The sequence below is a fragment of the Streptomyces sp. SM18 genome, assembly GCF_002910775.2.
GTDB lineage: Bacteria > Actinomycetota > Actinomycetes > Streptomycetales > Streptomycetaceae > Streptomyces > Streptomyces halstedii.
In genome coordinates, this window is record NZ_CP029342.1 from 1,262,236 (window position 1) to 1,318,886 (window position 56,651).

General features: G+C 70.8%; 50 protein-coding genes, 3 rRNA genes and 1 pseudogene (2 of these 54 only partly in view). 12 read left to right on the plus strand and 42 right to left on the minus strand.

The features are described from left to right. A protein-coding gene (locus tag B9S64_RS05505) for a prephenate dehydrogenase (RefSeq protein ID WP_103489157.1) crosses the window boundary here: on the minus strand, positions 1-1,026 show its 5' portion. The gene continues 60 nt to the left of window position 1, outside the view; the window shows 1,026 of its 1,086 coding nt (coding positions 1-1,026); its start codon is at positions 1,024-1,026; its stop codon lies beyond the left edge, outside the window. Beyond that, positions 1,023-1,385, minus strand: coding sequence for a chorismate mutase (aroH, locus tag B9S64_RS05510; protein ID WP_028443886.1), 363 nt, complete (start codon positions 1,383-1,385; stop codon positions 1,023-1,025). The genes B9S64_RS05505 and aroH overlap by 4 nt, the downstream gene beginning before the upstream one ends. Positions 1,386-1,505: 120 nt before the next feature. Here aroH and B9S64_RS05515 point away from each other — a divergent pair, with 120 nt between their 5' ends. Beyond that, positions 1,506-2,222: a DNA polymerase beta superfamily protein gene (locus B9S64_RS05515; protein ID WP_103489158.1), complete on the plus strand. Its 717-nt coding sequence runs from the start codon at positions 1,506-1,508 to the stop codon at positions 2,220-2,222. Between the two features lie 70 nt (positions 2,223-2,292). Here the strand turns inward: B9S64_RS05515 and B9S64_RS05520 are convergent, their stop codons facing one another. The 13 genes from B9S64_RS05520 to B9S64_RS05580 all read right to left on the minus strand — a co-directional run bounded on the left by B9S64_RS05520 (position 2,293) and on the right by B9S64_RS05580 (position 16,083). Beyond that, on the minus strand, positions 2,293-2,928 hold the full coding sequence (locus tag B9S64_RS05520; protein WP_103489159.1) for a 1,4-alpha-glucan branching protein: 636 nt from the start codon (positions 2,926-2,928) through the stop codon (positions 2,293-2,295). 74 nt (positions 2,929-3,002) lie between these two features. After that, the gene (locus tag B9S64_RS05525; protein ID WP_103489160.1) at positions 3,003-4,025 is read right to left on the minus strand and encodes an ADP-ribosylglycohydrolase family protein; all 1,023 of its coding nucleotides are present in this window, start codon (positions 4,023-4,025) and stop codon (positions 3,003-3,005) included. Next, the gene (locus tag B9S64_RS05530) at positions 4,022-4,765 is read right to left on the minus strand and encodes an NUDIX domain-containing protein (RefSeq protein WP_103489161.1); all 744 of its coding nucleotides are present in this window, start codon (positions 4,763-4,765) and stop codon (positions 4,022-4,024) included. The genes B9S64_RS05525 and B9S64_RS05530 overlap by 4 nt, the downstream gene beginning before the upstream one ends. Beyond that, complete coding sequence (locus B9S64_RS05535; RefSeq protein ID WP_103489162.1) at positions 4,762-4,962, minus strand: hypothetical protein; 201 nt, start codon at positions 4,960-4,962, stop codon at positions 4,762-4,764. Before B9S64_RS05535 ends, B9S64_RS05530 begins: the two co-directional genes overlap by 4 nt. A 129-nt stretch (positions 4,963-5,091) precedes the next feature. Beyond that, positions 5,092-6,234 carry a pseudouridine synthase gene (locus B9S64_RS05540; protein WP_109491976.1) on the minus strand — a complete coding sequence of 381 codons (1,143 nt, stop codon included), beginning with the start codon at positions 6,232-6,234 and terminating at the stop codon, positions 5,092-5,094. Further along, the gene (gene scpB, locus B9S64_RS05545) at positions 6,234-6,884 is read right to left on the minus strand and encodes an SMC-Scp complex subunit ScpB (protein WP_103488758.1); all 651 of its coding nucleotides are present in this window, start codon (positions 6,882-6,884) and stop codon (positions 6,234-6,236) included. Before scpB ends, B9S64_RS05540 begins: the two co-directional genes overlap by 1 nt. Beyond that, positions 6,881-8,026, minus strand: coding sequence for a ScpA family protein (locus tag B9S64_RS05550; RefSeq protein ID WP_109491977.1), 1,146 nt, complete (start codon positions 8,024-8,026; stop codon positions 6,881-6,883). Before B9S64_RS05550 ends, scpB begins: the two co-directional genes overlap by 4 nt. Positions 8,027-8,129: 103 nt before the next feature. Beyond that, positions 8,130-8,705, minus strand: coding sequence for a hypothetical protein (locus B9S64_RS05555; protein WP_109491978.1), 576 nt, complete (start codon positions 8,703-8,705; stop codon positions 8,130-8,132). Beyond that, complete coding sequence (locus B9S64_RS05560; RefSeq protein ID WP_103488579.1) at positions 8,702-9,820, minus strand: ParA family protein; 1,119 nt, start codon at positions 9,818-9,820, stop codon at positions 8,702-8,704. Before B9S64_RS05560 ends, B9S64_RS05555 begins: the two co-directional genes overlap by 4 nt. Positions 9,821-10,189: 369 nt before the next feature. Beyond that, positions 10,190-11,305, minus strand: a complete 1,116-nt coding sequence (ald, locus tag B9S64_RS05565) for an alanine dehydrogenase (protein ID WP_103488583.1) — start codon at positions 11,303-11,305, stop codon at positions 10,190-10,192. Between the two features lie 141 nt (positions 11,306-11,446). Beyond that, a complete protein-coding gene (locus B9S64_RS05570) occupies positions 11,447-13,519 on the minus strand; it encodes an ATP-binding protein (protein WP_103488580.1) in 2,073 nt (690 codons plus the stop codon). Between the two features lie 188 nt (positions 13,520-13,707). Beyond that, on the minus strand, positions 13,708-14,334 hold the full coding sequence (locus B9S64_RS05575; RefSeq protein WP_103488581.1) for an NUDIX hydrolase: 627 nt from the start codon (positions 14,332-14,334) through the stop codon (positions 13,708-13,710). 78 nt (positions 14,335-14,412) lie between these two features. Beyond that, a complete protein-coding gene (locus B9S64_RS05580) occupies positions 14,413-16,083 on the minus strand; it encodes a CTP synthase (protein WP_093531433.1) in 1,671 nt (556 codons plus the stop codon). Between the two features lie 451 nt (positions 16,084-16,534). Here B9S64_RS05580 and B9S64_RS05585 point away from each other — a divergent pair, with 451 nt between their 5' ends. Continuing rightward, positions 16,535-18,337 (plus strand): glycoside hydrolase family 15 protein, encoded by a 1,803-nt coding sequence (locus B9S64_RS05585; protein ID WP_103488582.1) that lies wholly within the window; start codon positions 16,535-16,537, stop codon positions 18,335-18,337. A 152-nt stretch (positions 18,338-18,489) separates the two neighbouring features. On the opposite strand, the gene B9S64_RS05590 is transcribed toward B9S64_RS05585, so the two are convergent. The 3 genes and pseudogenes from B9S64_RS05590 to B9S64_RS05600 all read right to left on the minus strand — a co-directional run bounded on the left by B9S64_RS05590 (position 18,490) and on the right by B9S64_RS05600 (position 20,894). After that, on the minus strand, positions 18,490-19,581 hold the full coding sequence (locus B9S64_RS05590) for a glycosyltransferase family 4 protein (protein WP_109491979.1): 1,092 nt from the start codon (positions 19,579-19,581) through the stop codon (positions 18,490-18,492). A 194-nt stretch (positions 19,582-19,775) separates the two neighbouring features. Further along, positions 19,776-19,925: pseudogene (locus B9S64_RS05595) on the minus strand (recombinase family protein); the annotation flags it as partial. Between the two features lie 168 nt (positions 19,926-20,093). After that, positions 20,094-20,894 (minus strand): AraC family transcriptional regulator, encoded by an 801-nt coding sequence (locus tag B9S64_RS05600; protein ID WP_103493929.1) that lies wholly within the window; start codon positions 20,892-20,894, stop codon positions 20,094-20,096. A 161-nt stretch (positions 20,895-21,055) separates the two neighbouring features. Between B9S64_RS05600 and B9S64_RS05605 the strand changes: the two genes are divergently transcribed. Then, a complete protein-coding gene (locus tag B9S64_RS05605; protein WP_103493928.1) occupies positions 21,056-22,528 on the plus strand; it encodes an MFS transporter in 1,473 nt (490 codons plus the stop codon). A 113-nt stretch (positions 22,529-22,641) separates the two neighbouring features. On the opposite strand, the gene recN is transcribed toward B9S64_RS05605, so the two are convergent. The 4 genes from recN to B9S64_RS05625 form a co-directional block, all read right to left on the minus strand. Beyond that, positions 22,642-24,387 carry a DNA repair protein RecN gene (gene recN, locus B9S64_RS05610; protein ID WP_103493927.1) on the minus strand — a complete coding sequence of 582 codons (1,746 nt, stop codon included), beginning with the start codon at positions 24,385-24,387 and terminating at the stop codon, positions 22,642-22,644. 74 nt (positions 24,388-24,461) lie between these two features. Then, positions 24,462-25,382, minus strand: coding sequence for an NAD kinase (locus tag B9S64_RS05615; protein ID WP_103493932.1), 921 nt, complete (start codon positions 25,380-25,382; stop codon positions 24,462-24,464). A 74-nt stretch (positions 25,383-25,456) separates the two neighbouring features. Then, positions 25,457-26,272 (minus strand): TlyA family RNA methyltransferase, encoded by an 816-nt coding sequence (locus B9S64_RS05620; RefSeq protein ID WP_028443868.1) that lies wholly within the window; start codon positions 26,270-26,272, stop codon positions 25,457-25,459. Between the two features lie 24 nt (positions 26,273-26,296). Further along, entirely contained in the window at positions 26,297-26,596 is a 300-nt protein-coding gene (locus B9S64_RS05625) for a hypothetical protein (protein WP_103493926.1), read from the minus strand. A 42-nt stretch (positions 26,597-26,638) separates the two neighbouring features. On the opposite strand from B9S64_RS05625, the gene B9S64_RS05630 reads away from it, so the two are divergent. Then, entirely contained in the window at positions 26,639-26,992 is a 354-nt protein-coding gene (locus B9S64_RS05630) for an SCP2 sterol-binding domain-containing protein (RefSeq protein ID WP_103493925.1), read from the plus strand. 39 nt (positions 26,993-27,031) lie between these two features. On the opposite strand, the gene B9S64_RS05635 is transcribed toward B9S64_RS05630, so the two are convergent. Together B9S64_RS05635 and B9S64_RS05640 are read right to left on the minus strand one after the other, a co-directional pair. Then, positions 27,032-27,835 (minus strand): ABC transporter ATP-binding protein, encoded by an 804-nt coding sequence (locus tag B9S64_RS05635; RefSeq protein ID WP_103493931.1) that lies wholly within the window; start codon positions 27,833-27,835, stop codon positions 27,032-27,034. Between the two features lie 194 nt (positions 27,836-28,029). Beyond that, entirely contained in the window at positions 28,030-29,061 is a 1,032-nt protein-coding gene (locus B9S64_RS05640) for an HAD hydrolase-like protein (protein ID WP_103493924.1), read from the minus strand. A gap of 67 nt (positions 29,062-29,128) precedes the next feature. On the opposite strand from B9S64_RS05640, the gene B9S64_RS05645 reads away from it, so the two are divergent. Beyond that, on the plus strand, positions 29,129-30,460 hold the full coding sequence (locus B9S64_RS05645; RefSeq protein ID WP_103493923.1) for a DUF1015 family protein: 1,332 nt from the start codon (positions 29,129-29,131) through the stop codon (positions 30,458-30,460). A 94-nt stretch (positions 30,461-30,554) separates the two neighbouring features. Here the strand turns inward: B9S64_RS05645 and B9S64_RS05650 are convergent, their stop codons facing one another. From B9S64_RS05650 to B9S64_RS05680, 6 genes are all read right to left on the minus strand, one after another. Beyond that, on the minus strand, positions 30,555-31,373 hold the full coding sequence (locus B9S64_RS05650) for a tetratricopeptide repeat protein (RefSeq protein WP_103493930.1): 819 nt from the start codon (positions 31,371-31,373) through the stop codon (positions 30,555-30,557). Beyond that, positions 31,373-32,803, minus strand: coding sequence for a hypothetical protein (locus B9S64_RS35385; protein ID WP_219963720.1), 1,431 nt, complete (start codon positions 32,801-32,803; stop codon positions 31,373-31,375). Before B9S64_RS35385 ends, B9S64_RS05650 begins: the two co-directional genes overlap by 1 nt. A 211-nt stretch (positions 32,804-33,014) precedes the next feature. Continuing rightward, positions 33,015-33,131, minus strand: a 5S ribosomal RNA gene (rrf, locus tag B9S64_RS05660). Positions 33,132-33,263: 132 nt separating this feature from the next. Then, positions 33,264-36,388 (minus strand): 23S ribosomal RNA (locus B9S64_RS05665). A gap of 302 nt (positions 36,389-36,690) precedes the next feature. Further along, a 16S ribosomal RNA gene (locus tag B9S64_RS05670) occupies positions 36,691-38,216 on the minus strand. The 16S, 23S and 5S rRNA genes sit together here, the layout of an rRNA operon. 588 nt (positions 38,217-38,804) lie before the next feature. Continuing rightward, positions 38,805-39,458 carry a DNA-3-methyladenine glycosylase gene (locus tag B9S64_RS05680; protein WP_374936055.1) on the minus strand — a complete coding sequence of 218 codons (654 nt, stop codon included), beginning with the start codon at positions 39,456-39,458 and terminating at the stop codon, positions 38,805-38,807. A gap of 85 nt (positions 39,459-39,543) precedes the next feature. Between B9S64_RS05680 and B9S64_RS05685 the strand changes: the two genes are divergently transcribed. From B9S64_RS05685 to B9S64_RS05695, 3 genes are all read left to right on the plus strand, one after another. Further along, entirely contained in the window at positions 39,544-40,326 is a 783-nt protein-coding gene (locus B9S64_RS05685; RefSeq protein ID WP_103490447.1) for a sporulation protein, read from the plus strand. 74 nt (positions 40,327-40,400) lie between these two features. Continuing rightward, positions 40,401-40,934 carry a YbhB/YbcL family Raf kinase inhibitor-like protein gene (locus B9S64_RS05690; RefSeq protein ID WP_103490446.1) on the plus strand — a complete coding sequence of 178 codons (534 nt, stop codon included), beginning with the start codon at positions 40,401-40,403 and terminating at the stop codon, positions 40,932-40,934. A gap of 141 nt (positions 40,935-41,075) precedes the next feature. After that, the gene (locus B9S64_RS05695) at positions 41,076-41,582 is read left to right on the plus strand and encodes an HNH endonuclease (protein ID WP_028440463.1); all 507 of its coding nucleotides are present in this window, start codon (positions 41,076-41,078) and stop codon (positions 41,580-41,582) included. 57 nt (positions 41,583-41,639) lie between these two features. Here B9S64_RS05695 and B9S64_RS05700 read toward each other — a convergent pair whose 3' ends face one another. The 4 genes from B9S64_RS05700 to B9S64_RS05715 all read right to left on the minus strand — a co-directional run bounded on the left by B9S64_RS05700 (position 41,640) and on the right by B9S64_RS05715 (position 44,845). Further along, positions 41,640-42,413 carry a sulfite exporter TauE/SafE family protein gene (locus B9S64_RS05700; protein ID WP_103490445.1) on the minus strand — a complete coding sequence of 258 codons (774 nt, stop codon included), beginning with the start codon at positions 42,411-42,413 and terminating at the stop codon, positions 41,640-41,642. Positions 42,414-42,492: 79 nt separating this feature from the next. Then, entirely contained in the window at positions 42,493-43,422 is a 930-nt protein-coding gene (locus tag B9S64_RS05705; protein WP_028440461.1) for an SPFH domain-containing protein, read from the minus strand. Positions 43,423-43,549: 127 nt separating this feature from the next. Continuing rightward, positions 43,550-43,978: an NfeD family protein gene (locus B9S64_RS05710; protein ID WP_103490444.1), complete on the minus strand. Its 429-nt coding sequence runs from the start codon at positions 43,976-43,978 to the stop codon at positions 43,550-43,552. Between the two features lie 66 nt (positions 43,979-44,044). Continuing rightward, positions 44,045-44,845, minus strand: a complete 801-nt coding sequence (locus B9S64_RS05715; protein WP_103490443.1) for an ABC transporter ATP-binding protein — start codon at positions 44,843-44,845, stop codon at positions 44,045-44,047. Between the two features lie 133 nt (positions 44,846-44,978). Here B9S64_RS05715 and B9S64_RS05720 point away from each other — a divergent pair, with 133 nt between their 5' ends. Further along, positions 44,979-45,758, plus strand: coding sequence for a hypothetical protein (locus tag B9S64_RS05720; protein ID WP_103490442.1), 780 nt, complete (start codon positions 44,979-44,981; stop codon positions 45,756-45,758). A gap of 68 nt (positions 45,759-45,826) precedes the next feature. Here B9S64_RS05720 and B9S64_RS05725 read toward each other — a convergent pair whose 3' ends face one another. From B9S64_RS05725 to B9S64_RS05735, 3 genes are all read right to left on the minus strand, one after another. Further along, positions 45,827-46,078, minus strand: coding sequence for a chaplin (locus B9S64_RS05725; RefSeq protein ID WP_030628723.1), 252 nt, complete (start codon positions 46,076-46,078; stop codon positions 45,827-45,829). A 238-nt stretch (positions 46,079-46,316) separates the two neighbouring features. Next, on the minus strand, positions 46,317-46,961 hold the full coding sequence (locus B9S64_RS05730; protein WP_103490441.1) for a response regulator transcription factor: 645 nt from the start codon (positions 46,959-46,961) through the stop codon (positions 46,317-46,319). Beyond that, positions 46,954-48,099, minus strand: coding sequence for a GAF domain-containing sensor histidine kinase (locus B9S64_RS05735; RefSeq protein WP_103490440.1), 1,146 nt, complete (start codon positions 48,097-48,099; stop codon positions 46,954-46,956). Before B9S64_RS05735 ends, B9S64_RS05730 begins: the two co-directional genes overlap by 8 nt. A gap of 537 nt (positions 48,100-48,636) precedes the next feature. Here B9S64_RS05735 and B9S64_RS05740 point away from each other — a divergent pair. Then, positions 48,637-49,317 (plus strand): transglycosylase SLT domain-containing protein, encoded by a 681-nt coding sequence (locus B9S64_RS05740; RefSeq protein ID WP_028440454.1) that lies wholly within the window; start codon positions 48,637-48,639, stop codon positions 49,315-49,317. A 138-nt stretch (positions 49,318-49,455) separates the two neighbouring features. Here B9S64_RS05740 and B9S64_RS05745 read toward each other — a convergent pair whose 3' ends face one another. After that, positions 49,456-52,026 (minus strand): FHA domain-containing protein, encoded by a 2,571-nt coding sequence (locus B9S64_RS05745; RefSeq protein ID WP_103490439.1) that lies wholly within the window; start codon positions 52,024-52,026, stop codon positions 49,456-49,458. Between the two features lie 289 nt (positions 52,027-52,315). Between B9S64_RS05745 and serB the strand changes: the two genes are divergently transcribed. Further along, entirely contained in the window at positions 52,316-53,584 is a 1,269-nt protein-coding gene (gene serB / locus B9S64_RS05750) for a phosphoserine phosphatase SerB (protein WP_103490438.1), read from the plus strand. A 93-nt stretch (positions 53,585-53,677) separates the two neighbouring features. Here the strand turns inward: serB and B9S64_RS05755 are convergent, their stop codons facing one another. The 4 genes from B9S64_RS05755 to B9S64_RS05765 all read right to left on the minus strand — a co-directional run bounded on the left by B9S64_RS05755 (position 53,678) and on the right by B9S64_RS05765 (position 56,121). Further along, entirely contained in the window at positions 53,678-54,196 is a 519-nt protein-coding gene (locus tag B9S64_RS05755; protein WP_103490437.1) for a histidine phosphatase family protein, read from the minus strand. A gap of 86 nt (positions 54,197-54,282) precedes the next feature. Beyond that, positions 54,283-54,492: a hypothetical protein gene (locus B9S64_RS05760; RefSeq protein WP_103490436.1), complete on the minus strand. Its 210-nt coding sequence runs from the start codon at positions 54,490-54,492 to the stop codon at positions 54,283-54,285. 184 nt (positions 54,493-54,676) lie between these two features. After that, entirely contained in the window at positions 54,677-54,793 is a 117-nt protein-coding gene (locus B9S64_RS34890) for an SGM_5486 family transporter-associated protein (protein ID WP_093531249.1), read from the minus strand. A 17-nt stretch (positions 54,794-54,810) separates the two neighbouring features. Further along, the gene (locus B9S64_RS05765; protein ID WP_374936054.1) at positions 54,811-56,121 is read right to left on the minus strand and encodes a CynX/NimT family MFS transporter; all 1,311 of its coding nucleotides are present in this window, start codon (positions 56,119-56,121) and stop codon (positions 54,811-54,813) included. Between the two features lie 120 nt (positions 56,122-56,241). Between B9S64_RS05765 and B9S64_RS05770 the strand changes: the two genes are divergently transcribed. Beyond that, positions 56,242-56,651, plus strand: partial view of a FadR/GntR family transcriptional regulator gene (locus B9S64_RS05770; protein WP_103490435.1) — the 5' portion only. The gene runs 292 nt beyond the window's last position; 410 of the gene's 702 nt are visible here — the first part of the coding sequence; it begins with the start codon at positions 56,242-56,244; its stop codon lies off the right edge, out of view.

A 56,651-nucleotide genomic window follows, 5' to 3' on the forward strand; every position in this document is an offset into this window, starting at 1 on the left:
GGGCTCGACCATCAGCTGGACCAGGCCGGCCTGCTGCCCGGCCGCGTGCTCGATGCGGACGTCCTCGATGTTGACCCCGGCCCGCCCGGCGTCCGCGAAGATCGCGGCCAGTTCGCCCGGCCGGTCGCTGATGAGCACGGCCACGACCTCGTACGCCGCCGGGGCGGCACCGTGCTTCCCGGGCACCCTGACGCGCCCGGCGTTGCCGCGGCGCAGGACGTCCTCGATGCCTCCGGTGCCCGTGCGCCGCTTGTCCTCGTCGGCGGACTCCAGGCCGCGCAGGGCCCGGACCGTCTCGTCCAGGTCCGCGGCGACCCGGTCGAGTACGTCGGCGACGGGTCCGGGGTTGGCGGAGAGGATCTCCATCCACATCCGGGGGTCGGAGGCGGCGATCCTGGTGACGTCCCTGATGCCCTGCCCGCACAGGCGTACGGCGGTCTCGTCGGCCTCCGCGAGCCGGGCGGCGACCATCGAGGAGATCAGCTGCGGGGTGTGGGAGACCAGGGCCACGGCCCGGTCGTGGGCGTCGGCGTCCATGACGACGGGGACGGCACGGCAGAGCGCGACCAGCTCCAGGGCGAGGTTGAGGACCTCGGTGTCGGTGTCCGGGGTGGGGGTGAGCACCCAGGGGCGGCCCTCGAAGAGGTCGGCGGTGGCCGCCAGCGGTCCGGAGCGCTCCTTGCCGGCCATCGGGTGGGTGCCGATGTACGGGGCGAGGCCGACGCCCAGCGCCTCCAGCTCGCGGCGCGGGCCGCCCTTGACGCTGGCCACGTCCAGGTAGCCGCGGGCGACGCCGTCCCGGATGGCGCCGGCCAGCACGGAGGCGGTGTGCGCGGGCGGTACGGCGACGACCGCCAGGTCGACCGGCCCGTCGGGGGCCTGTTCGGTCCCGGCTCCGAGCGCGGCGGCCGTCGCGGCGGACGAGGGGTCCCGGTCGACGAGGTGGACCGTGACGCCCCGCCCGGCGAGGGCGAGCGCGGCGGAGGTGCCGACCAGTCCGGTACCGATGACGACTGCTGTTCTCACTGGGCGATGTCCTTGCGGAGGGCGCCGGTGGCGCCGAGGTAGACATGGCTGATCTCGGCCTTGGAGAGATATGTCTCCACATGGGCCAGGACACGGACGACGCGGGGCATCGCCCCGGTGATGTCGAGCTCCTGGGCGCAGATCAGCGGGACGTCGACGATGCCGAGCCCCCGCGCGGCGGCCGCCGGGAAGTCGCTGTGCAGGTCGGGGGTGGCGGTGAACCAGACGCTGATCAGATCGTCGGCGACGAGCTGGTTGCGTTCCAGGACGGCCGTGAGCAGGGCGCTCACCCGCTCGTCCATGTGTCCCGCTTCGTCCCGTTCCAGCTGGACGGCTCCACGGACCGCTCGTACCGCCACGTCGTACCCCTCGTTCCCTCGTGCTGCGTGCGCTGTCAAGCCTAGAGGTGCGGCGGCACTGGTGGTCACCGTGCTCTGTGGGTGAGACACGGCGGCGGGGGCGCGCGTACCCTCGCGCGCATGATCACCCCTGAGCCGGCGGCGCTCGTCCGCGACCACACGGTCTACGCGTGCGTGACGGGCTCGCGCGCCTTCGGGCTGGCCACCGCGGACAGCGACACCGACCGGCGCGGCGTCTTCGTCGCCCCGACCCCGCTGTTCTGGCGCTTCCGCAAGCCGCCGACACACGTCGCCGGGCCGGCGGACGAGCAGTTCTCCTGGGAACTGGAACGCTTCTGTGAGCTGGCCCTGCGCGGCGACCCGAACACACTGGAGTGCCTGCACTCCCCGATCGTGGAGCGGATCGACGCCACCGGGCGCGAACTCGTCGGCCTGCGGGGGGCGTTCCTGTCCCGCCGCGCCCACGAGACCTTCGTCCGGTACGCGCGGAGCCAGTCGCGGAAGCTGGAGGCGGACGTCCGGACGCACGGCGCTCCGCGCTGGAAGCACGCCATGCATCTGCTGCGGCTGCTGACGAGCGGCCGGGACCTGCTGCGCACCGGCGAGCTGCGGATCGACGTCGGTGACGCCCGCGAGGAACTGCTCGCGGTGAAGCGGGGCGAGGTCCCCTGGGCGGAGGTGGAGCGCCGGGCGGCCCGTCTCGCCGAGGAGAACGACGCGGCGCTGACGCGTTCGCCGCTGCCCCCGGAGCCGGACCGGGACCGTGTGGAGGACTTCCTGGTCCGGACCCGGAGGGCGTCGGCGAACGGCGGACCGGGCGACCGTACGAACGGCTGAGGCCCGCCCCCGCCGACGGGCCGCCCGCGAACGGCTGCGCCGGTCTCCGCCTCCGCCGACGGGACGTCCCTCAGCCGCGCAGGGTGAAGAACACCCCGCGTGCCTCGCCCCCGTCCGGCAGGCGCCAGCCCGCCGCGACATGGGCCGCCCCCTCGGCGGAGGCGTCCGGCCGCAGCACGCGCGTCACGGAGAGGGTCACGCCCTCCGCGTCCGGCCGGCTCTCGGCGCCCCGCTCGCCGTCCTGGACGGCCACCGCCCCGGACACGGCCGGGAGGGTTCCGGCGGCGTGGACGGTGACGGTCGGGTCGGGGGTGTCGCTCACACTCTGGGCCTGCGGCTCGGCCCGTCCCTGGAACAGGGCGAGGACCTGGGCGACCAGGACGGGGTCCTGGACCCCGTCGTACACCCAGCGCCGTCCGAGGACCCCGTGCTCGGAGGTGCCGATGAGCGCCTGGTCGGCGCCGTCGACCGGCGCACCGCGGTAGGTGAGCGGTACGTGGTACGAGACGGGCCGGTCGCCCGAGGTGTCCGTGACGACCATGAACTCCATGCCCACCTCCCCCTCGGGGTCGTCGAGCCGGAAGCCGCCGACGCGGTCGAGCCTCGGCTCGCCCCTCCCGGCCGCGTACCAAGGCCGGGTGGGCAGCCAGGCGCTGAGGAGCTCCGTCTTGCCGGGCTCCATGGTCGTTCTGTGGATGACAGCCATGCCTGGCCAACTCCCCGCGCGCCCGCCGTGTTCCTCCGGGGCGCCGGACGGGCGAGCCCATGGCGCCCGCGCTCTCAGGCGTCCCAGAGCGCCCCCAGTGACAGCAGGTCGCTGCGGTACTCGATGCGCTCCGACCACTCCTGGGGCCAGGCGCCCGGCCCCAGGTGCGCCCCGGCGAACGCCCCCGCCAGACAGGCCAGCGAGTCGGAGTCGCCCCGGGTGCAGGCAGCCCGGCGCAGGGCGGTGACGGGCTCTTCGGGAAAGAGCAGGAAGCAGTGCAGGGCCGTGGCGAGCGCCTCCTCGGCGATCCAGCCGTCCCCGGTCCGCTCGCAGGGATCGGTCTCCGGTGACGGACGGCGCAGGGCGTCCTCGACGGAGGCCAGGGCGGCCAGGCACTCGTCCCAGCCGCGCCGGATGTACGCCTCGGGTGAGGCGTCGCCCGCGTGGCGCCAGAGGTCACCGAGCCAGCGGTGCGGGTAGCGGTCGCGGTTCTCCTCGGCGTACCCGCGCAACTGGCCGAGCAGGCCCGCCGGTTCGGCTCCGTGGGCGAGCAGGAACACCGCACGGGCGGTGAGGTCGGAGGCGGTCGGGGCCGTGGGGTGCCCATGGGTGAGGGCGGCCTGGAGCTGGGCGGCACCGGAACGCTGCTCCTCGCTGAGGCCGGGAACCAGTCCGAGGGGGGCGACCCGCATGTTGGCGCCGCAGCCCTTGGAGCCGGTCTGGCTCGCCTGCTGCCAGGGCCGGTCGTCCGCCAGCAGCCGACAGGCCGTCATGCAGGTACGGCCGGGGGCGCGGTTGTTGTCCGGGGAGCGGTGCCAGTCCACGAACTCCTGCCGCAGGGGCCCGACGAGCCGCTCGGGCGTGAGCGGCCCCTCGTCCATGGCGGTGCGTACGGCGCGCCCCAGGGCGAGTGTCATCTGGGTGTCGTCGGAGACGACCGCGGGCTTCGGGAGCCGCATCTCCCGCCAGGGACCGTACTTGGCGAGGATGGAGGGGACGTCGTTGAACTCGGTGGGGAAGCCCAGCGCGTCGCCGAGCGCGAGCCCGGTCAGCGTGCCCGAGGCCGCCTGGGTGGTGAGGGTTCTGGCCGGGATCATGGTGTCCGTCCTTCCGGGCGCCCTTCGGGACGCAGGAGTGGTGGGTGCAGGGCGGTCGCGGCACCCGCCCGGTAGAGGGCGGCGGGTTTGCCCCGGCCGCCGGTGCGGCGCGGGGGGCCCTCCACGGCCTGGACGAAGCCGGGTGTGGTGAGGACCTTGCGCCGGAAGTTGGGGCGGTCCAGCTCGACGCCCCACACGGTCTCGTACACCTGCTGGAGGTCGCCGAGGGTGAACTCGGCGGCGCAGAAGGCGGTCGCCAGGCAGGTGTACTCCAGGCGGGCCCCGACGCGGTCGTACGCGTCCGACAGGATGCGGTCGTGGTCGAAGGCGAGAGGGCCGGTGCGGCCCGTCTCCCACCAGCGGGCGTGCGCGGCGTCCCCGCCGCCGCGCGGTTCGGGCAGGTCGGGGACGAGCGCGGCGTACGCGACGGAGACGACCCGCATCCGGGGGTCGCGGTCCGGGTCGCTGTAGGTGCGCAGCTGTTCGAGGTGGAAGGCGCACACGGAGCGCTGGGTGAGTCCGGTCTCCTCGGCGAGCTCACGGCGGGCGGCCTCCTCCGCCGATTCCCGGGGCCGCACGAAGCCGCCGGGCAGCGCCCAGTGGCCCTTGTACGGGCCCTCGCCGCGCTCCACGAGCAGGACGTGCAGCCGGCCTTCGCGGACGGTGAAGACGGCGAGATCGACGGTGACGGCGAAGGGGACGAAGGCACGGGGGTCGTACCCCTCGGGGGCCGCGCTCATCGCCGCTCGGCGCGGGTCACGGCGAAGTCCCGGAGACAGGAGCGGAGTTCGTCCGCGACGACGGCGGCGACGGCCGGACGGACCGGTGCACCTGATCCACCCCCGTGGGTCCAGGTCCACCGGCCGTGCGCGACGGGGGTGACGAAGGCGGCTCGCGGTCCGGTGTCGGCGTGCGGACCGGCCTGGGCGAGTACCACGCCACCCCTCCCTCTTTAATGGTCACCCTGACTATAAAGAAGAAACGGCGACAGCAGAAGACCCGCGGCCGGTTCTCTGTTCGAAACGACGAACGGAGAACCGGCCGCGGGCCGTCGGATGCCCAGGGGTTACAGGCCGACCTCGCGCATCAGCATGCCCACCTCGGTGTTGGTGAGCCGGCGCAGCCAGCCGGACTTCTGGTCGCCCAGCGGGATCGGTCCGAACGACGTACGCACCAGGCGCTCGACCGGGAAGCCGGCCTCGGCCAGCATCCGGCGGACGATGTGCTTGCGGCCCTCGTGGAGGGTCACCTCGACCAGGTAGTTCTTCCCGGTGTTCTCGACGACCCGGAAGTGGTCGGCACGGGCGTACCCGTCCTCCAGCTGGATGCCGTCCTTGAGCCGCTTGCCGAGGTCGCGCGGCAGCGGTCCCTGGATGGCGGCCAGATAGGTCTTCTTCACTCCGTACCGGGGGTGCGTCAGACGGTGGGCCAGCTCGCCGTGGTTGGTGAGCAGGATGATGCCCTCGGTCTCCGTGTCGAGCCGGCCGACGTGGAACAGCCGGGTCTCACGGTTGGTGACGTAGTCGCCGAGGCTCTGGCGGCCGTCCGGGTCCCCCATGGTGGAGACGACCCCGGCGGGCTTGTTGAGGGCGAAGAAGAGGTACGACTGGGTCGCCACGGTCAGGCCGTCGACCTTGATCTCGTCCTTCTGCGGGTCCACGCGCATGCCCTGTTCGAGGACGATCTCGCCGTTGACCTCGACCCTGGCCTGCTCGATGAGCTCCTCGCACGCCCGGCGGGAGCCCATCCCGGCCCGTGCGAGGACCTTCTGCAGCCGCTCGCCCTCCTGCTCGGCGCCCGGGTGGGTCTTAGGCGTGCGGACCTCCGGCTTGTCCGCGTACCGGTCGCGGTTGCGCTGCTCGATCTTGGCGTCGAGCTCGCGCGGCCGGGCGGGCGCGCCCTGGCGGCGGCCGCCCTTGCTCACGTTCTGCGCGGGCTTCGGGCCGCCCTTGGCCCCGCCGCGCGCGGCCGCGCCACGGCCCTTGCGCGGCCCGGCGCCCGGCTGGTCGGTGCCCACGTCGTAGCGGCGCTCCTCGGGGCGGGGGTCGCGGGGGCGCTGTTCCCGCTTGTCGTCGCGGCCTCCCGCGCCACCGGCGCCGCCCCCGGCCTTCGGCCGGAAGGAGCCGCCCGAGCCGCTCCGGGGATTCCGGTTGCCGCCGCTCTTGCCGCCGCCGCCGCCGCTTCCGCTGTTCCTGCCACTGCTTCGCATCAAAATTCCGTCTTGTCGTCTGCGTGAGTTTCCGGGGTGTCCGGTGCGTCCGGATCGAACGACGGCACACCCTCTGGCGTCTCAGCCTCGATCGCGTCCGCCTCCGGGAGGAAGGGCGCGAGTTCCGGGAGCTCGTCCAGGCCTCGCAGGCCCATGCGCTCCAGAAAGTAGTTCGTCGTCCTGTACAGGATCGCACCTGTTTCCAGTTCCGCGCCCGCCTCCTCGACCAGACCCCTCTGGAGCAGGGTCCGCATGACTCCGTCGCAGTTCACCCCGCGCACGGCGGAGACCCTGGACCGGCTCACCGGCTGACGGTAGGCGACCACGGCGAGCGTCTCCAGGGCGGCCTGGGTGAGCCGGGCGTGCTGGCCGTCCAGGACGAAGCCCTCGACCGCCTCCGCGTACGCCGGGCGCGTGTAGAAGCGCCAGCCGCCCGCGACGAGCCGCAGGTCGAAGCCCCGGCCCTGGGCGGTGTACTCGTCGGCCAGCTCCCGCAGCGCGTGCGCGACGGCCCTGCGGGGGCGCTGCACCACCTTGGCGAGGTGCTCCTCGGTGGCGGGCTCGTCGACGACCATGAGGACCGCCTCCAGCGCGGGCCTGAGGTCGAGCCCGGCGACCCCGGTGCCGGGCCCGTCGTCGTGTGCGTTCATTCCTCCACGTCCTCCCGTGCCTCGCGGACCTCTTGGTCGAACTCGTCCGTCACGAGCGGTTCGGTCCCTTCGGCGCCCGCCCACCGCACCAGCAGCTCACCGAGGGCCTCCTCCTGGTCGAGGGCGACGGCCTTCTCCCGGTAGAGCTCCAGCAGCGCCAGGAAGCGGGCGACGACCGTCAGGGTGTCCGGCGCGTCCTCGGTGAGCGCCCGGAAACTGGTCTCGCCCTCCGCGCGCAGCCGCGCCACCACCACCTCGGCCTGCTCGCGGACGCTGACCAGGGGGGCGTGGATGTGGTCCACGTACACCTGGGGCTCGGGTCTGGGCTGCATCGCCTTCGCGGCGAGCCGGGCGAAGCCGTCCGGGCCGATGCTGATCACGACCTCGGGCAGCAGCTCCGCGTGGTGCGGCTCCAGGCCGACGGTACGGGGGTGGCGGCGGGCCTCGGAGTCCAGCCGGTCCTGGAAGATCTCCGCGACCCGCTTGTACGCGCGGTACTGGAGCAGGCGCGCGAAGAGCAGGTCCCGGGCCTCCAGGAGGGCGAGGTCCGCCTCGTCCTCCACCTCGGCGGTGGGCAGCAGCCGGGCGGCCTTCAGGTCGAGCAGGGTGGCGGCGACGACGAGGAACTCGGTGGTCTGGTCGAGGTCCCAGTCGGGTCCCATGGCGCGGATGTGGGCCATGAACTCGTCGGTGACCTTCGAGAGGGCGACCTCGGTCACATCGAGCTTGTGCTTGGAGATCAGCTGGAGCAGCAGGTCGAAGGGCCCCTCGAAGTTGACCAGCCGCACGGTGAACCGCCGCTCGTCCCCGCCCGCGGCCTCCGCCGCCGCCTCAGCGGCATCCGGGACCGCCAAGGCCTCCTCGCCCGGCGGGGCGGTCGCCGCGGCCGCTTCCCCGGCGGGCACGGTCCCGGCGGCCACGCTCCCGGCGGCCCGGTCCACGGCGGCCGGCTCCTCGACGGCCGCGTCCAGGCCGGCCACGTCCGCCGTGACCGCCTCCACGGTGGCCGGGTCCGTAGCGGGCCCGCCCGGCGCCGGTGGCTGACCGGCCGCCGCCGGCGCGGCCTTCGGCTGCGGCCCGCGACCGAGGGCACGGCGGAAGGCACGGCGGAGCGGGCGGGGCGGGTCGTGGGCTGTCGGCATGTGCTGGGGTCCAGGGGTGCGGCGGCGGGTCGGGCATCGGGCCCTGAGGCCGGACCGCCCCTCCGGCGGCCCTCTCCCCCGCAGGCTACCGGCGCCGCGCCGGTCAGCGGCCCCGCAGCCGCCGTACGAGGATGCTCGCGTCGCCCCGCGACTCCAGGTCGGCGAGCACCACGGCGACCGCTTCGCGGACGATGCGCCCACGGTCCACGGCGAGACCGTGTTCACCGCGCAGGACGAGCCGCGCGTGTTCGAGGTCCATCAGTTCCTCGGCCGACACGTAGACGGTGATCTTCTCGTCATGGCGTTCCCGGCCGCTGGGCCGGCGGTTGGCACCCCGGCCGCCCCCGCGCGCGCCGCGCTGCGGCTGGGCGGGCGCCGCCTCCTGCGGCGGGGCGCTGCGCGGCTGCGGCGGGGCGGGGTCGGCGCGCCGGTGGGGCGTGCCGCCGTCGGACTCCGTCGCGGAGTGCTCCTCCCGGGCCGGGGCAGCCGCCGGTCCGCCGGCGGGGTCGCGCGTCCCGCCCTGACCCGCCGGTTCCGCCGCCGGGGAGTCGTTCGTCCCGCCCGGCGGGGGCACCTGCGCCTCGCCGGTGGCCTTGCGTCGCCTCTCGGCGGGGGAAGAGGCCTGGAGGCCCATGCCCCCGGTCGTACGGAACAGCTCGTCGGCACCGGGCAGACTCACTCGGCGTGACACCGGGCGAGCACCTCCCTGGCGAGCTGGCGGTAGGCGGCGGCACCGACCGAGTTGGAGGCGTACGTGGTGATGGGCTCACCGGCGACGGTGGTCTCCGGGAAACGGACCGTACGGCCGATGACCGTGTGGTAGACGTGGTTGTCGAAGGCCTCGACGACGCGGGCGAGCACCTCGCGGCTGTGCACCGTACGCGAGTCGTACATCGTGGCGAGGATGCCGTCGAGCTCCAGCTCCGGGTTCAGCCGCTCCTGGACCTTCTCGATCGTCTCGGTGAGCAGGGCCACCCCGCGCAGCGCGAAGAACTCGCACTCCAGCGGGACTATCACCTTGTGAGCGGCCGTCAGGGCGTTCACGGTGAGCAGGCCGAGCGAGGGCTGACAGTCGATCACGATGTAGTCGTAGTCGGCCAGCAGCGGCTTCAGGGCGCGCTGGAGCGTCGACTCGCGGGCCACCTCGCTCACCAGCTGCACCTCGGCGGCGGAGAGGTCGATGTTGCTCGGGAGCAGGTCCATGTTGGGCACGGCCGTCTTCAGCAGGACCTCGTCGGCGGCCATGCCCCGCTCCATGAGCAGGTTGTAGACGGTGAGGTCGAGCTCCATCGGGTTGACCCCGAGGCCGACCGACAGGGCGCCCTGCGGGTCGAAGTCGACGAGCAGGACGCGTCGTCCGTACTCCGCGAGTGCGGCGCCCAGGTTGATGGTCGACGTGGTCTTGCCGACGCCGCCCTTCTGGTTGCACATCGCGATGATCTTGGCGGGACCGTGATCGGTCAGCGGACCGGGAATCGGGAAGTACGGCAGTGGGCGGCCGGTCGGGCCGATCCTCTCGCGGCGCTGGCGAGCGGCGTCGGGCGCGAGGGTGGCCGCGTACTCCGGGTCGGGCTCGTACTCGGCATCGGGGTCGTAGAAGTGCCCCTCGGGCACCTCGGCGAAGTCGGCGAGGTGGGCGGAATCTCGGCCACTCTCGTTGCCGGCCATGGCGTTCACGTGTAGGCCGTCCATCATCTGGGGGGCTGTCGTCATGTGCGGGTGGGTGGCGAGGGTGCGGACTGCGACGGAGCCGACAGCTTCGAGCCCGCTCGGGCTCAGACCCCGTACAGGCATCCCTGGTCGACCACCCCCGGGAGTAATTGTCGACTCATTCACAAGTCGTCTTACCTCCTTGGATGTGACCAGGAAACTTATCGATAGGTCAGCGTGGCACCATGCCGACGATTGGCGACTCTATGGCGTGTCACCGGTTCGCAGCAACACAATCCGCCGGACCCGGCCGGATGTGTCGGCAATCGAACACCCTCCTGTCAAGAGTGCACGGCACCCGGCATGGGACTTTCCCCGGGGTGCAAAAAGGGTAGAGGGTTACCTCTCCGGCGAGTTGGCGGGGGTCACCTCCGGGGCCCGGCACACCTCCGGCCGGATCTCGCGGTGCGAGGTCCGGCCGGACGCGTGAGGTTGACGGAGGGTGTTGACCGATCAGCCGAGAAGCGTGCCGAGTTCGACGTGGTCGAGCCCGTGGGCCTCGGCGACCTGACGGTAAACCACTTGACCGTCATGGGTGTTGAGGCCCTTGGCCAGTGCGGGGTCGCGGCGCAGCGCCTCGGCCCAGCCCCGGTCGGCGAGCTCCAGGATGTAGGGCAGCGTGGCGTTGGTGAGCGCGTACGTCGAGGTGTTGGGCACCGCGCCGGGCATGTTCGCCACGCAGTAGAAGACCGACCCGTGGACCGTGAAGGCCGGGTCGGCGTGCGTGGTCGGGCGGGAGTCCTCGAAGCAGCCGCCCTGGTCGATCGCGATGTCGACAAGAACACTTCCGCTCTTCATCCGGGAGACCAGCTCGTTGGTGACCAGCTTCGGCGCCCTGGCGCCGGGGATCAGCACGGCGCCGACGACGAGGTCGGCCTCGACGACCGCGCCCTCCAGTTCGAGGGCGTTGGAGACGACGGTGCGCACCTTGTTCCCGAAGATGCGGTCGGCCTCGCGCAGCTTGTTGATGTCCTTGTCGAGCAGCGTGACGTGGAAGCCGAGTCCGACGGCGATCTGCGTGGCGTTCCAGCCGGAGACACCGCCGCCGATGACGACGGCCCGCGCCGAGCCGGTACCGGGGACACCGCCGGGCAGCACCCCGCGCCCGCCGACCGAGCGCATCAGGTGGTACGCGCCGACCTGCGGGGCGAGCCGGCCCGCGACCTCGGACATCGGGGCGAGCAGCGGCAGCGCGCGGTTCGCGGTCTCGACGGTCTCGTACGCGATGGCGGTCGTGCCCGACGCGAGCAGGGCGTCGGTGCAGGCGCGGGACGCGGCCAGGTGCAGATAGGTGAAGAGCGTCTGGCCCTTGCGGAGGCGGTGGTACTCCTCGGCGACCGGCTCCTTGACCTTGAGCAGCAGGTCGGCGGCGGCCCAGACCTCGTCGGCGGTGTCCAGGATCCGGGCGCCGGCGGCGAGGTACTCCTCGTCCGGGATGGAGGAGCCCTCACCGGCGTGCCGCTCGACGAGGACCTGGTGGCCGTGACGGACGAGTTCGTGCACGCCGGCGGGTGTGATCGCCACCCGGAACTCGTTGTTCTTGACTTCGCGGGGGATGCCGACCTTCACGTCGATCACGGTCCTTGGCTCGGAGATGGCTGGGGCATGCGGGAGGTGCCCGAAGGAACCCAGCTCGATGGAAGCACCGCAGGGATACGCGGCGCAATCATCATTAATGAAGGACTTCCCGCTGTCTAGCCTTACAAACCATTATTTTTCCGAGCGGGTACTGTTGGTTTCGTAGGCCTCACGGGCGGCACCCAGCAGATTGTCGGCCACCGCCCGGTGCAGCCGGGCGGCCGCGGGGTCACCGAGCCGGTCCAGCGTGTCCGCCAGCCTGAGCTGGAGGGCCGCCTGGAGACGTACGTCACCCGTCCCGCGCGCCAGCTCGACCGCCTCGCGGCAGGTGTGCAGCGACTCCTGCGGCCGTCCCGCGTACTCCTGCACCCTGGCCGCCTCGCTGAGCGCCCGTGCCTGGGCGGCGGTGTCACCGAGCCTGCGGTGGCCCGACGCCGCGGCCCGCCAGTTCCGCAGGGCCTCGCCGTAGCGCCCCTGGTAGGTGTGGACGGCGCCCAGGCGCCCGTACAGCCGGGCCGCGTCCGCCCGCTCCCCGTGGGCGAGCCGCTGCGCCAGCGCCCGGCCGTACCAGTCCGAGGCCCTGCTGAAGTCGCCCAGCTCGGCGTGGGCGCCGGCCACCGACTCCATCGCGCGGCCGGTCGCGTAGAGGTCCTTCGCCTCGCGCCCGGCGTCCAGCGCCGCCCGGTAGCGGGCCAGCGCCTCCTCGGTGCGGCCGGTCCGGGCGTCCAGGTCGGCGAGGTTGAGCAGGGCGGCGGCCTTCTCCCGGGGCAGATCGCGCCGCTCGGCGACGTCCAGGACCAGCCCGTGCAGTCCGTACAGCTCCGGCGCCGCGTCCTCGGTGCCGCGGTGCACGGCCAGGGCACGCACCAGTGCGGCCACCAGCCGGCGGGCCAGGGTGTCCAGCTCCCCGTCCCGCACGGCCATCCGGGCGGAGGCCAGCAGCGCCGGCTGCCGGGTCCGCAGCCACTCGGCCGCCGCCTCGGGGCCGGGGAAGCGCAGGGAGCTGGGCAGCCCGGCGAGCTTGCGGCGGCCCGGGGAGCCCTCGGGGTCGGTGACCGCCCGGCAGGACTGGAGTTGGCGTACGGTCCGCTCCAGCATCCGGGCCCTGGCGAGCTGGACCTCGGCCGGCCGGTCCAGCTCGTCCAGCAGGGACCGCAGCAGCGGGGCCAGGCAGCCGGGCACCTCGTACTGGGGGCGGGCCGCGCCGTTCGTGCGGAGCAGCCCGAGCCGGACGAACTCCTCCAGGGTGGTGCGGGCCACCGAGACCGAGCATCCGGCCAGCGCGGAGGCGGTGTGGGCGTCGGCCAGCCCGGCCGGGGCGAGCGCGAGCAGCCGCAGTGTCCGGGCGGAGGCCGGCGGCAGCGAGGAGTGGACCAGGTGCAGGGCGCGGGCCGACGGGCGGGCACCGAGGGGGAGTTCGCCGTGGTCCGGCAGTTCCCTGAGCCGCTTGGTGACGTCCGCGACGGAGGCCCCCGGACGGGCCGCGAGCCAGCCCGCGACCAGGGTCAGGGCGGCGGGCTGCCCCCCGCACTCCTCGCTGAGCGTCTCGGCGGCCCTCGGGTCCACGGTGATGCGGACCTGGCCGACGGTACGGGCGAGCAACTGGACGGCGGCGCCCGCCTCCAGGCCGCCGAGGGTGCAGGGGCGGACCCCGGGGATGCCCGTCAGCGGTCCGGTGGAGGTGGCCACGACCAGGCAGTCGGGGTTGTCCGGGAGCAGCGGGTCGACCTGCTCCGCGTCCACGGCGTCGTCGAGCAGGATCAGGGCCCGCCGGGTGGCGAAGGCCTCGCGGACCATCTCGGAGAGTTCGTCCTCGTCGGCGCCGGGCGGCGCCACGGTGCCGAGCCGGTCGAGGAGTTCGCGGGCGGTGCGCTCTCCGGGGACCCGTTCGCCCCCCGGTTCGGTGAGCGGGACCCGGAAGACCCCGTCGGGGTAGTCCCCGGGTTCGGTGAGCCGGCGGGCGAGTTCGGCGGCGAGCGCCGTGCGCCCGGATCCGGGCCGTCCGGCGATCAGCAGGACCCGGGCGCGGGCGGCCTTGCGGCCGGCCAGGGTGTCCAGTCCGGCCCGCCCGATGTCCGCCTGAAGGGCTTTCAACTCCCGTTCACGGCCGAAGAATCGGGGCGGTGTGGCACCTGACGGCTCGTCAGCCGCCGCTGTCCTGGCCACTTCGGCCGGGCTGCTGGTGTCCACCGCCTGATCGGTCACGGGCCACGCTCCACTTCACTGCACGCGGTTGCCCGCCGGAACTCCGGCCGGGCCCTTTCGAGCGTAGTTCAGTGGAGCGGACGATCAGGGTCGAGCGCGGCGGCCGCGTCCCTCGATCGGATCAGCCTTTCGTACGACAGGACCCTCGATCGGCCCCGATCGGCCCCGCCCCGTCCTCGGTCCGGCCCTCAGGACTCGAACGGCCGGGCCGGCCAGGGTGCGTCGGCCGGGCGCAGCGCGTCCACCCCGTCGCCGGCGAGCGCGGCGCCGAGCGCGAGGACACCCACGGCCAGGCAGCTGTTGTGCAGGTCCCCGGCGAGCACGCCCCGTACCAGCTCCTCCAGCGGCACCCGGGCCTGCTCCATGTCGGCCTCCTCCTCGGAGACCTCGAAGCGCTCGCCCTCGGCCTCGGAGAGCTCGCGGGCCAGGAAGACGCGGACGGCCTCGTCACTGCCGCCGGGGGTGGTGAAGATGTCGGCCAGCACCCGCCAGTCCTCGGCCTTGACGTGGGCCTCCTCGTACAGCTCCCGCTGCGCGGCGTGCAGCGGGTTCTCGCCGGGCACGTCGAGGAGTCCGGCGGGGATCTCCCACAGCTTGTGGCGCACCGGGTGCCGGTACTGCCGCAGCACGAGCACCCGGCCGTCGCCGTCGAGCGCGAGGACGGCCACGGATCCGGGGTGGACCTGGTAGTCGCGGCCGTGGACGCTGCCGTCGGGCATGACCACGTCGTCGGTGCGGACGCTGGTCTTGTTGCCGGTGAAGGGGGTCACCGACGCGGTGACCCGCCACTCCTCGGGGGTGTCCTGGAAACCCATCTACGTCCTTCCACGAACGAACGAAAACCGGGGCACCGATCCCTGGGAAGGATCCGTACCCCGGTCAACCGTATCGCCTTACGCGTCGGCGCCCGTCCCGCGCGCCGCGACCTGGCGCTCCACGGCCGCCTTCACCAGACCGGCGAAGAGCGGGTGCGGACGGGTCGGGCGGGACCGCAGCTCCGGGTGCGCCTGGGTGGCGACCAGGTAGGGGTGGGCCTCGCGCGCGTACTCGACGTACTCGACGAGCTTGTTGTCCGGGGAGGTGCCGGAGAAGACCAGTCCGGCCTTCTTCTCCAGCTCCGCGCGGTACGCGTTGTTGACCTCGTAGCGGTGGCGGTGGCGCTCCTCGACGTAGGGCTCGCCGGCGTACGCCTCGCGCACGAGGGAGCCCTCGGCGAGCTTGGCCGGGTAGAGGCCGAGCCGCATGGTGCCGCCGAGGTCACCGGCGCCCTCGACGTACGCGAGCTGCTCCTCCATCGTCGAGATGACGGGGTGGGCGGTGGCGGCGTCGAACTCGGTGGAGTTGGCGTCGGTGATGCCGGCGAGGTTGCGCGCGGCCTCGATCACGATGCACTGGAGGCCGAGGCAGAGGCCGAGCAGCGGCACCTTGTTCTCACGCGCGTACCGGATGGCGCCGACCTTGCCGATCACACCGCGCTCGCCGAAGCCGCCCGGGATACAGATCGCGTCGACGTCGCCGAGCTGCTCCTCGGCGCCCGCGGGGGTCTTGCAGTCGTCGGAGGCGACCCACTTGACGGCGACGCGGGCCTTGTTCGCGAAGCCGCCGGCGCGGATGGCCTCGGTGACCGAGAGGTAGGCGTCGGGCAGGTCGATGTACTTGCCGACCAGGGCGACGGTGACCTCGTGGTCGGGGTTGTGGACGCGGTCCAGCAGGTCGTCCCAGGTGGTCCAGTCGACGTCGCGGAAGGGCAGGTCCAGCTTGCGCACGACGTAGGCGTCCAGGCCCTCGGTGTGCAGGACCTTGGGGATGTCGTAGATCGAGCGGGCGTCGGGGCAGGCCACCACGGCGGTCTCGTCGACGTCGCACATCAGCGAGATCTTGCGCTTGATGGCGGTGGGCACCTCGCGGTCGGCCCGCAGCACGATGGCGTCCGGCTGGATACCGATGTTGCGCAGAGCCGCGACGGAGTGCTGGGTGGGCTTGGTCTTCAGCTCGCCGGACGGGCCGATGTAGGGCAGCAGCGAGATGTGCACGACGAAGACGTTGTCGCGGCCGACCTCGTGGCGGACCTGGCGGACCGTCTCCAGGAAGGGCAGCGACTCGATGTCGCCGACCGTGCCGCCGACCTCGGTGATGACGACGTCCACGTCGTCGGTGGCCATGCGGCGGATGCGGTGCTTGATCTCGTTGGTGATGTGCGGGATGACCTGGACGGTGTCGCCGAGGTACTCGCCCCGCCGCTCCTTGGCGATGACCTGCGAGTAGATCTGGCCGGTGGTGACGTTGGCCGAGCCGTCGAGGTCGACGTCGAGGAAGCGCTCGTAGTGGCCGATGTCCAGGTCGGTCTCGGCGCCGTCGTTGGTGACGAACACCTCACCGTGCTGGAAGGGGTTCATCGTGCCGGGGTCGACGTTGAGGTAGGGGTCGAGCTTCTGCATGGTGACCCGCAGGCCACGCGCCTTGAGCAGGGCACCCAGGCTGGAGGCAGTCAGACCCTTGCCGAGGGAGGAGGCGACACCCCCGGTGACGAAGATGTGCTTGGTCGTCGTGGATGTGGGCTGCATAGCCAAAGGGGGCTCCCGTGGTCGCGATCGTGAGGTGCGTACCGGCAGGCCGCTCGGAGAGTCCGGGGTGCCGTCGCTGCGGTTCGGGGGCCTCGTCCACTGTCGGGACGACCACCGGTCCACGGGCTACCAGGGTATCAGCGACGGAGAGGGGGTGCTTCCGGCCATGCCCGTCACGCGAAGTCCGCCGTGCCCGTCACGCGACGGTCACAGGGTCACCGCACCTTCTTTACCTCACCGAGGTGTGACGTGGACAACATATGAACAGCGTCGCGCGGATCTTCGTAGTGCGTCGTATCCTGCTCGGACACTCGCTGCCGAGTCGGCCGGCCCAGCGGCATCACCCCAGCCCGCTACACCCGCGCAAGAGCTCGTCGGTTTTCTTACAACGACCCCTTGACCAGCAGTTAGCGCCCCCACGGGGCGACTGGCCGTTCGACTGGAGATACACGTGGCCGGGCGCATCGAGGATTACGCACTCATCGGAGACATGCAGACCGCCGCCCTGGTCTGCCGGGACGGCACAGCAGACTGGCTGTGCCTGCCCCGCTTCGACTCGCATGCCATTTTCGCCGGGCTTCTCGGCACCGAGGAGCACGGTTTCTGGCGACTGGGACCCGCCCGCCCGGAAGGGGCCGAGCCTCCGGCCGCCGACCGGCGCCGCTACCGAGGGGACTCACTCGTCCTCGAATCGGAGTGGGACACCTCACGCGGCACGGTCCGGGTGACCGATTTCATGCCGCCGCGTGACGGCGCGCCCCAGCTGATCCGCATCGTGGAGGGCGTGAGCGGCCGTGTGCCGATGCGCTCGGAACTGCGCATGCGCTTCAGCTACGGGCGGGTCACCCCCTGGGTGCACAAGGTGGACGGCCGTACGGTCGCCGTCGCGGGCCCCGACTCGGTCTGGCTGGACACCGAGGCCGAGACGTACGGGCAGAACCTCACGACGTACGCGGACTTCACGGTGGCCCCCGGCGACCGGGTCGCCTTCACCATCAGCTGGCAGCCCTCGCACCACGAGCCGCCCGCCCTGCCGGACCCGGAGGGGTCCCTGGAGGCGACGGAGCAGTTCTGGCGGGAGTGGGTCGAGCAGTGCACGTACCACGGCCCCTACCGGGAGGCGGTGGTCCGCTCCCTGATCACGCTGAAGGCGCTCACCTACGGGCCGACCGGCGGCATCGTGGCGGCCCCGACGACCTCGCTGCCGGAGGAGATCGGTGGCGTACGGAACTGGGACTACCGCTACACCTGGCTGCGCGACGCGGCGATCACCCTCTCGTCGCTGCTGCGCACCGGGTACCGCGAGGAGGCCCGCGCCTGGCGCGAGTGGCTGCTGCGGGCGGTCGCGGGCGACCCGGAGAACCTCCAGATCATGTACGGGATCGCCGGTGAGCGTGAGCTCGGCGAGGCGGAGCTGGACTGGCTGCCGGGTTACGAGAACTCCCGCCCGGTCCGGGTCGGCAACGGCGCGGCGAACCAGTTGCAGCTCGACGTGTACGGCGAGGTCACCGAGGCGCTGCACCTGGCGCACATGACGGGCCTGACCCGCAACGACTACGCGATGGGCCTCCAGCTCAAGCTGATCGAGTACCTGGAGAAGCACTGGGACGAGCCGGACGAGGGCATCTGGGAGGTGCGCGGCCCGCGCCGGCACTTCGTGCACTCCAAGGTGATGGCCTGGGTCGCGGTGGACCGCACGATCAAGCTGATCGAGTCGGGTGACGCGGAGGGGCCCCTGGAGCGGTGGCACCAGCTGCGCGACGACATCCACCGCGACGTGTGCGAGCGGGGCTACGACAAGGAGCGCAACACCTTCACCCAGTCCTACGGGTCGAAGGAGCTGGACGCCTCCCTGCTGCTGATCCCGCAGATGGGCTTCCTGCCGCCGGACGACAAGCGGGTCATCGGCACGATCGAGGCGATCCAGCGTGAGCTGTCCACCGAGGACGGCTTCGTGCTGCGCTACCCAACCGATGGCGCCGAGGCCGGTGTGGACGGCCTGGAGGGCGACGAGGGCGCGTTCCTGGCCTGTTCGTTCTGGCTGGCGGACGACCTGGCGATGATCGGGCGGGTCGACGAGGCGCGACAGCTCTTCGAGAAGCTGCTGTCCCTGCGCAACGACCTGGGCCTGCTGGCCGAGGAGTGGGACTCCCGGCTCCAGCGCCAGGTGGGGAACTTCCCGCAGGCCTTCAGCCATGTCCCGCTGATCGACACGGCACTGCGGCTGACGGCGAGCGGGGCGTACGTCGGCTGACCGGAAAACATGACGGCCCCGGTGGCCCGGCGGGCATCTGTCCACCGGGCTCGCCGGGGCCCACCGCTCGCCGCGGGCGGGCTCCGGGGCGGGTCGGCGAGGGGCGCGGGGCCGGGTGCGCGCGGTGGGCACCCCGTCAGGTCAGGTCCGGGTCACTCTCGGCCGGCCACCGACAGCGGCTGGGCCAACTCGTCGTAGACGGACAGCACATGGGCGACGGTGTCCTCCTCGGTGGGCCACCCGGCCGCCTGCCGCCGTCCCGCCCCGGCGAGCTGTTCCCGGCGGCCCGGATCACCCAGCAGCCGCAGCACGGCACCGGTGAGCGCCGGGGCGTCCCCGTACGGCACCAGTTCGGCGGCCTGCCCGACGAGATCGCGCAGGGCGCCGGACCCGGCGGCGACCAGGGGGACTCCGAGCCGCAACGCCTCCCGGGCCACGGCGGGCCGGCCGTCCTCACGGCCGGGCACCACGGCGAGGTCGGCGGCGGCGAGCAGTTCACCGAGGTCGTCCCGGCGGCCGGTCATGACCACGGGCAGCCCTTCGTCGACGACCCGGTGCCGCAGGGCCTCCTCCTCGCGCCCCTCCCCCGCGACGACCAGCAGCGGTACGGGGTCCAGCTCACGCCACCCGTGTACGGCGTCCAGCAGCGTATGGTAGCCGTGGTGCGGTGCGAGGACACCGGCGGAGACGAGTAACGGCCGCCCCACCGCCCCCAGTTCGGCCCGCGCCTTGCCGCCGTGGACGAGGGTGGGCCGGCCCGGCGGCAGCGCGGCGGGAGCGAGCCGGGCGTCCCGGGCGCCGCGCAGCCGGGCCCGGTCGACCAGCTCCGACGACGTACCGAGCACCACGGCGGCGGCGCGGTTGGCCCGTCGCTCCAGCAGGTGCAGCACCCGGCGGCGGGCTCCCTCGGCGTGGGCCCGGTGGTGCCAGGTCATGACGAGCGGGGTGCTCCGGCCGCTCAGCGCGAGCCCGGCGCGGACGGCGGCGTGCAGTCCGTGCGCGTGGACGACGTCCGCGTCGGCGCAGGCGGCGCGCAGGGCGACGACGGAGGCGGGGTCGCCGCGCCGGGGTACGGGGGTGAAGCGCGCGCCGGTCGCGGGGAAGGTCCGGGCGTGCTCGCCGTCGGCCGGGGCGCAGACGGTGACCTGCACCCCTCGCGCCACCAGACCCGTGGCGAGCGAGGTGACATGAGCGCTGCTTCCGGCACCGCCGCCCAGTACTTGGACCGTACGCAGCTGTGACACGTCGAATGGCTCCCCGGGGCTCCCGAGTCGGCGGAATGTACAGCGTCAAGGATGCCAGTCCGTACGCACGTTCCGGGACCGGAGAAACGTTGCTCCTCTCCGCGTCCCGACGACAGACAGGACCACCCCACTCGTTCGAGTGAGTTCAGAGGCCGAAAGCTGACGGTCTGTCGTCCTGCCCGTCGTTTCGACCGTCAACCGCCGGTGGTTGTGGAGGCGTGCGTGTCGAGCGCCTCGTGCGGCGAGGTGAAGCCGACGCCACGCTTGCGCAGGCCGGACACCATCGCGATGAGGTCGTGGACAGAGCGGCCGAGCCGGTCCAGTGACGGGACGACGAGGGTGTCGCCCTCGCGCGCGCCGCCACGTACCGATCGTGCTCATCAAGCGGTCGGCAGATGAACACGGCTCATTGTTCGTATGCGGCTGGGAGCGCTGACGACTCGACTGCTCCGGCCTGCCGTCCGCGGGAGGTCGCGGCGGGTACCGGGCTCAGGGTCCGAACCCCGCGGTGGTCATTCATCGGCGGCGCTCGTAGCGGATGCCTCGAATGAAGCGTCGCCGTTGAGGTAGCGCCCCGGGGAAGTGCCGACGGTTCGACGGAACGCGGCGAGGAAGGCGCTCGGTGTCGCGTATCCCACCGTGTGCGCGACCCGGGAAACGGGCTGGCCCTCGGCGAGCAGAGGAAGCGCGGCGCGCAGCCGCACATGGGTACGCCAGCGGTCGAAGTGCATGCCGGTGTCGTCGGCGAACAGCCGGGTCAGGGTGCGTCGGCTCACGCCGACGGTCCGTGCGTACGCCTCAAGGCTCCGTGAGTCCGCGGGGTTGGCGAGCAGCGCGTCGGCCACGGCGCGCACGCGGTCGTCGGTCGGGTGCGGGACATCGATGGGGGTGGTCGGCAAGGGGCGCAGCAGGTCCAGGACGACGGCCTCAGCCCGTAGCCGTGGGTCATCGTCGAGGGCTTCGCGGCTGAGGTAGGCGATGAGGTGGGCCAGCAGCCCGTCGATGCCGACCGGCGTGGGGTCCGCCCAGTCCAGGTCGCATCTGTCCGGTTCGAAGTAGAGGCTGCACAGCACCGCCTCGCGGGTCGCGCCGGTCCGGTGGACCACCCCCGCGGGCAGCCACAGCGCCCGTGTGGGTGGCAGGACCCAGTAGGCGTCGTCGACGGCGACGCCCAGCACACCGCGCCGCGCCCAGGCCAACTGGTGCTGTGGGTGGCTGTGCGGGATGAACCACTGCCCGTACGCCAAAGGAAAGTTCCCGACGACGATTGCGCCCGCCCCGGGCGGGACGGCTCCCACGACGGCCTTGGTCATGGCCCCAATCTATGTCCTCGATGCGATATGACATGGCCTGGTAGCGCATCGCGGCCGGCGCAGCCAGTGCATAGCGTCATGCGTATGCCGATCGATCACCCACCGCGCCGCGGGCGCCACCGCAGTTCACCAGGGCCGTTCACGGGGACAGGACGCCCGGTATGACGTCGGCACCAACCACAGTCATCGCCCACGCCCTTGGGCGCCGCGGACCGGCCCTGGTGGTGCTGTGTTTCGTACAGTTCATGCTCGTCCTGGACGACAACGTGGTGAGCGTGGCGCTCCCCAGCATGCGGAAGGATCTCGGCTTCAGCACCGTGGGCCTGGCCTGGGTCGTCAACGCCTACTTCCTCGCCTTCGGCGGGCTGTTGCTGCTGTTCGGCCGCATGGCCGACCTGCTGGGCCGCAGGCGCGTCTTCCTGACCGGTGTGGTGCTGTTCGGCGCGGCGAGCCTGATCTGCGGGCTCGCGCAGGAGCCCTGGCAGCTCGTGGCCGGACGGTTCGTCCAGGGCGCGGGCGCGGCCATGGCCAGTCCGGCCGCGCTGGCGCTGATCACGCTGCTGTTCCCCAGTACCGAGGAGCGCGCCAAGGCGTTCGGCATCTGGGGCGGCATCGCGGCTCTGGGCGGCACGACGGGCCTGGTGATCTCCGGTGCGCTGACCGGCCTCGCGTCCTGGCGCTGGATCTTCCTGATCAACCTGCCGGTGGCCCTTGCAGCCGTTGTGCTGCTCCCGCGCCTGGTCCCCGAGAGCCGGGCCGGACGGCCTGGGCGCCTCGACGTACCCGGTGCGGTACTCGGCACCGGTGCCCTGGTGTCCCTGGTCTACGGACTGCTCCGGGCCGGGGAGTCGGGCTGGGGCGCTACGGCCGCTGTCGGCCCCCTGCTTCTGGCCGGGTTTCTGGCCGTCGCCTTCGTCGCGGCCGAGGCACGGACCGCCGAGCCGCTGGTGCCGTTGTCGTTCCTGTCCTTCCGCGTCCGCGCCGTCGCCAATGGAGCGACCCTGCTGTTCTCCGCCGCCATGTACGCGATGGCCTTCCTGTTGATGGTGCACATGCAGACCGTGCTGGGCTACCCCCCGCTCACGGCCGGCGTCGCCTATCTGCCCTACGGCACCGGCATCCTTGCGGGCATGTGGCTCTCCTCCCGAGCGGTGGTCAGGCTCGGCGTGCGCCCGGCCCTCGTCATGTCGTTCCTGATCAGCGCGGCCGGACTGCTGCTGCTGTCCGGCGTGGCACCGAGCGACGGCTACGCCTCCGGAGTGCTGCCCGGCATGCTCGTCACCAGCCTCGGATGCGGACTGAGTCTGCCCGCCCTGACCGTCGCCGCGCTCACGGGCACCACCGAGGAGAACGCCGGACTCGGCTCAGCCGTCCTGAGCTCCGTTCAACAAGTCGGCGGCGCCGTGGGGGTGGCGGTGCTGGTCGCTCTGGCTTCGCGCCGCAGCGACGCCCTGGCCGCACAGGACGACCCCCTGCGCGCCGCGACGGAAGGCTTCTCACTCGCACTCACCGTCGCGGCCGCCCTCCTCACGCTCGGCGCTGTCCTCATCGGCATCTTGCTCGGGAAGAGCCGGCGCCCAGAAGATGCGCTCGACGCCGCAGAAACTCCAGCCACCAACGCGAACCCTACGTAGCCACCACTTCGGGCGACCCCTGTCGGTACGTGCCTGCCTCACCCGGCAGCTGCCGGGCGTCTGCCGATGTACGAGGCCCGGGAACAGTGGCCGCGGCGAGGTGCGGACGGGCGCTAGCCGTCCGCCCGCGCGGCGGCCAGCAGTTCCTCGGCGTGGGCGCGGGCCGTCTCCGAGTCCTCCTGCCCGGCCAGCATCCGGGAGAGCTCCCGCACCCGGTCCTCGCCCTCCAGGATCTTGACGCCGCTCCGGGTCACCGAGCCGTCCACGGTCTTCTCGACCAGCAGCTGCCGGTCGGCGAAGGCCGCCACCTGCGGCAGGTGCGTGACCACCACGACCTGCGCGGACCGGGCCAGCTTGGCCAGCCGCCGGCCGACCTCGACGGCCGCCTTGCCGCCGACTCCCGCGTCGACCTCGTCGAAGAGGTACGTCGGCACGGGGTCGGACCCCGCGAAGACCACCTCGACGGCGAGCATCACCCGGGACAGCTCACCGCCCGACGCGCCCTTGGCGATCGGCCGGGGCTGTGCGCCGGGGTGCGGGGCCAGCAGGAGTTCGACCTCGTCGGCCCCGGCCGGTCCGTAGACGACGCAGCGTCCGCCGACGTCGATACCGGACGTCTCGTCCGCGGCCTCCGTCTGCCGGACGGCGAACGAGACCCGGGCGTGCGGCATCGCGAGCGAGGCCAGCTCCCCGGTCACCGCCTCGGCGAAGCGGGCCGCCGCCTCCGTACGCGCGTCGGTGAGTGCCTGCCCGAGCCCGGACAGCTCGCCGCGCAGCGTGTCCCGCTCCGCCGTGAGCTCCCCGATCCGGTCGTCGTCGCCCTCCAGCTCGGTGAGCCGGGCGGCGCTCTCCTGGGCCCAGGCGAGCACGGCGGTGATGTCCTGGCCGTACTTGCGGGTGAGCGCGGTGAGCGCGGCGCGGCGCTCCTCGACGGCGGCGAGCCGGAGCGGGTCGGCGTCCAGCTGGTCGGCGTACCCGGCGAGTTCCCCCGCCACGTCGGCCAGCAGGATCGAGATCTCCCCGGTCCGGTCGGCGAGCGCGGCCAGGGCCGGGTCGTGGGCGCGTACGGCGTCCAGGGCCCGCCCGGCGGCCGCGACCACCGTGGTGGCGTCCACGGCCTCCGCGTCCTCCGGGTCGCCCGCGAGGGCGGCGTGCGCGAGGGCCGCCGCGGAGGCGAGGGCCTCGGCGTGGCCGAGCCGTTCGGCCTCGGCGGCCAGCTCGGTGTCCTCCCCGGGCAGCGGTTCGACGGCCGCGACCTCGTCGAGGCCGAAGCGCAGCAGGTCCGCCTCCTGGGCGCGCTCGCGGGCGCGTACGGTCAGCTCGTCCAGCTCCGAGACGACCGCGCGCAGCCGCCGGTAGGCGGAGGTGTAGGCGGCGAGCGGCACGCTCACCCCGTCGCCCGCGTACCGGTCGAGTGCCTGGCGCTGGCGGGCGGGCTTGAGCAACCCCTGCTGGTCGGTCTGGCCGTGGACGGCGACGAGGTCGTCGGCGAGTTCGGTCAGGACCCCGACGGGCACGGATCTGCCCCCGAGGTGGGCGCGGGAGCGTCCCTCCGCCGAGACGGTGCGGCTGATGATGAGCGCCCCGTCCTCGACCTCTCCGCCGGCCTCCTCCGCGCGCAGCGCCGCCGCGTCGCCGGGGGCCACGGTGATCCGTCCCTCGACCACCGACGCCTTGGCGCCGATCCGCACGAGGGCGGGGTCGGCGCGTCCGCCGAGCAGCAGCCCCAGGCTGGTCACGACCATCGTCTTGCCCGCGCCGGTCTCGCCCGTCACCGCGGTGAAACCGGGTGACAGCTCCACCACCGCGTCGTCGATGACCCCGAGCGACCGTATCCGCATCTCCTCCAACACGGACATGACCTTACGAGGTCCGGACCCCGCCGCGCTAACGGCCTGCCGTGCGGCACGGCGTCTCCGCACGGTGCCGGACGTCAGTGCGGGGCGCCCCGCCAGCCCTGTACGGGCAGCGCGAACTTGGCGACCAGCCGGTCCGTGAAGGAGGCCTGGTGCAGCCGTGCCAGCCGTACGGGTACCGCGCCGCGCCGCACCTCGACCCTGGCCCCGGCGGGCAGTTCGACGGTCCTGCGCCCGTCGCACCACAGCACGCCGTGCGGGGTGTGCGGCTGGACCTCCACGGCCAGCACCGAGGTGGGCGAGGTCACCAGCGGCTTGGCGAAGAGCGCGTGGGCGCTGATGGGCACCATCAGCAGGGCCTCCACCTCGGGCCAGACGACGGGCCCGCCGGCGGAGAAGGCGTACGCGGTCGAGCCGGTGGGGGTGGCGCAGACGATCCCGTCGCAGCCGAAGCCGGTCACCGGCCGGCCGTCGATCTCCAGCACGACCTCCAGCATCCGCTCGGGCGAGACCTTCTGCACGGCCGCCTCGTTGAGCGCCCAGTCGCTGTGCACGACGTCGCCGTTGCTGTGGACGAGGACGTCGATGGTCATGCGCTCCTCGACCCGGTAGGCGCGGGTGACGACCCGGTCGACGACCTTGTCCAGGTCGTCGCGCTCGGCCTCGGCGAGGAAGCCGACCCGTCCGAGGTTGACGCCGAGCATGGGGACCCCTGAGGCCCGTGAGATCTCGGCGCCGCGCAGCAGGGTCCCGTCACCGCCGAGCACGATCAGCAGTTCGCAGCCCTCGACCGCCGCGGGGGTGGCGTCCGTGACCTTCACCACCGCGGACGGCAGCGGCAGGTCCTCCGCCTCCACGGCCAGCACCCGGACGCCCAGGCCGTTGCGGAGCAGCCCCTGCACGACGAGTTCGGCGCTGCGGATCGCGGCCGGACGGCCGGTGTGGGCCAGCAGGAAGACGGTCCGGCCCGCGCCGCCCTCCTGTGCCGGACCCTCCAGCGACGGTTCGCCCTGTGCCGGGTTGCCTTGTGCCGGGTCGTCCTGTGCCGGGTCGTCTTGTGCCGGTTGTGTCGTCAACGAGGCCCCTCCGCCACTGCGCGATCGACATCCGCGGGATCGAGTTCCGGTGCCCCGGCCCGCAGCCACAGAAAGTACTCGACGTTCCCGGCCGGACCGGGCAGCGGGCTCGCGGTCACGCCCCGCACGCCCAGGCCGAGCCGCCAGGCCCGGTGTGCCACGTCCCGTACGGCTTCGGCGCGCAGCTCCGGACTGCGTACGACGCCTCCGCTGCCGAGGCGCTCCTTGCCGACCTCGAACTGCGGTTTGACCATGAGGACGAGGTCGGCGCCGGGCGCCGCGCAGCGTGCCAGGGCCGGCAGGACGAGGCCGAGCGGGATGAACGACAGGTCGCCGACCACCAGGTCGACCGCCTCCCCGTCGATCTGCTCCAGCGTCAACTCCCGTACGTTGGTGCGGTCCTTGACGGTGACGCGGGCGTCGGACCGCAGCGACCAGGCGAGCTGGCCGTAGCCGACGTCGACGGCGACGACATGGCCGGCCCCGGCCCGCAGCAGCACATCGGTGAAGCCGCCGGTCGACGCGCCCGCGTCCAGCGCCCGCCGCCCCCGGACCTCCAGGCCGAGGGGCGTGAACACGGCCAGGGCCCCCGCGAGTTTGTGCCCGCCGCGCGAGACGTACTCGGGGTCGTTGTCGTCCTTGGCGACGACGACCGCCGCACTGGTCTCGACCTGGGTGGCGGGTTTGGTCGCCCGGTTGCCGCCGACGGTCACCCGCCCCTCCGCGATCAGCTGGCTCGCGTGCTCGCGTGAGCGCGCGAGTTCGCGGCGTACCAGCTCGGCGTCGAGGCGGCGACGTGCCACTCCTGCCACGTTCGGTTCAGCTCCTGTTGGTCGTCACTGGGCGTCGGACACGGGTGCGGGCCGGGCGTCCAGAGCGGTCAGCTCGTCGCGCAGCCCACGGTGTACATCCTCGTACACCTCGCCGTGCCCGTCCGCCGGGAGGTGGTCCGCGTCGGCCAGCCGTTCCAGCCGGGCGTCCACACCGGCGTACCCGGTGGGGGTGCGCGGGACACCGAGCGGGGCGGGCGGGGCGGGTTCGTGGGAGGGCGCGGGGCCGGGTTCGGCGGCCCCGGGTGCCGCGGGGTCGGGGGCGGCCTCGGGTCTCGTGCCCGGCTCCGGCATCCAGTCGCTCATGCCGGAACGCTACCGCGAAGGGCCGGTGTACCGTCGATCACGATGGCGACCAAGGAGGAGTGCCGCAGCGCGCTCGACACACTTTCCGGCAACCTCGCGGGGGCGGACGGCGACGTACGCGGTGCCGCGGCCCTGGACCGTTCGCTGAGCTGCCACATCAGGGACCTCGATGTGACGTTCACCGGGCGGCTGGCGGACGGCCGTATCCACGTACTGGACACCTCCGAGGGGCCGCCCCGCGAGAAGGCCCAGATCAGGCTGGCGATGACCGGGGACGACCTGGTGGCCCTGGTGAACGGCGAGCTGAACTTCGCGAAGGCCTGGGGATCGGGCCGGGTCCGGCTGGAGGCGGGCTTCCGCGACCTGCTGACGCTGAGGTCGCTGCTCCGGAGCTGACGGTGGCGCCCCTCCCGCCCCGGGGGCCGCGCCCTCTCGTCAGGCGGCGGCCGCCGCGCGTTTCCTGCGGGCCGCCGGGACGACCAGGGGTGTGCCGGTCTCGGGGTCGTCGATGATCTGGCAGCGCAGCCCGAAGACCTCCTCGACCATGGCCGCGGTGACGACGTCGGCGGGGGCGCCCTCGGCGACGATCTCGCCCTGCCGCATGGCGACGATGTGCGTGGCGTACCGGGCGGCGTGGTTGAGGTCGTGCAGGACGGCGACCAGGGTGCGGCCCCGCGTCTCGTGGAGTTCGGCGCAGAGGTCGAGCACGTCGATCTGGTGCTGGATGTCGAGATACGTCGTCGGCTCGTCGAGCAGCAGCAGCGGGGTCTCCTGGGCGAGGGCCATGGCGATCCAGACCCGCTGGCGCTGACCGCCGGACAGTTCGTCCACGTAACGGCCGGCGAGTTCACCGACGCCGGTCGACTCCATGGACTCCCGCACGATCCGCTCGTCCTCGGGGGACCACTGGCGCAGCAGCCCCTGGTGCGGGTAGCGGCCCCGCGAGACGAGATCGGAGACGGTGATGCCGTCGGGGGCCGTCGAGGTCTGGGGCAGCAGGCCGAGCATCCGGGCGACCTTCTTCGCGGGGAGCCGGTGGATGGACCCGCCGTCGAGCAGGACCTCTCCCCGTTCGGGCTTCAGCATCCGCGAGAGCGCGCGCAGCAGGGTGGACTTGCCGCAGGCGTTGGGGCCGACGATGACCGTGAAGGAGTGGTCCGGGATCTCGACCGAGAGGTTCTCCGCGATGGTCCGCCGGTCGTAGCCGAGGGTCACCGAGTCCGCGGTGAGACGCTGCATGGTGGTACTCCTGGGGTCGGCGGCGGGCAGCGGCGCGGACGCGTCACCGGACCACGGCCCGGGGCGCTCGACCCACACGAGGTAAGGCTAACCTACCCATCTGTCCGGCCCGGGTGCGGCCACGGCCGACGGACGGCGGCCCGGCGATCAGCGGCCCGGCGCCCGACGGATGGCGGCCCGGCCTCGGCCCGGGATCACCCCAGTCCGAGCCGGGCGACCGGCTTCGCCGTGTCCAGCCCGCAGACACCCTCGCCCGCGTACGTCCAGGCCGCCCCGCACAGGGCCCGCAGCCCGTCCAGGGGCTTCCCGTCGCCCTCCAGCCCGAGCACGTCGTCCCGCACGGCGGCCGTCCAGCCACCGCACCGGAACGCGTCGCCCTCCACCGCCACCTCGGGCTGGCCGGTGAGCAGCCCCCGCAGGTCCCGGTCCACGTAGGTCGGCCGGTGCCGGGGCTCGGCGGCGAGCAGCTGCGCGGCGTCGGTCACCCCGGTGAGCACCAGCAGCGAGTCCACACCGCCGTTGAACGCGCCCTCGATGTCCGTGTCCAGCCGGTCCCCGACGACCAGGGGCCGCTCCGCCCCGGTCCGCAGCACGGTCTCGCGGTGCATCGGCGGCAACGGCTTGCCCGCCACCTGGGGTTCGGCGCCCGTGGCGATGCGTACGACCTCCACGGCCGCGCCGTTGCCCGGTGCGATGCCCCGGGCGGAGGGGATGGTCAGGTCGGTGTTGGACGCGAACCACGAGGCCCCGCCCCTGATCGCGTGCGCCGCCTCGGTGAACCGTCCCCACGGCAGGTCAGGGCCGCCGAAGCCCTGGGCCACCGCGGCCGGATCGTCGTCCGCCGATTCCACGGGCACCAGGCCCCGCTCACGCAGCGCGACCCGCAGCCCCTCACCGCCGACGACCAGCACACGGGCCCCCGGCGGCAACTGATCAGCCATCAGCCGGGCCACCGCCTGCGCCGAGGTGATCACATCGGCGGGCTCGGCGGGCACCCCCAGCTCGGTCAGGTGCGCGGCCACCGCGTCCGGTGTCCGCAGCGCGTTGTTCGTCACGTACGCCAGCCGCATGCCTCCGTCCCGTGCGGTACCCAGCGACTCGACGGCGTGCACGACGGCGTGCCCGCCCGCGTACACCACCCCGTCGAGATCGAGCAGGGCCGTGTCGTACGCCTTGCTCAGCGGCGTACCGCTTCCGCTCGGACGGGACCTGAACTGCTGACTCATCGCGCTCCTCTTTCCATGCCTCTCCCCCGATCATCGCGCATCCCCGGAGCGCACATACGATGCCCGGATGAACACATCAGGACGCGCCACCGACCAAGGGCTGCGGCTGATCCCCTTCCGCGGGCTGCGGTACGTCCCCGAACGGGTCGGCAGCCTGGCCGCGGTGACCTCACCGCCGTACGACGTCGTCGTGCGGCCGGACGGCCTGCACCACCTGGAGTCGTCGGATCCGCACAACATCGTGCGGCTGATCCTTCCGCAGGCGGACACCGCCACCGAGCGCAACCGGCAGGCCGCCACCACCCTGAGGCACTGGCTGGCCGACGGCGTCCTGGCCGCCGACCCCGAGCCGGTCCTCTACGTCTACGAGCAGCGCTCCGGCGATCTCCTCCAGCGCGGTGTGATCGGCGCCCTGGCCCTCTCACCCGCGTCCGAGGGGATCGTGCTGCCGCACGAGGACGTCATGGCGGACGTCGTCGCGGACCGTGCCGACCTGATGCGTACGACCGGGGCCCACCTCGAACCGCTGCTCCTGAGTTACGCCGGTGACGGCCGGCGGGCCGGGGCCACGGCGGTCATCGAGCGGGTGGTGGAGACCACCCCGCTCCTGACCACGACGACCGAGGACGGGGTCGCCCACCGGCTGTGGGCCGTCACGGATCCCGTGGAGCGGGCACGTGTCGAGGCGGACCTCGCCGGCCGCCAGGCGCTCATCGCGGACGGCCACCACCGCTGGGCGACCTATCTGCGGCTCCAGCGGGAGCACACGGGCCCCGGCCCGTGGGACTTCGGGCTGGTGCTGCTCGTGGACACGGCCCGCTACCCGCTGCGGGTGCGCGCCATCCACCGCCTGCTGCACCGGCTGCCGGTCGCGAAGGCACGCGCCGCGCTCGACGGCCTCTTCCGGGTCCGGGACGTCGAGGGACCGCTGCCCCGGGCGCTCGACGTCCTCGCCGGGGCCGCCGCGGAGGGGAACGCCTTTCTGCTCGCGGGTGACGGACGTTTCCATCTCGTGGACCGTCCCGACGCGCGGCTGCTGGAACGTACGGTGCGCGCCGACCGGCCGGCCGCGTGGCGCGAGCTGGACGCGACGGTGCTGCACTCCACGCTCCTCGACCAGGTGTGGCGGATTCCGGACGCCCCGGAGCACATCGCCTACATCCACGACACCGAGGCGGCGGTCGAACAGGCCGAGCGGAACGGCGCCACCGCGGTCCTGATGCATCCGGTCGGCGAGGACGTCGTACGGGACCTGGCTCGGCAGGGCGTCACGATGCCCCGGAAGTCGACGTCGTTCGGTCCGAAACCGGCCACCGGCCTGGTGCTGCGCAGTCTCGGAACGGACGCGGGCGGTCCGGACGTGGGTGGTTCGGAGACGGGCGGCCCGGACACGGGCTGAGGCGCCGTCACCCGCCGTCCGTGACGGGAGACGGCGAGAGGGCGGCACCCGGTTCGTTCCCCGGGTGCCGCCCTCTCGCGTACTACGTCAGTGCTCAGGCCTTCGTGGGGCCGTCCGCGTCGCCGCCTCGGTCGCTCTCGCTGTCCGCGTCGGCCTCGGAGTCAGAGCCGGAGCCGGCGTGGTCGTCGGAGGCGGAGTCGGAGTCGGCCTGGACGTCGTCTCCGGCCTTCTCGGCCTCCTCGGCACTCAGGCCGTTCGCGTCGTCCACGCCGTTCGCGTCGCCCTCGGCGTCCTCGCCCAGGGCGTCGACGAACTCCACGCCGTCGAGCTCGGCGAGCCGGTCGGAGGCATCGGTCGAACCGTCCTTGTCGGCCTCCAGGGCCTTCCCGAACCACTCGCGGGCCTCGTCCTCGCGCCCGGCCTCCAGCAGCGCGTCCGCGTAGGCGTAGCGCAGACGCGGGGTCCACGAGTGGACGGCGTTGGAGGCGAGTTCGGGGCTCTGGAGGGTGACGATGGCGGCGTCGATCTGCCCCATGTCCCGCCGGGCCCCGGCCGCGACGAGGCGCATCTCCACCTGACCGGCCTTGTCCAGCTTCTGCACCTCGGACTCACCGGCCATGGCCATGGCACGCTCGGGCCGGCCCAGACCACGCTCGCAGTCGGCCATGACGGGCCACAGTTCCACGGACCCGGTCATCCGACGCGACGCCCGGAACTCCGCCAGCGCCTCGGCGTACCTCTGGGTGGCGTACGCGGCGAAGCCGGCGGCCTCACGCACGGCGGCTACGCGTGAGGCGAGGCGCAGGGCGATGCGCGAGTAGGCGTAGGCCTGTTCGGGGTCCTCGTCGATGAGACGGGCGACCATCACGAGGTTGCGTGCGACGTCCTCGGCGAGGGTCTTCGGCAGGCTCATCAGCTCCTGCCGCACCTCCTTGTCGATCTCGTCCCCGGTGACCTCGTCCGGGATGGGCAGACGCTTGATCGGCTCACGGTCGCGGTCGTCACGGCCCTGGTAGCCCCCACGGTCATCACGCCCCCGGTAGCCACCTCGGTCGTCGCGGCCCTGGTATCCACCGCGGCTGCCGCCCCGGTCGAAGCCGCCACGGTCGTTGTCCCTGCGCGGCCCGCGGTCCCGGTCGCCGCCTCGGTCGTCACGGCGGAAGCCGCCACCCCGGCTGTCGCCGCCACGGTTGTCGTCGCGGCGGAAGCCACCGGGGCGGTCGTCGTCGCGGCGGGGGCCACGGGGCCGGTCGTCGCGGCGGTCGAAGCCGCCACCGCCACCACGGTATCCACCACGGTCGTCGTCACGGCGCGGGGCGCCGCCACGGTACCCACCACGGTCGTCGTCGCGACGCGGCGAGCGCTCGTCGTCCCTACGCGGTCCACGGTCCCGGTCGCGGTCCCGGTCGTCGCGGCGGAAGCCACCGGCGCGGTCGTCGTCACGGCGCGGGGCACGGTCGTCACGGCGGAAACCACCGCCACCACCGGTACCACCACTCCGGTTGTCGTCGCGGCGGAAGCCGCCGGGACGGTCGTCGTCGCGGCGGGGGCCACGGGGCCGGTCGTCACGGCGGTCGAAGCCGCCACCACCACGGTATCCACCACGGTCGTCGTCACGGCGCGGGGCGCCGCCACGGTACCCACCACGGTCGTCATCGCGACGCGGCCCACGGTCCCGGTCGCCGCCTCGGTCGTCACGGCGGAAGCCGCCACCCCGGCTGTCGCCGCCACGGTTGTCGTCGCGGCGGAAGCCGCCGGGACGGTCGTCGTCGCGGCGGGGGCCACGGGGCCGGTCGTCACGGCGGTCGAAGCCGCCACCGCCACCGCGGTATCCACCACGGTCGTCATCACGACGCGGGGCACGGTCGTCACGGCGGAAACCACCGCCACCACCGGTACCACCACTCCGGTTGTCGTCACGGCGGAAGCCACCGGGACGGTCACCCTCACGGCGCGGGGCACGGTCGTCACGACGGAAGCCGCCACCCCGGCTGTCGCCACCCCGGTTGTCATCGCGACGGTTCTCGTCGCGGCGGAAGCCGCCGGGACGGTCGTCGTCGCGGCGGGGGCCACGGGGCCGGTCGTCACGGCGGTCGAAGCCGCCACCGCCACCGCGGTATCCACCACGGTCGTCATCACGACGGGGAGCACGGTCGTCGCGGCGGAAGCCACCGCCACCGCCCGTGCCACCGCTCCGGTTGTCGGCACGGCGGAAGCCACCACCGGTTCCGGCGCCGGCACCACGGCCACCGTCACGGCGCGGGGCACGATCGCGGTCGCGGTCATCGCGGCGGAACCCGCCCCGGTCACCGTCGCGTCGAGGTGCGGAGGAGCGGTCGTCACGGCCTCCCCGGAAGCCGCCCCTCTCACCGTCTTCCCGGCGACGCGGCTCGCGCTCCGGACGGTCGTCGGAAGAGTTGGTGGACATGGGGGTGACTCCTGTCATCGGGTACCACAGACATTCTCACGCAGTCGGACGTCCGACGCGCTTCGGAAAAACAAAAGGACCCTTGGTCCCAGCGTTGAACGCTGGGACCAAGGGTCCTGAAAGATTGTTCGGCGGCGTCCTACTCTCCCACAGGGTCCCCCCTGCAGTACCATCGGCGCTGAAAGGCTTAGCTTCCGGGTTCGGAATGTAACCGGGCGTTTCCCTAACGCAATGACCACCGAAACACTATCGGCCAGTCCCGCACAGAGCGGGAACATCGGCACTTAGCGAACAAGCACACTTTTCAGTTTAAGTAGTTGTTCAACCAGCACGACCGTTCGTGGCCTGGGAACAACACAGTGGACGCGAGCAACTGAGGACAAGCCCTCGGCCTATTAGTACCAGTCAGCTCCACCCGTTACCGGGCTTCCACATCTGGCCTATCAACCCAGTCGTCTACTGGGAGCCTTAACCACTCAAGGTGGTGGGAACACTCATCTCGAAGCAGGCTTCCCGCTTAGATGCTTTCAGCGGTTATCCTTTCCGAACGTAGCCAACCAGCCATGCCCTTGGCAGAACAACTGGCACACCAGAGGTTCGTCCGTCCCGGTCCTCTCGTACTAGGGACAGCCCTTCTCAATATTCCTACGCGCACAGCGGATAGGGACCGAACTGTCTCACGACGTTCTAAACCCAGCTCGCGTACCGCTTTAATGGGCGAACAGCCCAACCCTTGGGACCGACTCCAGCCCCAGGATGCGACGAGCCGACATCGAGGTGCCAAACCATCCCGTCGATATGGACTCTTGGGGAAGATCAGCCTGTTATCCCCGGGGTACCTTTTATCCGTTGAGCGACAGCGCTTCCACAAGCCACTGCCGGATCACTAGTCCCGACTTTCGTCCCTGCTCGACCCGTCGGTCTCACAGTCAAGCTCCCTTGTGCACTTACACTCAACACCTGATTGCCAACCAGGCTGAGGGAACCTTTGGGCGCCTCCGTTACTCTTTAGGAGGCAACCGCCCCAGTTAAACTACCCATCAGACACTGTCCCTGATCCGGATCACGGACCCAGGTTAGACATCCAGCACGACCAGAGTGGTATTTCAACGACGACTCCACAACCACTGGCGTGGCCGCTTCAAAGTCTCCCACCTATCCTACACAAGCCGAACCGAACACCAATATCAAACTATAGTAAAGGTCCCGGGGTCTTTCCGTCCTGCTGCGCGAAACGAGCATCTTTACTCGTAGTGCAATTTCACCGGGCCTATGGTTGAGACAGTCGAGAAGTCGTTACGCCATTCGTGCAGGTCGGAACTTACCCGACAAGGAATTTCGCTACCTTAGGATGGTTATAGTTACCACCGCCGTTTACTGGCGCTTAAGTTCTCAGCTTCGCACACCCGAAAGTGCACTAACCGGTCCCCTTAACGTTCCAGCACCGGGCAGGCGTCAGTCCGTATACATCGCCTTACGGCTTCGCACGGACCTGTGTTTTTAGTAAACAGTCGCTTCTCGCTGGTCTCTGCGGCCACCCCCAGCTCACCGAGTAAATCGGATCACCAGGAATGGCCCCCCTTCTCCCGAAGTTACGGGGGCATTTTGCCGAGTTCCTTAACCATAGTTCACCCGAACGCCTCGGTATTCTCTACCTGACTACCTGAGTCGGTTTAGGGTACGGGCCGCCATGAAACTCGCTAGAGGCTTTTCTCGACAGCATAGGATCATCCACTTCACCACAATCGGCTCGGCATCAGGTCTCAGCCTTAACGTGTGACGGATTTACCTACCACACGGCCTACACCCTTACCCCGGGACAACCACCGCCCGGGCTGGACTACCTTCCTGCGTCACCCCATCGCTTACCTACTACAAGTCTGGTTCATCGGCTCCACCACTACCCTCAACTCCGAAGAGATCAGGCCGGCTTCACGGACTTAGCATCGCCTGATTCAGTACTGGGCGTTTCAAAGCGGGTACCGGAATATCAACCGGTTGTCCATCGACTACGCCTGTCGGCCTCGCCTTAGGTCCCGACTTACCCTGGGCAGATCAGCTTGACCCAGGAACCCTTAGTCAATCGGCGCACACGTTTCTCACGTGTGTATCGCTACTCATGCCTGCATTCTCACTCGTGAACCGTCCACAACTCGCTTCCGCGGCTGCTTCACCCGGCACACGACGCTCCCCTACCCATCCATACTCCCGTTAAGGATATGTGTATGAATGACACGACTTCGGCGGTACGCTTGAGCCCCGCTACATTGTCGGCGCGGAATCACTTGACCAGTGAGCTATTACGCACTCTTTCAAGGGTGGCTGCTTCTAAGCCAACCTCCTGGTTGTCTCTGCGACTCCACATCCTTTCCCACTTAGCGTACGCTTAGGGGCCTTAGTCGATGCTCTGGGCTGTTTCCCTCTCGACCATGGAGCTTATCCCCCACAGTCTCACTGCCGCGCTCTCACTTACCGGCATTCGGAGTTTGGCTAAGGTCAGTAACCCGGTAGGGCCCATCGCCTATCCAGTGCTCTACCTCCGGCAAGAAACACACGACGCTGCACCTAAATGCATTTCGGGGAGAACCAGCTATCACGGAGTTTGATTGGCCTTTCACCCCTAACCACAGGTCATCCCCCAGGTTTTCAACCCTGGTGGGTTCGGTCCTCCACGAAGTCTTACCTCCGCTTCAACCTGCCCATGGCTAGATCACTCCGCTTCGGGTCTAGAGCGTGCAACTCAAACGCCCTGTTCGGACTCGCTTTCGCTACGGCTTCCCCACACGGGTTAACCTCGCTACACACCGCTAACTCGCAGGCTCATTCTTCAAAAGGCACGCAGTCACGACTGACAGCACAAGTGCTGCCAGCGACGCTCCCACGGCTTGTAGGCACACGGTTTCAGGTACTATTTCACTCCGCTCCCGCGGTACTTTTCACCATTCCCTCACGGTACTATCCGCTATCGGTCACCAGGGAATATTTAGGCTTAGCGGGTGGTCCCGCCAGATTCACACGGGATTTCTCGGGCCCCGTGCTACTTGGGTGTCTCTCAAACGAGCCGTCAATGTTTCAGCTACGGGGGTCTTACCCTCTACGCCGGACCTTTCGCATGTCCTTCGCCTACATCAACGGTTTCTGACTCGCCTCACAGCCGGCAGACTGTGAAAGAGAGATCCCACAACCCCGCATGCGCAACCCCTGCCGGGTATCACACGCATACGGTTTGGCCTCATCCAGTTTCGCTCGCCACTACTCCCGGAATCACGGTTGTTTTCTCTTCCTGAGGGTACTGAGATGTTTCACTTCCCCTCGTTCCCTCCACACTGCCTATGTGTTCAGCAGCGGGTGACAGCCCATGACGACTGCCGGGTTTCCCCATTCGGAAACCCCCGGATCAAAGCTTGGTTGACAGCTCCCCGGGGACTATCGTGGCCTCCCACGTCCTTCATCGGTTCCTGGTGCCAAGGCATCCACCGTGCGCCCTTAAAAACTTGGCCACAGATGCTCGCGTCCACTGTGCAGTTCTCAAACAACGACCAGCCACCCATCACCCCGTCCTCACGGACGAGTGCACTGGGGCCGGCAACCAAAGGAACAGACTCAACGAGCCCGTACCTTCAGATACCCAACAGCGTGCCCGACCCGACCTGTCCCTCACCACGTTCCACGCCGAAGCAGTACTAACAGTAATGAACCTGTCGTGCCGAGTAGTCAACGTTCCACCCATGAGCTAACCACCGTCGAACATTTGCCGACGTAGTGGCCCTCGATTCCTTGACGGAACCTCGATGCTCCTTAGAAAGGAGGTGATCCAGCCGCACCTTCCGGTACGGCTACCTTGTTACGACTTCGTCCCAATCGCCAGTCCCACCTTCGACAGCTCCCTCCCACAAGGAGTTGGGCCACCGGCTTCGGGTGTTACCGACTTTCGTGACGTGACGGGCGGTGTGTACAAGGCCCGGGAACGTATTCACCGCAGCAATGCTGATCTGCGATTACTAGCAACTCCGACTTCATGGGGTCGAGTTGCAGACCCCAATCCGAACTGAGACCGGCTTTTTGAGATTCGCTCCGCCTTGCGACATCGCAGCTCATTGTACCGGCCATTGTAGCACGTGTGCAGCCCAAGACATAAGGGGCATGATGACTTGACGTCGTCCCCACCTTCCTCCGAGTTGACCCCGGCAGTCTCCTGTGAGTCCCCATCACCCCGAAAGGCATGCTGGCAACACAGAACAAGGGTTGCGCTCGTTGCGGGACTTAACCCAACATCTCACGACACGAGCTGACGACAGCCATGCACCACCTGTATACCGACCACAAGGGGGGCACCATCTCTGATGCTTTCCGGTATATGTCAAGCCTTGGTAAGGTTCTTCGCGTTGCGTCGAATTAAGCCACATGCTCCGCTGCTTGTGCGGGCCCCCGTCAATTCCTTTGAGTTTTAGCCTTGCGGCCGTACTCCCCAGGCGGGGAACTTAATGCGTTAGCTGCGGCACCGACGACGTGGAATGTCGCCAACACCTAGTTCCCAACGTTTACGGCGTGGACTACCAGGGTATCTAATCCTGTTCGCTCCCCACGCTTTCGCTCCTCAGCGTCAGTAATGGCCCAGAGATCCGCCTTCGCCACCGGTGTTCCTCCTGATATCTGCGCATTTCACCGCTACACCAGGAATTCCGATCTCCCCTACCACACTCTAGCTAGCCCGTATCGAATGCAGACCCGGGGTTAAGCCCCGGGCTTTCACATCCGACGTGACAAGCCGCCTACGAGCTCTTTACGCCCAATAATTCCGGACAACGCTTGCGCCCTACGTATTACCGCGGCTGCTGGCACGTAGTTAGCCGGCGCTTCTTCTGCAGGTACCGTCACTTTCGCTTCTTCCCTGCTGAAAGAGGTTTACAACCCGAAGGCCGTCATCCCTCACGCGGCGTCGCTGCATCAGGCTTTCGCCCATTGTGCAATATTCCCCACTGCTGCCTCCCGTAGGAGTCTGGGCCGTGTCTCAGTCCCAGTGTGGCCGGTCGCCCTCTCAGGCCGGCTACCCGTCGTCGCCTTGGTAGGCCATCACCCCACCAACAAGCTGATAGGCCGCGGGCTCATCCTTCACCGCCGGAGCTTTTAACCCCGTCCCATGCGGGACAGAGTGTTATCCGGTATTAGACCCCGTTTCCAGGGCTTGTCCCAGAGTGAAGGGCAGATTGCCCACGTGTTACTCACCCGTTCGCCACTAATCCACCCCGAAAGGCTTCATCGTTCGACTTGCATGTGTTAAGCACGCCGCCAGCGTTCGTCCTGAGCCAGGATCAAACTCTCCGTGAATGTTTTCCCGTAATCGGGATGAACACCACGAGAGCGGAACGACCAGGTCGGAATAAGACCGGTCGTTCACAGCGTCCTCGCTGTGTTTCGCCTACCCGCACCCCCGAAGGGACCGGGCAGGTCTTTTCAAAGGAACCACCAACCTGCCGAAGCAGGCCGGGGTATCAACATATCTGGCGTTGACTTTTGGCACGCTGTTGAGTTCTCAAGGAACGGACGCTTCCTTCGGTCCCGTTTCACCGGGGCCCTCCGGGCGCTTCCCTTCGTTCTTGCGTTTCCGACTCTATCAGACTCTTTCGTGTCCGATTCCCGGTCGAAGCGGGTCCCGCATCTTCCGCTTTCCAGTTCTTCGCTTTCGCGTTTCCCTTTCGGCGTGGTCACTACGTTAACCGATTTCCTCGGTGACTCATAATCGAGCCGTCGGGACGAATTCCGGCATGCCGAAATCGCACCCGCCAGGGGTGAATCGTAGGTAGTGGTGTGCCCTCTCGCGGTGCTCCGGCCCGGTCCGATGGACCCGGCCGACGACTGCATCCGTTCAAGCGGCTCGGACTACATTAGGGAAGCCACGTACGCGAGTCAAGTCGGTCAAGAGGGGCGGCGGCGACGCGGCACATGGGCCCGGTAGGGACTGACCGTCCGGTCGCCGTCGATCCAGAAGCGCCACGGATGGTGGGCCCCGTCCCCGCCCACGCCCGTACGGGGGCCGCTGCGCACCTGGTCACGAGGGGGCGGGGTGCCGTGGAGCACGGACAGCGGGCCGGAGGGACCGGACGGCGCGGCGATCACATCGGCGCCGTTCAGCGCGCGGTCCACATCGAGCGCGGTAGCCAGGCGGGCCGGTCCTTTGGCCAGTTCCCTGTCATGACGGGCCGAGAACCGACGTGTGCGCGCGACGTCGGCGCCCACCTCGATCTCGCCGGCCCGCAGCAGGACACCACTCGCCAGGCCCTCGGGCCCGCACACCAGATTGAGGCAGTGCCACATCCCGTACGTGAAATAAACGTACGCATGCCCCGGCGGGCCGAACATCACGCTGTTGCGGGGGGTGGGCCCGCGGAAGGCGTGGGAGCCGGGGTCGATCTCCCCCGCGTACGCCTCGACCTCCGTCAGCCGCAGTTCGATGGGCCCCTCCTCGGTGGTGCGTACCAGGACGCGGCCGAGCAGGTCGGGGGCCACGTCCAGAACGGGCCGGTCGAAGAAGTCCCGCGTGAGCGGCGTACGGTCCATGCGCGTTTCCATGCCGTCCCAGGGTACTGGGAGGGCCGGCGCGGAACCGGTTACCGTCATCGCGCGTATGTAGGGGACAGGACCTAGGAGGAAACACATGGGCTTCAAGCGGCTGCTCGCGAGCATGGGTGCCGGCGGTGCCTCGGTGGAGACCGAGCTCACCGAACTCAATGTCGTCCCCGGTGGAGTCGTCCAGGGCGAGGTGCGCGTGCAGGGCGGGTCCGTGGCCCAGCGCATCGAGGGCCTGTCGGTCGGTCTGCGCGCACGTGTCGAGGTCGAGAGCGGTGACCAGGAGACCAAGCAGGACATCGAGTTCACCAAGCTGCGGCTCGGCGGCGCCTTCGAGGTCCAGGCGGGCGCCGTGCACGTCGTCCCCTTCGGGCTGGAGATCCCCTGGGAGACGCCGGTCACGATGTTCGCCGGACAGCATCTGCACGGCATGGACATAGGGGTGACCACGGAGCTGGAGATCGCCCGCGCCCTGGACTCCGGCGACCTCGACGCCGTCAACGTGCACCCGCTCCCCGCGCAGCAGGCCGTCCTCGACGCCTTCGGGCAGCTGGGTTTCCGTTTCCGCAGCGCCGACATGGAGCGCGGTCACATCCGGGGCACCCGCCAGAGCCTGCCCTTCTACCAGGAGATCGAGTTCCACCCGCCGCAGCAGTACCGCGGGCTGAACCAGGTCGAGCTGACCTTCGTCGCCGACGACCGCGAGATGGACGTCGTGCTGGAGATGGACAAGAAGGCGGGCCTCTTCAGCGAGGGCAGCGACTCCTACCGCGCCTTCACGGTCGGGCTGCACGATTACCAGGACACGGACTGGGCCGCCTACCTCAACCAGTGGCTGGCGCAGGTCGGCGGCCGGCGCAACTGGCTCTGAGGGGCCGGGGACGACGGGGGCAGCCCTTAGGGTCGGGGGAAGACGTCCCACATCCGACCAGGAGAGGTGCTGACGTGACCGAGCCGAAGAGGGCTCCGCTGCCGCACGACTTCCATCCCGAGGTCCCCTCGTTCACCGTGGTGAGCGAGGACCTCGCCCCCGGCGCCGTACTCGCCGACGCCCAGGCGCAGTCCGGCGGGAACACCTCGCCCCACCTCCGGTGGGAGGGCTTCCCCGCGGAGACGAAGAGCTTCGCCGTGACGTGCTTCGACCCCGACGCCCCCACCGGCAGCGGGTTCTGGCACTGGGTGCTCTTCGACATCCCGGCGGACGTCACCGAGCTGTCGGCCGGTGCGGGCGGCGGGGCCTTCGAGGGCCTGCCCCCGGGAGCCGTACACGCCCGCAACGACTACGGGTCGAAGGACTTCGGGGGCGCCGCTCCTCCTGCCGGGGAGAACCACCGCTATGTCTTCACCGTGTACGCGGTGGACAGCGAGAAGCTCGGCCCCGACAGCGACGCCTCCCCCGCGGTGGTCGGATTCAACCTGCGTTTCCACACCCTGGGGCGCGCCCGGCTGATCGGTGAGTACGCCACTCCGGAAAGCTGACGGTTCACCCGCCGTTTGCCCTGCCCTGGTCTTGGAGAGATCAGGGCAGGGCACTTTTTATTGCGTTGTCCCTCACGGCTCTCCCGGCCAGAGTTGATCCGGGCCCGCCGGCCGGCGGGCAGCACACGGGAGGTGGGCGGGATGCGCGACACACTGGTACTCAACGCGAGCTTCGAGCCGCTGTCGACGGTGACTCTCAACCGCGCGGTGGTCCTGATCCTCCAGGACAAGGCCGTCGTCGAGCAGTCGCATCCCGGGCTCCGCGTGCGGGGCGCCGCCATCGACATCCCGGTGCCCCGGGTGATCAGGCTCTGCCGGTACGTGCGGGTGCCGTTCCGAAGACACGCCCCCTGGTCCAGGAGGGGGGTGCTGATACGGGACCAGCACCGGTGCGCGTACTGCGGGCGGCGGGCGAGCACCGTCGACCATGTGGTGCCGCGCGCCCAGGGCGGGCAGGACTCCTGGCTGAACACCGTGGCCTCCTGTGCCGAGGACAACCACCGTAAAGCGGCCCGGACTCCGGAGCAGGCGGGTATGCCGCTGCTGCGGCAGCCGTTCGTGCCCTCGCCGGCGGACGCGATGCTGCTCGCGCTGGGGGTCAGGGACCGGTCCGCGCTGCCCGAGTGGCTGGCCCTGTCCGCGGCCTGACGGCGGGGACGGCGCGAGCGGCCGGCCCCCGGGGCTCCGGGGGCGGGCCACCGGAGTTCAGCGCAGCAGCAGTTGGACGATGGCCGCGGTGCCGACGACGACGACGAGCGCCCGCAGCAGGCGCGGGCTGAGGCGCCGGCCGACCTTGGCGCCTATCTGTCCGCCGATCGCGGAGCCCACCGCGATGAGGACCACGGCCGTCCAGTCGAAGTCGGCGACGAAGAGGAAGAACAGCGCGGCGACGCTGTTGACGACGGCCGCGAGGACGTTCTTGACCGCGTTGAGGCGCTGCATGGTGTCGTCGAGCAGCATGCCCATCAGGGAGAGGTAGATGATCCCCTGGGCGGCGGTGAAGTACCCGCCGTAGACGCTGGCGAGCGTCAGTCCGACGAACAGGAGCGGGCCGCCGTCCGTACGGGCGACGGTGCCGTTCTGTTCGCGGCGGCTCTGGACCGCCTTGCTGATCCGTGGTTGGAGGATGACCAGGACCAGGGCGAGTGCCACCAGGACGGGGACGATCGTCTCGAACGCGGTGGAGGGCAGCGACAGCAGCAGGGTGGCGCCGGTGAGCCCGCCGACCAGCGCGCCGGCGCCGAGCTTGAGGATGCGGCGGCGCTGGCCTTCGAGTTCCTTGCGGTAGCCGATGGCGCCGCTGATGGATCCGGGGATCAGGCCGAGGGCGTTGGAGACGGTGGCGGTGACCGGCGGCAGGCCGGTGGCGAGGAGTACGGGGAAGGTGATCAGCGTGCCGGAGCCGACGATGGTGTTGATCGTCCCGGCGCCGACTCCGGCCGCGAACACGGCGAGCATTTCCCAGATGGACAAGGCCATCCCCTTCGATGGTCAGTGACGCCTCCCCGCCGTCGAGGTCGAGGGGCCGCACAGAATCTTGCACGAAGGGGTGAGCGGGTCACTTGACGGGGGGCTCTTCCCGGCGCTCCGCACCGGTGTTGAAGCCGGGCACGCCGCCGCCGAGGTTGCCGAAGGCGCCGCTGAGTCCCTTGAGCGCGTCGCCGATCTCGCTGGGCACGATCCAGAGCTTGTTGGCGTCTCCCTCGGCGATCTTGGGGAGCATCTGGAGGTACTGGTACGAGAGGAGCTTCTGGTCCGGGTCTCCGGCGTGGATGGACTCGAAGACCGTACGGATGGCCTGGGCCTCACCTTCGGCGCGCAGGGCGGACGCCTTGGCCTCGCCTTCGGCGCGCAGGATCGCGGACTGCTTCTCGCCCTCCGCGGTGAGGATGGCGGACTGCCTGATGCCTTCGGCGGTGAGGATCGCGGCCCGCTTGTCGCGGTCGGCGCGCATCTGCTTCTCCATCGAGTCCTGGATGGAGGTGGGCGGTTCGATGGCCTTCAGCTCGACACGGTTGACGCGGATGCCCCACTTGCCGGTGGCTTCGTCGAGGACTCCGCGCAGCGCCGCGTTGATCTCCTCGCGGGAGGTCAGGGTCCGCTCCAGGTCCATGCCGCCGATGATGTTGCGCAGGGTGGTGACGGTGAGCTGCTCGATCGCCTGGATGTAGCTGGCGACTTCGTACGTCGCGGCGCGGGCGTCGGTCACCTGGTAGTAGATGACGGTGTCGATGTTGACGACCAGGTTGTCCTGGGTGATCACCGGCTGGGGCGGGAAGGGGACGACCTGTTCGCGGAGGTCGATCCGGTTGCGGATCGAGTCGATGAACGGGACGACGATGTTCAGCCCGGCGTTGAGTGTGCGGGTGTAGCGGCCGAAGCGCTCCACGATGGCCGCACTGGCCTGCGGGATGACCTGGATCGTCTTGATCAGGGCGATGAAGACGAGCACCACCAGAATGATCAGGACGATGATGATCGGTTGCATCGTGTGCCTGAGCCCTTCGTTTGCCGACGGATCGCGATGATCGAGGTCGCGTGGTCATGAGAAACGCATTCTCATGATGATCGACTTCGAGTGTGGCAGACCCCGGCCTGCCGTGTGACCGGTTCGCTCACATGACGACGGCCGTTGCGCCGTCGATGTCCACGACGTCCACCTGGCGGCCGGGTTCGAAGCTCTGGTCGCCGTCGAACGAGCGGGCGGACCAGACCTCTCCGGCCAGCTTGATGCGGCCGCCGCTGCCGTCCACCCGTTCCAGGACGACGGCTTGACGGCCTTTCAGCGCGTCGATGCCGCTGGCGTGACCGGACTGGCCGGCTCGGTGCCTGGCGGCGATCGGGCGTACGACGGCGATGAGGGCCACCGACACCACGACGAAGACCAGGACTTGGGCGACGACTCCTCCGCCGAGCGCGGCGACGACGGCCGCGGCCACCGCCCCGACGGCGAACATTCCGAATTCGGGCATCGCGGTCAGGACGAGGGGAATGCCCAGTCCCACCGCGCCGATCAGCCACCACACCCACGCGTCGATGTCCACGCCGCCATCGTAGGACCGCGGGCGCCTTCCCCGACAGGGCGCCGGGGAGTTGACCGTGGCGCGGGCCTACTTTCCGAGGGGCAGTCCGCGGGCGGTGTAGCGGTCGCCGTGGTGCTCGACGACGAGCGGCAGGCCGAAGCAGAGGGAGAGGTTACGGGAGCTGAGCTCGGTCTCCATGGGGCCGGCGGCGAGCACCTTGCCCTGACGGATCATCAGGACATGGGTGAAGCCGGGGGCGATCTCCTCGACGTGGTGGGTCACCATGATCATGGAGGGGGCGTACGGGTCGCGGGCGAGCCGGCCGAGGCGGCGGACCAGGTCCTCACGGCCTCCGAGGTCGAGTCCCGCGGCGGGCTCGTCGAGCAGGAGCAGTTCGGGGTCGGTCATCATGGCGCGGGCGATGAGGGTGCGCTTGCGCTCGCCCTCGGAGAGGGTGCCGAACTTCCGGTCGAGGTAGTCGGTCATGCCGAGCCGGTCGAGGAAGGCGCGGGCCCGCTCCTCGTCGACGGCCTCGTAGTTCTCGTTCCAGGTGGCGGTCATGCCGTAGGCGGCGGTGAGCACCGTCTGGAGGACCGTCTGGCGCTTGGGCAGCTTCTCGGCCATCGCCACACCGGCGATGCCGATGCGGGGGCGCAGCTCGAAGACGTCGGTGCCGACGCCGCCGAGTCGCTCGCCGAGGACCGAGGCGGTGCCGGTGGTGGGGAAGAGGTAGCTGGAGGCGATGTTGAGCAGGGTGGTCTTGCCCGCGCCGTTCGGGCCGAGGATGACCCAGCGCTCCCCCTCCTTGACCGACCAGGAGACGTCTTCCACCAGAGCGCGTCCGTCGCGGACCACGGATACGTCCACCAGCTCCAGTACATCGCTCATGGCGCGTTGTCTCCCCATGCAGTGTCGAGATCGTCGCGTGCCTGTGGGCACAGCTCCCAAGGAAAACCTACGCCACCCGGAGAGTGCTCCGACTCCTAGGGCCCGCCCGCGCTCCGTTCCCTAGGCTGTGGCCATGCTTTCGGAACCACGCTCAGGGCGGCTCGCCGCATGGGGAAACGCGCTTCTCGCCGGACTCGTCGCACCGGACGACGCGGCGCAGGCGATCGTCGGTCAGGACGCGGTGCACCGCGTCGAGGGGGTGCCGGGCGAGGCGGGGCCGGTCGGGCTCACGCTGGCGCTGGGGCGGCTGCGGGCGCTCGGCGCGACCGGTTTCCGGGTGGCGCTGCCGGTGCCCGGACATCCGCTGGGGCTCAGCGGGCCGCCGGACTTCAACGCGCGCGCCCTGGACGCCCAGGAGGCGGTGGTCGTCTTCGGGGCGCCGTACGGCCTGGTGCCGGAGGTCGGTGAGGCGGGGCCCGAGGGGGATGTGCACGTGGAGGTGGTGTGGCACTGCCTGCCGGTGCGGGAGGCCCCGCCGGCCGACGTGCCGTCGCTGGGCGAGGCCGAACGGGAGCTGGCGGAGGCGCTGCGTGACGCGACGGTGGTGCTGTCCCGTCTGGACGTGGCCGCTTCGGGTCCGGTGGCGGAGGCCGCGGTGGACGCGTACCGGGCGCGGGCGGAGCCGGGGCGCGACATCCTGGCGCCGGGCTATCCGCCTCGGGCGGTACGGGTGCTGGAGCTGGCCCAGCGGGTGGGGCTGCTGGTGGCGGTCGCCCATGGGTACGGACACGGGGGCGCGGTGAGCGCCTCGGAGATCGCGGCCCGGAGCGAGGCGCTGCGGCCGGTGGAGCGGGTGGCCAGGCGGGCGCAGGTGGCCGCGTACAACGCGTATCTGGAGGAGCGGGGGCGCTGAGGGGCGTTCCCCCGCCGCCGCCGGGCGGGCGCTCGGGCCCGTCCGGCGGCGGTGGGGCCGGGCGTCGGTCAGCCGTTCAGGCCGACGTTGCCGAAGGCCGGGTTGAGCAGGCCCACCACATCGATGGTGTTGCCGACCACGTTCACCGGGATGTTCACCGGGACCTGGACGAGGTTGCCCGAGACGACGCCCGGGGAGCCGACCGCGGTGCCGTGGGCACCCGCGCCGCCGTGGTCGGTGGCGGAGGCCGCACCGGCGCCGGCGGCGATGATCCCGCCCGCGATCAGGGTGGCGGCGGCGGCCTTCTTCAGGTTCTTCACTTCTGGTTCCTCCTCGCATCGCCGCGGCGGTCCGCCGCGGCACGCTCTGGAGAACGCGGCCGTGCCGCCCAGGATGCGCCGTACGGGTGACATCCACCCGACAGTATGAAATTCGCGGCCGGTTTCCGTGGAACGGGAACCATCCCCTGCCGGACCGTTTCCCTGCCGGACCGTTCCCCTTCGGACCGGGGCCCCGTCCCGGCCGGGGCCGCGTGCCGGAAGGCGGGCCCCCGGGCGCTCAGCCCGCCGCCCCGTGCCGCACGGCCCAGAGCGCCGCCTGCGTCCGGTCGGACAGGTCGAGCTTCATCAGGATGTTGGAGACGTGCGTCTTGACGGTCTTCTCGGACAGGACCAGCGCACGGGCGATCTCCCGGTTGGACCGGCCGTCGGCGATCAGCCCCAGCACCTCCCTCTCCCGCTCGGTCAGGGTGCTGCCCCGGCCCGTACCGCCGCCCCCGTCCTCCTGGGCGAGCAGCGCCCCGGCGACCTCGGGCTGGAGCAGGACGTGGCCGGCGTGCACGGAGCGGATCGCGCCCGCGAGGGCGTCCGGGTCCACGTCCTTGTACACGTAGCCGGAGGCGCCCGCGCGCAGGGCGGGGACGACCGTGCGCTGCTCGGTGAAGCTGGTGACGATCAGCACCTTGGCGGGGTTGCCCAGCGCGCGGAGCCGGCGCAGGGCCTCGATGCCGTCGGTGCCGGGCATCTTGACGTCCATCAGGACCACGTCGGGCCGCAGTGACTCGGCCTGGTCGACGCCTTCGGCCCCGTCGGCGGCCTCCCCGACGACCTCGATGTCGTCCTGGACCTCCAGGAAGGTGCGCAGGCCCCGCCGGACCACCTGGTGGTCGTCGACCAGCAGCACCTTGATGATCTTGTCAGCCACCGGGGACCTCCATCTGGATCGTGGTGCCCCTGCCGGGCTCCGACACAACGGTGAGCCTGCCCCCGACGCTGCCCGCCCGGTGCCGCATGGAGACCAGGCCGAGGTGGCGGCCCTCGCGCCGGACCGCGTGGACGTCGAAGCCGCCGCCGTCGTCGGTGATCCGCAGGACCGTGGCCGGGCCGCGCCGCTCCAGGCTGACCGAGACGTTCCCGGCGCCGGAGTGGCGCAGCGCGTTGTGCAGGGCCTCCTGGGACACCCGCAGCAGCGCCTCCTCCTGGGCGGAGGGCAGCGCCCGCACTCCGGTGCTCCCGAAGGTGACGCGGGCGGTGTGGGCGCGGTCCAGGACCTGGACCTGGGTGCGCAGGGTGGCGATCAGGCCGTCCTCGTCCAGGGCTGCGGGGCGCAGTTCCACGACAGCGGCGCGCAGCTCGTCCACGGCTTCGGCCGCGAGCGCGGCGACCTGCTGGAGTTCGCCCTTGGCGCGGGCCGGGTCGCGGTCCACGAGGGCCGTGGCGGCCTGGGCGGTCAGCCGGAGCGAGAAGAGTTTCTGGCTGACGGCGTCGTGCAGCTCGTGGGCGAGGCGTGAGCGTTCCTCGGCGATGGTCAGCTCGCGGCTGCGTTCGTAGAGCCGGGCGTTGGTGAGGGCGATCGCGGCGTGCTGGGCGAGTATCCCGAGCAGTTCCTCGTCGGCCTCGGTGAATCCGCAGCCGCCGGCCGGCTTGGGGCACCGCTTGTTGGCGAGGAAGAGCGCGCCGATGGTCTCCTCGCCGTCCTGGATCGGCAGGCCGAGGAAGTCGGACATGTCGGGGTGGGCGTCGGGCCAGCCCTCGAACCGGGGGTCCTGGCGGACGTCGCCGAGCCGCTGGGGGGTGGCCTCGCGCAGCATCGCGGCGAGGATGCCGTGCTGCCGGGGCAGCGGCCCGATGGCCTTCCACTGCTCGTCGCTGACGCCGTCCACGACGAACTGGGCGAAGCCGCCGTGGTCGTCCGGGACGCCCAGGGCGGCGTATTCGGCGTCCAGGAGCTCGCGCGCGGAGGCGACGATCGTCTTGAGGACGTCGCGCACCTCCAGGTGCCGGCTCATGGCGAGCAGCGCGGCGCTGACCGCGGCGAGGCCGGACGGTGGGCGATGGCTCATGCGCTCACCGTACCGGCGTGATCATCGCGGCCGTATCGGACCGGAGACCCCCTGCGCATGGGGCGTTGGTAGTAGGCCGCAGCGCTCCGGGCGGCCGCGGCCCGCGGACGAGGCGGCGGGCGGGGCCCGGCTCCCACGCACGGGGGCGCCCTCTGTCCGCCGGGCCCGGAGCCCCCCTCGGGTCCGAAGCCCCCCTCGGGTCCGGAGCCCCCTTTCCGTCGGCTCCAGGGCCTCACGCTCTGCGTCACAACAGCAACTATTCGTGAGTTCGAGGGGGTCCCCGTGTGAGCCCAGGCATAGGACCCACGTCACTTACGAAGTCGTTTAGTTGGACCAAAACGGGCAATACGGCTGGGGTCAAAACGGACAGAGAGGTATGAACGGCGCTCGCCTCCACTATCCGGCTTCGTACGTCACACCTTTGCCAGGGCATTTTGCTGGCGCTAAGAATTGCAAGCGTCCCCGACGGAGATGTGCTTCGGCGCTTCCGTCCGCGTCCTCGCCGAGGACCCCTGCTATTCGAAGAGGTACGACTGTATGTCCATCTCCCGCATCACCAGCCGTAGCCGTCGTCTGAACAAGGCGCAGAAGCTCTCCGTGGCGGGTGTGTCCACTCTGGCCGCCGCCGGTATCGCACTCTCCCTGGTCCCCCACGACGCCTCGGCGAGCGCCGAGTCGCAGGCCGGATCCGGCGCGCCGGTCGTCCTCGCCGACAAGGCGAAGACCGACGCCCTCAAGGCGAGCGCCATCGAGAAGGACTCCACCGCGGAGAAGATCGTCAAGGCCTCCGACTCCGCCAAGGCCAAGGCCGCGGCCGAGAAGAAGAAGGCCGAGGCGGACGCGAAGAAGCGGGCGGCCGAGAAGTCGAGCCGCGCGGCCGACCGCAAGCCGGTCTACGCCAACAACCTGGACGGCTGGATCCGCGAGGCGCTGTCCATCATGCACGAGAAGAAGATCCCCGGTACGTACGAGGGCCTGCACCGCAACATCATCCGTGAGTCCAGCGGTAACCCGCGTGCCATCAACAACTGGGACATCAACGCGATCAACGGCATACCGTCGAAGGGTCTGCTGCAGGTCGTCAAGCCGACGTTCGACTACTACCACGTCGCCGGCACCAAGCACGACCAGTACGACCCGGTCGCCAACATCACCGCCGCGGCCAACTACGCCGCCGACAAGTACGGCTCGATCGACAACGTCAACAGCGCGTACTGAGCCACCACCGAGCAAGGCCTGGCAGAGCCGGACCGCCGGTCCGCAGCGTCGCGTGACCGGCCGGCACATGCCGAAGGGCGGCACCCCGCGGGGTGCCGCCCTCGGGCGTTTTCGGGTACCGGTACGGGCCCGGCGGCGCTACTTGCGCATCACCTCGGGTTCGTGGCGGCGCAGCAGCCGTGAGACGGCGGCGAAGAGGACCACGGCCATCAGCAGCAGCACCGAGATGTTCAACCCCCACTGGCCGGCCGAGTGCTCCCAGAGCGGGTCCAGGTCGGTCGGGTTCGCCGTGTCCCACGGCGGCATCAGATGGGCGAGGTCCAGCGTGGTGCCGGTGGCGGCGATCGCCCAGCGTGACGGCATCAGCCAGGCGAACTGCTCCAGGCCGGGCGATCCGTAGACCTGGAAGAGCACACCGGTGAAGACCACCTGGACGATGGCGAACATGACGAGCAGCGGCATCGTCTTCTCGGCGGTCTTCACCAGCGCGGAGATCATCAGGCCGACCATCATCGAGGTGATGCCGAGCGCGATGATCGACAGGCAGATCTCCGCGGCCGGGGCCATGAAGAGCCCCTCGTCGGGCAGCTTCCGGGTGGAGAAGCCGATCCCGCAGATGATCACGCCCTGCACGGCGGTGATCACGCCGAGGACGATCACCTTGGAGAGCAGGTAGGCGGACCGGGAGAGGCCGGTGGCCCGTTCCCGCTCGTAGATGACCCGTTCCTTGATCAGTTCTCGTACGGAGTTGGCCGAACCCGCGAAGCACATGCCGACCGCGAGGATCAGCATGATCGTCCCGGCCTTGCTGTTGAACCGGGAGGGCGGGTCGGGCTCCGCCAGTCCGAACTCGGCCGGAATGACCACGCTGACCACGCCCAGCACCGCCGGCAGGATCACCATCAGGGCGAGGAAGCCCTTGTCGGAGGCGATCACCGAGATGTACCGGCGCATCAGCGTCAGCAGCTGGGCGGTCCAGCCCTGCGGCTTCCGCGCGCGGATCTGCTGCGGCGGGGGCATGTGGGCGGGCTGGACGGCGACGGCGTCGATGTCCGCGGCGTACATCTGGTAGTGCTGCGACCCGCGCCAGCGGCCCGCCCAGTCGTAGTCGCGGTAGTTCTCGAAGGCGGAGAAGACGTCGGCCCAGCTGCTGTAGCCGAAGAAGTTCAGCGCCTCCTCGGGCGGACCGAAGTAGGCGACGGCCCCGCCGGGGGCCATCACCAGCAGCTTGTCGCAGATCGCCAGCTCGGCGACGGAGTGGGTGACGACCAGGACCGTACGGCCGTCGTCCGCCAGGCCGCGCAGCAGCTGCATGACGTCGCGGTCCATGCCCGGGTCGAGACCGGAGGTCGGCTCGTCCAGGAAGATCAGCGAGGGCTTGGTGAGCAGTTCCAGGGCCACCGAGACGCGCTTGCGCTGTCCGCCCGAGAGGGAGGTGACCTTCTTGTCCTTGTGGATGTCGAGCTTCAGCTCGGCCAGGACCTCGTGGATCCGGGCGGTGCGCTCGGCCTCGGTGGTGTCCGCGGGGAAGCGGAGCTTGGCCGCGTATCCGAGGGCTTTGCTGACCGTGAGTTCCTTGTGCAGGATGTCGTCCTGCGGGACCAGCCCGATGCGCTGTCGCAGCTCGGCGAACTGCTTGTACAGGTTCCGGTTGTCGTAGAGGACGTCGCCCTGGTTGGCGGGCCGGTAGCCGGTGAGCGCCTTGAGCAGGGTGGACTTCCCGGAGCCCGAGGGGCCGATGACCCCGACCAGGGACTTCTCCGGGACGCCGAAGGAGACGTCCTTGAGGATGTTCTTCCCGCCGGCGACCGTCACCGTCAGGTGGCGGGCGGAGAAGGAGACCTCACCGGTGTCGACGAACTCTTCCAGCCGGTCCCCGACCAGCCGGAAGGTCGAGTGGCCGACGCCGACGATGTCGTTGGGGCCGATGAGCGCCGTACCGGACTTGCTGAGCGGCAGACCGTTGACGTACGTGCCGTTGTGCGAGCCGAGGTCGCGGATCTCGAAGCGGCCGTCGGGCGTCGCCCGGAACTCGGCGTGCAGCCGGGAGACCTGGAGGTCGGAGACGACCAGCTCGTTCTCCAGGGCACGGCCGATGCGCATGACCCGGCCCAGGTCCAGCCGGTGGAAGGTGGTCGGGCTGCGCTCGCCGTGGACCGGTGGGCCACCCACCGGACCGCCCGGACCGCCCGCACCGGGCGTCGGGCCCGGCGCCCCCTGGTACGGGGCGGGGCCCTGCTGGTGCGGGACCGGCGGAGGGGCGTACCCCGTCTGCTGCTGGGCGGCGGCCTGCTGCTGCGCCGGGTCGGGCCACACGGAAGCGGCCTGTCCCGGCTGCGCTGCGGCGGGCTGTCCCGGCTGCGCTGCGGCGGGCTGCCCGCCGTAGGCCCCGGCGCCGGCGGTGGCCGCGGCGGTGAGCGTCAGCCGCGGCCCGTCGTTGGCGTTGCCCAGGTTGACCGCGACGCCGGGGCCGATCTCCGCCTGCTGGACGCGTTGGCCCCCCACATAGGTGCCGTTGGTGCTGCCGTGGTCCTCCACACACCAACTCCGCCCGTTCCAGCTGATCGTGGCATGCCGCCACGACACCCTGGCGTCGTCGGCCGTCAGATCGCCCTGCGGATCACGTCCGAGGGTGTACGACCTGGACGGATCGAGCGGCCAGGTCCTTCCGTTGAATTCCAGTACGAGTTCCGGCACTCCGCGCCCCACTAGTCGTCCCCCGTGTCGCCCCCACCGAGGGGGGCCTAGGGATGCTGAACATCGTGGGGAACTATTCCAGGACCCGTCCCGTAACGGAAAGCCGGGCGGTGTGAAGACCGGGCGCGGACCCGGCGGACCTGGCCCGACTCGGGAGGAATGGGACCGGGGCGCGGGAGCGGTGCGGTCCCCGCCCGCCGCCCCTCCCTTCCGCGTACCCCCGCTTCCGGCGGCCCCCGGGTGTCCGCTCCTCGGGACAGGGCGGGAAGCGGCCCGGCCCGCCCTATACGGTGGAGTCACCATGAGCGCATCTCAGCCACCTCGGTCTCCCCGGTCTCCTGAGCTTCCCGATGCCCCGTCCCCGCACGTCACCGGCACGGGCACACCCACGCTTCTCGTCAAGATCTTCGGGAAGGACCGGCCCGGTATCACCGCCGGTCTCTTCGACACCCTGGCCGCGTTCTCCGTCGACGTCGTCGACATCGAGCAGGTCGTCACCCGTGGCCGCATCGTCCTGTGCGCGCTGGTGACCGACCCGGCGGCCGGCGGCGCGACCGAGGGCAACCTGCGGTCCACGGTCCACAGCTGGGCGGAGTCGCTGAAGCTCCAGGCCGAGATCATCTCGGGCATCGGCGACAACCGTCCGCGCGGCGACGGCCGCTCCCATGTGACCGTGCTGGGCAACCCGTTGACCGCGGAGTCCACCGCGGCCATAGCGGCCAGGATCACCTCCACCGGCGGCAACATCGACCGTATCTTCCGCCTGGCGAAGTATCCGGTCACGGCGGTCGAGTTCGCGGTGTCCGGCACCGCCACCGAGGAGCTGCGCACCGCGCTGGCGCCCGAGGCCGCCGGGATCGGCGTGGACATCGCCGTCATGTCGGCCGGACTGAGCCGCCGGGCCCAGCGGCTGGTCGTGATGGACGTGGACTCCACCCTCATCCAGGACGAGGTCATCGAACTCTTCGCGGCGCACGCCGGCTGCGAGGAGAAGGTCGCGGAGGTGACCGGGCGGGCGATGCGCGGCGAGCTCGACTTCGAGCAGTCGCTGCACGCCCGGGTGGCACTGCTGGCGGGGCTCGACGCCTCGGTGGTGGACAAGGTGCGGGCCGAGGTGCGGCTGACTCCCGGCGCGCGCACCCTGATCCGTACGCTCAAGCGTCTCGGTTACCAGGTCGGCGTGGTCTCGGGCGGGTTCACGCAGGTCACGGACGATCTCCAGGAGCGCCTCGGGCTCGACTTCGCCTCCGCCAACACCCTGGAGATCATCGACGGGCGGCTCACCGGCCGGGTCGTCGGTGACGTCGTGGACCGGGCGGGCAAGGCCCGGCTGCTGCGGAGCTTCGCCGAGCAGGCCGGGGTGCCGCTGGCGCAGACGGTGGCCATCGGGGACGGCGCGAACGACCTGGACATGCTGAACACCGCCGGGCTGGGGGTCGCGTTCAACGCCAAGCCGGTGGTCCGGCAGGCGGCGCACACGGCGGTGAACGTCCCGTTCCTGGACACCGTGCTGTATCTGCTGGGCATCACCCGCGAGGAGGTCGAGGCCGCAGACGGCCTCGTCGACTGACCACCGGGCCCGCACTCCCGAGGCCCCGACTCCCCCACCCGTACGCACGGGCCCCGGCGCGGCATCCGCGCCGGGGCCCGTGTCCGTCCTGGCTCAGTCGTTCGGCGTCCAGTACTCGGTGAGCGTGCCCACACCGGGCTCCAGACTCTTCCAGGGTCCCTGGAACTCCACCACCGCGAAGGCGGCGGTCGAGAAGCCGTCCCTGGTCAGCCGGGTCAGCGTGTCCCCCCGGGCCTGACCGGCCAGGACGTCCGCCACCCCGTGCATCCCCGGGTTGTGGCCGATCACCAGCAGCGTACGGACGTCGTCGGAGACCTCGTTGAACAGGGCGATCAGCTCGCCGACGGAGGCCTCGTACAGCCTCTCCTCGTACACGGTCCTGGGGCGCCGGGGGAACTCGTGGACCGCGAGCTTCCAGGTCTCACGGGTCCTGCTGGCGGTCGAGCACAGAGCCAGATCGATGTCGATACCGGAATCGGCGAGCCGTCGGCCGGCGACGGGGGCGTCCTTGCGTCCCCGGTCGGCCAGGGGCCGCTCGTGGTCGGACTCCTGCGACCATTCCGCCTTTGCGTGCCTGAGAAGGACGATCCTGCGAGGTGTTTCGGCGCTCATACACCTCAGCTTCGCACGAAACGCACGTCCGGGCGCAGGGTGTTGGGGTGCTCCGCCGGTACGGGCCGGGGGGCCGGCCGGCGGCCTCACCTGGGGAGCAGTTCCATGATCAGCCCGACCAGGCGTCCGACCGCCGGATCGCCGGCGGCCGCGTGGGCCTGCCCGGGTCCCGTGATCAGCAGGAGCAGCGCGGCGAAGGCCAGGGCGGGCAGCGCGACGGCCCACCAGGGCAGCCGGATCCCGACGGCGTGGTCCGGGGCGGCAGGGTGGGTCCGGGTCTCTGTACGGGCCGGCATGTCCGCCTCCTGGGGTTCCGGTGCCGATACCGAAAACCTACGGACCCGCCGGTGCCGGGCCCATCCGGCGACCCACCCACTCGACCCTGAACCTGACCCCCTAGGGGATGGTGGGGACAGCCCCACCATCGGGCCCGCGTCCGCCCGGTCCAGGGCGCTCGGCGCGGCACCGCCGCGCCCGGGATCAGGGGGAGGCGATCGTGGCGATCACTCCGATCACCACCGAGATGAGCAGCATCGCCCCGAGCACGAGGAGGAGCTTCTTCTGACCGTTCTGGGGGTGCGGATCGAGCACTGGCATGGGCTCAGTCTCGCATCTCAGCACTCGTCCTCGATCACCCGGTCCCGCCCGGCGAGCACGCCCGCCACCGTCTGGGGCACCAGGAGGCCCGCCATCAGGGCGAGCGGCAGACCCCAGCCACCGCTGTGCTGGTACAGCACGCCGACGAGCAGCGGGCCGGGGATGGAGAGCAGGTAGCCGATGGACTGGGCGAAGGCCGAGAGCCGGACGACCCCGGCGCCGGTGCGGGAGCGCATGCCGATCATGGTGAGGGCGAGCGGGAAGGCGCAGTTGGCGATGCCCAGGAGCACGGCCCAGATCCAGGCGCCGCTCGCCGGGGCCAGGTAGAGGCCGGCGTAGCCGACCAGGCCGCTGCCGCCCAGGACGAGGACGATCGGGCCCTGGGTCCGCAGCCGGGTGGCGACCCTGGGGATGACGAAGGCCAGGGGCACGCCCATGGCCATGATCACGGCGAGCAGGACACCCGCGGTGCCCGCCGAGACCCCCGCGTCCCGGAAGATCTGCGGCATCCAGCCCATGGTGATGTACGCCGCCGTGGCCTGGAGGCCGAAGAAGCAGGCGAGCGCCCAGGACGTACGGCTGCGGGTGATCCGCGGCGCGGGAGCGGGCGCCAAGGTTGCCGCGGGCTTCGCCTCGTGCCGCTCGGCGGAGCCGGTACGGTCCCGTACGAGCGCGAGCCAGGGCACGACGGCGAGGAGGGCCGGCACCGCCCAGACGGCGAGCCCGGTCTTCCAGCTGCCGCCCAGCGCGTTCGTCATGGGCACGGTGAGGGCGGCCGCGAACGCCGTACCGAGGGCGAGCGCCATGGAGTAGAGGCCGGTCATGGTGCCGACGCGGTCGGGGAACCAGCGCTTGACGATCACCGGCATCAGGATGTTGCTGACCGCGATGCCCATCAGGGCGAGCGCGCTGGCGGCGACGAACCCGGCCGTGCCGCCCACGAAGGGGCGCAGCAGCAGCCCGGACGCGATGGCGGCCATGCCGGTGCAGACGACGGCTCCGGGGCCGAAGCGGCGGGCGAGCCGTGGCGCCATGAACCCGAAGAGGGCGAAGCAGAGGGGCGGTACGGAGGTGAGCAGACCGGCGACGCTGCCGCTCATGTGCAGCCCGTCGCGGACCTCCTTCATGAGGGGGCCGAGGCTGGTGATGGCGGGCCGCAGGTTGAGGGCGGCGAGGACGAGGCCGACGGCGACCAGGCGCAGCACCCAGGGCGACGGTCCGGGGGCGGCCTTGCGACCGGTACCGCTACCGGCACCGGGGCCGGGGCCGAGATCGGGGGCGGGCGCGGGGTTCAGGGTGGGAGACTCCTCATGGGGCATGGAACCCATCATAGAATCATGGGATGATTAACTGTCCACCCCGGCTCTCCCGCTGAGACAATCGGCGGACGGGTCGACAGGCCGCACTTCCCGCACCGCCCCGGTCCGGGGCCACGAGCAAGGAGCACCATGGCGCTGACGTCTCCGCGGCGGTCGGCTCTCGCCGACCAGGTGATCGCCCAGCTGAGGAACCAGATCACGGCGGGCGAGTGGCCCGTGGGTTCACGGATCCCGACCGAGCCCGAGCTGGTCGAGCAGCTGGGGGTCGCCCGCAACACGGTGCGTGAGGCGGTGCGCGCCCTGGCGCACAACGGGCTGCTGGACATCCGCCAGGGCTCCGGCACCTATGTGGTCGCCACCAGTGAGCTGGCCGGGGTGATGCACCGCCGGTTCGCGGACGCCGACCCCCGGCACGTCGCCGAACTGCGCTCCACGCTGGAGTCCTCGGCGGCCCGGCTGGCCGCGGTGCGGCGCACCGACCGGGACCTGCGGCAGCTGGACACGCTGATGGCCCGGCGCGAGGCGTGCTGGGAGACCGG

Excerpts from the sequence above, each read along its gene's own strand:
- B9S64_RS05765 (WP_374936054.1), bottom strand. The coding sequence starts at position 56,121 with ATGGGTTCCATGCCCCATGAGGAGTCTCCCACCCTGAACCCCGCGCCC.
- B9S64_RS05685 (WP_103490447.1), top strand. The coding sequence starts at position 39,544 with ATGGGCTTCAAGCGGCTGCTCGCGAGCATGGGTGCCGGCGGTGCCTCG.
- B9S64_RS05755 (WP_103490437.1), bottom strand. The coding sequence starts at position 54,196 with ATGAGCGCCGAAACACCTCGCAGGATCGTCCTTCTCAGGCACGCAAAG.
- B9S64_RS05525 (WP_103489160.1), bottom strand. The coding sequence starts at position 4,025 with ATGATCCCGGCCAGAACCCTCACCACCCAGGCGGCCTCGGGCACGCTG.
- serB (WP_103490438.1), top strand. The coding sequence starts at position 52,316 with ATGAGCGCATCTCAGCCACCTCGGTCTCCCCGGTCTCCTGAGCTTCCC.
- B9S64_RS05695 (WP_028440463.1), top strand. The coding sequence starts at position 41,076 with ATGCGCGACACACTGGTACTCAACGCGAGCTTCGAGCCGCTGTCGACG.
- B9S64_RS05520 (WP_103489159.1), bottom strand. The coding sequence starts at position 2,928 with ATGGCTGTCATCCACAGAACGACCATGGAGCCCGGCAAGACGGAGCTC.
- B9S64_RS05580 (WP_093531433.1), bottom strand. The coding sequence starts at position 16,083 with ATGCAGCCCACATCCACGACGACCAAGCACATCTTCGTCACCGGGGGT.
- B9S64_RS05760 (WP_103490436.1), bottom strand. The coding sequence starts at position 54,492 with ATGCCGGCCCGTACAGAGACCCGGACCCACCCTGCCGCCCCGGACCAC.
- B9S64_RS05550 (WP_109491977.1), bottom strand. The coding sequence starts at position 8,026 with ATGCCGACAGCCCACGACCCGCCCCGCCCGCTCCGCCGTGCCTTCCGC.
- B9S64_RS05625 (WP_103493926.1), bottom strand. The coding sequence starts at position 26,596 with ATGAGCGACTGGATGCCGGAGCCGGGCACGAGACCCGAGGCCGCCCCC.
- B9S64_RS05605 (WP_103493928.1), top strand. The coding sequence starts at position 21,056 with ATGACGTCGGCACCAACCACAGTCATCGCCCACGCCCTTGGGCGCCGC.
- B9S64_RS05540 (WP_109491976.1), bottom strand. The coding sequence starts at position 6,234 with ATGCGAAGCAGTGGCAGGAACAGCGGAAGCGGCGGCGGCGGCGGCAAG.
- B9S64_RS05530 (WP_103489161.1), bottom strand. The coding sequence starts at position 4,765 with ATGAGCGCGGCCCCCGAGGGGTACGACCCCCGTGCCTTCGTCCCCTTC.
- B9S64_RS05650 (WP_103493930.1), bottom strand. The coding sequence starts at position 31,373 with ATGAGCCTGCCGAAGACCCTCGCCGAGGACGTCGCACGCAACCTCGTG.
- B9S64_RS05630 (WP_103493925.1), top strand. The coding sequence starts at position 26,639 with ATGGCGACCAAGGAGGAGTGCCGCAGCGCGCTCGACACACTTTCCGGC.
- B9S64_RS05635 (WP_103493931.1), bottom strand. The coding sequence starts at position 27,835 with ATGCAGCGTCTCACCGCGGACTCGGTGACCCTCGGCTACGACCGGCGG.
- B9S64_RS34890 (WP_093531249.1), bottom strand. The coding sequence starts at position 54,793 with ATGCCAGTGCTCGATCCGCACCCCCAGAACGGTCAGAAGAAGCTCCTC.
- B9S64_RS05600 (WP_103493929.1), bottom strand. The coding sequence starts at position 20,894 with ATGACCAAGGCCGTCGTGGGAGCCGTCCCGCCCGGGGCGGGCGCAATC.
- B9S64_RS05645 (WP_103493923.1), top strand. The coding sequence starts at position 29,129 with ATGAACACATCAGGACGCGCCACCGACCAAGGGCTGCGGCTGATCCCC.
- B9S64_RS05680 (WP_374936055.1), bottom strand. The coding sequence starts at position 39,458 with ATGGAAACGCGCATGGACCGTACGCCGCTCACGCGGGACTTCTTCGAC.
- B9S64_RS05740 (WP_028440454.1), top strand. The coding sequence starts at position 48,637 with ATGTCCATCTCCCGCATCACCAGCCGTAGCCGTCGTCTGAACAAGGCG.
- scpB (WP_103488758.1), bottom strand. The coding sequence starts at position 6,884 with ATGAACGCACACGACGACGGGCCCGGCACCGGGGTCGCCGGGCTCGAC.
- B9S64_RS05705 (WP_028440461.1), bottom strand. The coding sequence starts at position 43,422 with ATGCAACCGATCATCATCGTCCTGATCATTCTGGTGGTGCTCGTCTTC.
- B9S64_RS05700 (WP_103490445.1), bottom strand. The coding sequence starts at position 42,413 with ATGGCCTTGTCCATCTGGGAAATGCTCGCCGTGTTCGCGGCCGGAGTC.
- B9S64_RS05715 (WP_103490443.1), bottom strand. The coding sequence starts at position 44,845 with ATGAGCGATGTACTGGAGCTGGTGGACGTATCCGTGGTCCGCGACGGA.
- B9S64_RS05575 (WP_103488581.1), bottom strand. The coding sequence starts at position 14,334 with ATGGGTTTCCAGGACACCCCCGAGGAGTGGCGGGTCACCGCGTCGGTG.
- B9S64_RS05735 (WP_103490440.1), bottom strand. The coding sequence starts at position 48,099 with ATGAGCCATCGCCCACCGTCCGGCCTCGCCGCGGTCAGCGCCGCGCTG.
- B9S64_RS05560 (WP_103488579.1), bottom strand. The coding sequence starts at position 9,820 with ATGCCTGTACGGGGTCTGAGCCCGAGCGGGCTCGAAGCTGTCGGCTCC.
- B9S64_RS05515 (WP_103489158.1), top strand. The coding sequence starts at position 1,506 with ATGATCACCCCTGAGCCGGCGGCGCTCGTCCGCGACCACACGGTCTAC.
- recN (WP_103493927.1), bottom strand. The coding sequence starts at position 24,387 with ATGTCCGTGTTGGAGGAGATGCGGATACGGTCGCTCGGGGTCATCGAC.
- B9S64_RS05640 (WP_103493924.1), bottom strand. The coding sequence starts at position 29,061 with ATGAGTCAGCAGTTCAGGTCCCGTCCGAGCGGAAGCGGTACGCCGCTG.
- B9S64_RS05720 (WP_103490442.1), top strand. The coding sequence starts at position 44,979 with ATGCTTTCGGAACCACGCTCAGGGCGGCTCGCCGCATGGGGAAACGCG.